Source organism: Xanthomonas vesicatoria ATCC 35937 (assembly GCF_001908725.1).
In the GTDB taxonomy this organism is placed as follows: Bacteria; Pseudomonadota; Gammaproteobacteria; order Xanthomonadales; family Xanthomonadaceae; genus Xanthomonas; species Xanthomonas vesicatoria.
On record NZ_CP018727.1, the window covers coordinates 1 to 47184 of the forward strand.

Annotated in this window: 53 protein-coding genes and 4 pseudogenes; 9 read left to right on the forward strand and 48 right to left on the reverse strand. The window is 61.7% G+C overall.

What is annotated here, in order from left to right; genetic code table 11:
* Window positions 1–40: 40 nt before the first annotated feature.
* From BJD12_RS23320 to BJD12_RS23330, 3 genes are all read right to left on the reverse strand, one after another.
* On the reverse strand, window positions 41–505 hold the full coding sequence (locus BJD12_RS23320) for a hypothetical protein (protein WP_005989197.1): 465 nt from the start codon (window positions 503–505) through the stop codon (window positions 41–43).
* A 62-nt stretch (window positions 506–567) separates the two neighbouring features.
* Window positions 568–1437, reverse strand: coding sequence for a hypothetical protein (locus tag BJD12_RS23325; RefSeq protein ID WP_005989203.1), 870 nt, complete (start codon window positions 1435–1437; stop codon window positions 568–570).
* On the reverse strand, window positions 1434–1889 hold the full coding sequence (locus BJD12_RS23330) for a hypothetical protein (protein ID WP_017160723.1): 456 nt from the start codon (window positions 1887–1889) through the stop codon (window positions 1434–1436). The genes BJD12_RS23325 and BJD12_RS23330 overlap by 4 nt, the downstream gene beginning before the upstream one ends.
* A gap of 280 nt (window positions 1890–2169) precedes the next feature.
* Between BJD12_RS23330 and BJD12_RS23335 the strand changes: the two genes are divergently transcribed.
* The gene (locus BJD12_RS23335; protein ID WP_017160722.1) at window positions 2170–2871 is read left to right on the forward strand and encodes an NYN domain-containing protein; all 702 of its coding nucleotides are present in this window, start codon (window positions 2170–2172) and stop codon (window positions 2869–2871) included.
* A 55-nt stretch (window positions 2872–2926) separates the two neighbouring features.
* The gene (locus tag BJD12_RS23340; RefSeq protein WP_005998078.1) at window positions 2927–3205 is read left to right on the forward strand and encodes a hypothetical protein; all 279 of its coding nucleotides are present in this window, start codon (window positions 2927–2929) and stop codon (window positions 3203–3205) included.
* A 53-nt stretch (window positions 3206–3258) separates the two neighbouring features.
* Here the strand turns inward: BJD12_RS23340 and BJD12_RS23345 are convergent, their stop codons facing one another.
* The 26 genes and pseudogenes from BJD12_RS23345 to BJD12_RS23475 form a co-directional block, all read right to left on the reverse strand.
* Complete coding sequence (locus tag BJD12_RS23345) at window positions 3259–3447, reverse strand: hypothetical protein (RefSeq protein ID WP_005998076.1); 189 nt, start codon at window positions 3445–3447, stop codon at window positions 3259–3261.
* Window positions 3444–3686 (reverse strand): hypothetical protein, encoded by a 243-nt coding sequence (locus tag BJD12_RS23350; RefSeq protein WP_005998075.1) that lies wholly within the window; start codon window positions 3684–3686, stop codon window positions 3444–3446. Before BJD12_RS23350 ends, BJD12_RS23345 begins: the two co-directional genes overlap by 4 nt.
* Window positions 3687–3762: 76 nt before the next feature.
* Window positions 3763–3993, reverse strand: a complete 231-nt coding sequence (locus BJD12_RS23355) for a hypothetical protein (protein WP_005998074.1) — start codon at window positions 3991–3993, stop codon at window positions 3763–3765.
* Between the two features lie 62 nt (window positions 3994–4055).
* Window positions 4056–4355, reverse strand: a complete 300-nt coding sequence (locus tag BJD12_RS23360) for a hypothetical protein (protein WP_005998073.1) — start codon at window positions 4353–4355, stop codon at window positions 4056–4058.
* A 429-nt stretch (window positions 4356–4784) separates the two neighbouring features.
* Window positions 4785–5258, reverse strand: a complete 474-nt coding sequence (locus BJD12_RS24495) for a hypothetical protein (protein WP_126936561.1) — start codon at window positions 5256–5258, stop codon at window positions 4785–4787.
* A gap of 22 nt (window positions 5259–5280) precedes the next feature.
* Window positions 5281–5412 carry a hypothetical protein gene (locus tag BJD12_RS25150; protein ID WP_017173247.1) on the reverse strand — a complete coding sequence of 44 codons (132 nt, stop codon included), beginning with the start codon at window positions 5410–5412 and terminating at the stop codon, window positions 5281–5283.
* Window positions 5413–5536: 124 nt separating this feature from the next.
* Window positions 5537–6669 (reverse strand): IS3 family transposase gene (locus BJD12_RS23375; RefSeq protein ID WP_087943130.1). Its coding sequence is split into 2 segments (ribosomal slippage): window positions 5537–6408 and window positions 6408–6669, totalling 1134 coding nucleotides; the frame shifts between segments, so codons are not numbered across the junction.
* A 207-nt stretch (window positions 6670–6876) separates the two neighbouring features.
* Entirely contained in the window at window positions 6877–7155 is a 279-nt protein-coding gene (locus BJD12_RS23385; RefSeq protein WP_005997470.1) for a hypothetical protein, read from the reverse strand.
* A 260-nt stretch (window positions 7156–7415) separates the two neighbouring features.
* Window positions 7416–7598 (reverse strand): hypothetical protein, encoded by a 183-nt coding sequence (locus BJD12_RS23395; RefSeq protein WP_228903383.1) that lies wholly within the window; start codon window positions 7596–7598, stop codon window positions 7416–7418.
* A gap of 91 nt (window positions 7599–7689) precedes the next feature.
* Complete coding sequence (gene topB / locus BJD12_RS23400; RefSeq protein WP_005997465.1) at window positions 7690–9876, reverse strand: DNA topoisomerase III; 2187 nt, start codon at window positions 9874–9876, stop codon at window positions 7690–7692.
* Window position 9877: 1 nt separating this feature from the next.
* Window positions 9878–10126: a hypothetical protein gene (locus BJD12_RS23405; protein ID WP_005997463.1), complete on the reverse strand. Its 249-nt coding sequence runs from the start codon at window positions 10124–10126 to the stop codon at window positions 9878–9880.
* Window positions 10127–10198: 72 nt separating this feature from the next.
* A complete protein-coding gene (locus BJD12_RS23410) occupies window positions 10199–10438 on the reverse strand; it encodes a hypothetical protein (RefSeq protein WP_005997461.1) in 240 nt (79 codons plus the stop codon).
* Between the two features lie 10 nt (window positions 10439–10448).
* Window positions 10449–10757: a hypothetical protein gene (locus BJD12_RS23415; RefSeq protein WP_005997459.1), complete on the reverse strand. Its 309-nt coding sequence runs from the start codon at window positions 10755–10757 to the stop codon at window positions 10449–10451.
* A gap of 70 nt (window positions 10758–10827) precedes the next feature.
* Complete coding sequence (locus BJD12_RS23420) at window positions 10828–12180, reverse strand: TraB/TrbI/VirB10 family type IV secretion system protein (protein ID WP_058563544.1); 1353 nt, start codon at window positions 12178–12180, stop codon at window positions 10828–10830.
* Between the two features lie 15 nt (window positions 12181–12195).
* Entirely contained in the window at window positions 12196–13188 is a 993-nt protein-coding gene (gene trbG, locus BJD12_RS23425; protein ID WP_005988220.1) for a P-type conjugative transfer protein TrbG, read from the reverse strand.
* A gap of 26 nt (window positions 13189–13214) precedes the next feature.
* Window positions 13215–13925: a conjugal transfer protein TrbF gene (gene trbF / locus BJD12_RS23430; RefSeq protein ID WP_005988222.1), complete on the reverse strand. Its 711-nt coding sequence runs from the start codon at window positions 13923–13925 to the stop codon at window positions 13215–13217.
* 6 nt (window positions 13926–13931) lie between these two features.
* Entirely contained in the window at window positions 13932–15404 is a 1473-nt protein-coding gene (gene trbL / locus BJD12_RS23435) for a P-type conjugative transfer protein TrbL (RefSeq protein WP_058563545.1), read from the reverse strand.
* A 19-nt stretch (window positions 15405–15423) separates the two neighbouring features.
* Window positions 15424–15765: a hypothetical protein gene (locus BJD12_RS24500; protein ID WP_126936559.1), complete on the reverse strand. Its 342-nt coding sequence runs from the start codon at window positions 15763–15765 to the stop codon at window positions 15424–15426.
* Window positions 15762–16540 (reverse strand): annotated as a pseudogene (locus BJD12_RS23440) (conjugal transfer protein). Before BJD12_RS23440 ends, BJD12_RS24500 begins: the two are co-directional and overlap by 4 nt.
* Window positions 16541–16558: 18 nt before the next feature.
* Window positions 16559–19129 (reverse strand): TraG/VirB4 family ATPase, encoded by a 2571-nt coding sequence (locus tag BJD12_RS23445; RefSeq protein WP_005995699.1) that lies wholly within the window; start codon window positions 19127–19129, stop codon window positions 16559–16561.
* A gap of 66 nt (window positions 19130–19195) precedes the next feature.
* Window positions 19196–19372 carry a hypothetical protein gene (locus BJD12_RS23450; RefSeq protein ID WP_005995701.1) on the reverse strand — a complete coding sequence of 59 codons (177 nt, stop codon included), beginning with the start codon at window positions 19370–19372 and terminating at the stop codon, window positions 19196–19198.
* A gap of 92 nt (window positions 19373–19464) precedes the next feature.
* Window positions 19465–19785 carry a TrbC/VirB2 family type IV secretion system protein gene (locus BJD12_RS23455; RefSeq protein WP_005995702.1) on the reverse strand — a complete coding sequence of 107 codons (321 nt, stop codon included), beginning with the start codon at window positions 19783–19785 and terminating at the stop codon, window positions 19465–19467.
* A gap of 73 nt (window positions 19786–19858) precedes the next feature.
* Window positions 19859–20863 carry an ATPase, T2SS/T4P/T4SS family gene (locus BJD12_RS23460; RefSeq protein WP_005995704.1) on the reverse strand — a complete coding sequence of 335 codons (1005 nt, stop codon included), beginning with the start codon at window positions 20861–20863 and terminating at the stop codon, window positions 19859–19861.
* 84 nt (window positions 20864–20947) lie between these two features.
* Window positions 20948–21157 carry a helix-turn-helix domain-containing protein gene (locus BJD12_RS23465; RefSeq protein ID WP_017164018.1) on the reverse strand — a complete coding sequence of 70 codons (210 nt, stop codon included), beginning with the start codon at window positions 21155–21157 and terminating at the stop codon, window positions 20948–20950.
* Window positions 21158–21860: 703 nt separating this feature from the next.
* Window positions 21861–22691 carry a hypothetical protein gene (locus BJD12_RS23470; RefSeq protein WP_074059633.1) on the reverse strand — a complete coding sequence of 277 codons (831 nt, stop codon included), beginning with the start codon at window positions 22689–22691 and terminating at the stop codon, window positions 21861–21863.
* 576 nt (window positions 22692–23267) lie between these two features.
* Window positions 23268–23660 carry a hypothetical protein gene (locus tag BJD12_RS23475; protein ID WP_042827858.1) on the reverse strand — a complete coding sequence of 131 codons (393 nt, stop codon included), beginning with the start codon at window positions 23658–23660 and terminating at the stop codon, window positions 23268–23270.
* A 316-nt stretch (window positions 23661–23976) separates the two neighbouring features.
* Between BJD12_RS23475 and BJD12_RS23480 the strand changes: the two are divergent.
* The 3 genes and pseudogenes from BJD12_RS23480 (at window position 23977) to BJD12_RS24505 (ending at window position 26994) form a co-directional block, all read left to right on the forward strand.
* Window positions 23977–24424: pseudogene (locus BJD12_RS23480) on the forward strand (avidin/streptavidin family protein).
* A 137-nt stretch (window positions 24425–24561) separates the two neighbouring features.
* Complete coding sequence (locus BJD12_RS23485) at window positions 24562–26238, forward strand: tannase/feruloyl esterase family alpha/beta hydrolase (protein WP_058564067.1); 1677 nt, start codon at window positions 24562–24564, stop codon at window positions 26236–26238.
* A gap of 372 nt (window positions 26239–26610) precedes the next feature.
* A complete protein-coding gene (locus BJD12_RS24505; RefSeq protein ID WP_155616385.1) occupies window positions 26611–26994 on the forward strand; it encodes a hypothetical protein in 384 nt (127 codons plus the stop codon).
* Window positions 26995–27550: 556 nt separating this feature from the next.
* Here the strand turns inward: BJD12_RS24505 and BJD12_RS23495 are convergent.
* The 18 genes from BJD12_RS23495 to BJD12_RS23580 all read right to left on the reverse strand — a co-directional run bounded on the left by BJD12_RS23495 (window position 27551) and on the right by BJD12_RS23580 (window position 43416).
* A complete protein-coding gene (locus BJD12_RS23495) occupies window positions 27551–28090 on the reverse strand; it encodes a plasmid pRiA4b ORF-3 family protein (protein WP_042828500.1) in 540 nt (179 codons plus the stop codon).
* Window positions 28091–28122: 32 nt separating this feature from the next.
* Window positions 28123–28614 (reverse strand): hypothetical protein, encoded by a 492-nt coding sequence (locus BJD12_RS23500; protein ID WP_005996176.1) that lies wholly within the window; start codon window positions 28612–28614, stop codon window positions 28123–28125.
* Window positions 28611–30668 (reverse strand): IncP-type conjugal transfer protein TraG, encoded by a 2058-nt coding sequence (gene traG / locus BJD12_RS23505; protein WP_042828498.1) that lies wholly within the window; start codon window positions 30666–30668, stop codon window positions 28611–28613. The genes BJD12_RS23500 and traG overlap by 4 nt, the downstream gene beginning before the upstream one ends.
* A 4-nt stretch (window positions 30669–30672) precedes the next feature.
* Window positions 30673–33303 (reverse strand): DUF3363 domain-containing protein, encoded by a 2631-nt coding sequence (locus BJD12_RS23510; protein ID WP_058563827.1) that lies wholly within the window; start codon window positions 33301–33303, stop codon window positions 30673–30675.
* A gap of 623 nt (window positions 33304–33926) precedes the next feature.
* Window positions 33927–34517 carry a lytic transglycosylase domain-containing protein gene (locus BJD12_RS23515; protein WP_050545661.1) on the reverse strand — a complete coding sequence of 197 codons (591 nt, stop codon included), beginning with the start codon at window positions 34515–34517 and terminating at the stop codon, window positions 33927–33929.
* Window positions 34510–35106 (reverse strand): S26 family signal peptidase, encoded by a 597-nt coding sequence (locus tag BJD12_RS23520; protein WP_074038435.1) that lies wholly within the window; start codon window positions 35104–35106, stop codon window positions 34510–34512. Before BJD12_RS23520 ends, BJD12_RS23515 begins: the two co-directional genes overlap by 8 nt.
* Window positions 35107–35110: 4 nt before the next feature.
* Complete coding sequence (locus tag BJD12_RS23525; protein WP_017160619.1) at window positions 35111–35575, reverse strand: DUF2840 domain-containing protein; 465 nt, start codon at window positions 35573–35575, stop codon at window positions 35111–35113.
* 340 nt (window positions 35576–35915) lie between these two features.
* The gene (locus BJD12_RS23530) at window positions 35916–36251 is read right to left on the reverse strand and encodes a hypothetical protein (RefSeq protein ID WP_017160621.1); all 336 of its coding nucleotides are present in this window, start codon (window positions 36249–36251) and stop codon (window positions 35916–35918) included.
* Window positions 36248–36886: a ParA family partition ATPase gene (gene parA / locus BJD12_RS23535; RefSeq protein WP_005995294.1), complete on the reverse strand. Its 639-nt coding sequence runs from the start codon at window positions 36884–36886 to the stop codon at window positions 36248–36250. The genes BJD12_RS23530 and parA overlap by 4 nt, the downstream gene beginning before the upstream one ends.
* 126 nt (window positions 36887–37012) lie before the next feature.
* Window positions 37013–37711 carry a DNA-binding protein gene (locus BJD12_RS23540; protein ID WP_046932854.1) on the reverse strand — a complete coding sequence of 233 codons (699 nt, stop codon included), beginning with the start codon at window positions 37709–37711 and terminating at the stop codon, window positions 37013–37015.
* A 1463-nt stretch (window positions 37712–39174) separates the two neighbouring features.
* Complete coding sequence (locus tag BJD12_RS23545; protein ID WP_074038430.1) at window positions 39175–39996, reverse strand: hypothetical protein; 822 nt, start codon at window positions 39994–39996, stop codon at window positions 39175–39177.
* Between the two features lie 354 nt (window positions 39997–40350).
* Window positions 40351–40935 carry a DUF6012 family protein gene (locus BJD12_RS23550; protein ID WP_017160564.1) on the reverse strand — a complete coding sequence of 195 codons (585 nt, stop codon included), beginning with the start codon at window positions 40933–40935 and terminating at the stop codon, window positions 40351–40353.
* 111 nt (window positions 40936–41046) lie between these two features.
* Window positions 41047–41391: a hypothetical protein gene (locus BJD12_RS23555; RefSeq protein WP_005993909.1), complete on the reverse strand. Its 345-nt coding sequence runs from the start codon at window positions 41389–41391 to the stop codon at window positions 41047–41049.
* Between the two features lie 218 nt (window positions 41392–41609).
* Window positions 41610–41837, reverse strand: a complete 228-nt coding sequence (locus tag BJD12_RS23560) for a hypothetical protein (RefSeq protein WP_005993906.1) — start codon at window positions 41835–41837, stop codon at window positions 41610–41612.
* A gap of 55 nt (window positions 41838–41892) precedes the next feature.
* The gene (locus BJD12_RS23565; protein WP_017160566.1) at window positions 41893–42486 is read right to left on the reverse strand and encodes a hypothetical protein; all 594 of its coding nucleotides are present in this window, start codon (window positions 42484–42486) and stop codon (window positions 41893–41895) included.
* 13 nt (window positions 42487–42499) lie between these two features.
* Entirely contained in the window at window positions 42500–42739 is a 240-nt protein-coding gene (locus tag BJD12_RS23570) for a hypothetical protein (RefSeq protein ID WP_017113441.1), read from the reverse strand.
* Window positions 42736–42933 carry a hypothetical protein gene (locus BJD12_RS23575; RefSeq protein ID WP_228903369.1) on the reverse strand — a complete coding sequence of 66 codons (198 nt, stop codon included), beginning with the start codon at window positions 42931–42933 and terminating at the stop codon, window positions 42736–42738. Before BJD12_RS23575 ends, BJD12_RS23570 begins: the two co-directional genes overlap by 4 nt.
* 69 nt (window positions 42934–43002) lie before the next feature.
* The gene (locus tag BJD12_RS23580) at window positions 43003–43416 is read right to left on the reverse strand and encodes a DUF6573 family protein (protein ID WP_042828124.1); all 414 of its coding nucleotides are present in this window, start codon (window positions 43414–43416) and stop codon (window positions 43003–43005) included.
* 357 nt (window positions 43417–43773) lie between these two features.
* Here BJD12_RS23580 and BJD12_RS24705 point away from each other — a divergent pair, with 357 nt between their 5' ends.
* The gene (locus BJD12_RS24705; protein WP_005993569.1) at window positions 43774–43929 is read left to right on the forward strand and encodes a hypothetical protein; all 156 of its coding nucleotides are present in this window, start codon (window positions 43774–43776) and stop codon (window positions 43927–43929) included.
* Window positions 43930–43997: 68 nt separating this feature from the next.
* Here the strand turns inward: BJD12_RS24705 and BJD12_RS24510 are convergent, their stop codons facing one another.
* Window positions 43998–44192, reverse strand: a complete 195-nt coding sequence (locus BJD12_RS24510; RefSeq protein WP_005993571.1) for a hypothetical protein — start codon at window positions 44190–44192, stop codon at window positions 43998–44000.
* Window positions 44193–44674: 482 nt separating this feature from the next.
* Here BJD12_RS24510 and BJD12_RS23585 point away from each other — a divergent pair.
* The 3 genes and pseudogenes from BJD12_RS23585 to avrBsT all read left to right on the forward strand — a co-directional run.
* A pseudogene (locus BJD12_RS23585) lies at window positions 44675–44947 on the forward strand (DNA-binding protein); the annotation flags it as partial.
* Between the two features lie 132 nt (window positions 44948–45079).
* A pseudogene (locus BJD12_RS25160) lies at window positions 45080–45256 on the forward strand (XopE/AvrPphe family type III secretion system effector); the annotation flags it as partial.
* A gap of 56 nt (window positions 45257–45312) precedes the next feature.
* Window positions 45313–46365, forward strand: a complete 1053-nt coding sequence (gene avrBsT / locus BJD12_RS23595) for a type III secretion system YopJ family effector AvrBsT (RefSeq protein WP_074052319.1) — start codon at window positions 45313–45315, stop codon at window positions 46363–46365.
* The last annotated feature ends 819 nt before the right edge of the window (window positions 46366–47184 follow it).

Here is a 47184-nt window from a genome sequence, read left to right on the forward strand (position 1 = left end):
CGGCGTTACAGCGGTAGAGCTGCAACCGGCACGGTGTTTGTTACGCCTCGGCGCCGATAACAAACAGCGGGTCGCGGCTCACTTCGTTGCCTTCGGCATCGAGCACCCACCCCCCCCAATGGCTGGCAAAGAACGCCTCGCGCGTGTTGACTCCCTCCGACTGGCGACCGGCAAAGGATATGAATTGCTTGCTCACTGGCTCGGTGTAAACGACCTCGCCGGCCACCGTCCAGGTGAGCGACGCCGGCAGGGGTCGGCCTGGCCCACGGATCGGGCCAATCACGCGGGACTCGAAACGGTAGGGCGAGGCAAGCGCGAGACACGATTCGGCGCCTAGATGGAAATACTCGGCGCCTTTCGTGAGTGGAATCGCGGACTCAAGCAATTGCCGGTGGTCGTTGTGTAGCTCACCGCGCACATACCATTGTTCTTCAAACGTGAACAGCGTTCCGATTGCTAGCTCGATGGCCTTCGCTGGCTGGAAGATGTGGGCTTTGATGGACATGTATGTCACCGGGTTGTGTGTGTTACGGGTGCCAGCTGGGCGGAGTGCTTGGGCCGCTGGGTTCAAGGTGTGGTGTTCAACAGCTCGGCGATCGCCGCCTCGCTCTCTGCTTTCTGTGCTTCGTCGTAGGCAACCAAGTCGCAACGTTCGGGGTAAAGCAGGGGCATCAACTTCTCGTAGGTCGCGAGGCGCTGAACATCGGTCAGCGCTGACAACCTGGCTGCAAGATCGAGCAAATCCACGGTGGGTGCGAAGATGCCGAAAGGGTCGACTTTTTTCTGTTGCTGTGGCGCTGTGCGTTGGGCGGCGCGGTCTGTAGCGACGCCTGCCAGTCCATCCACGTCGGTGATCCACGGGCCGTGCGGCAAGTGATCGGAGAACCGCTCATCTTCATCCTTGCCTTGCAGGTAGTCGTAGTGCGCCTCGTTGCACTCGTCGTTGAGCATTTCGGCCAGCGCGGCCCATTCGTCCGGCGTGAACTGCGGCATATGCCGCAGGACCAATTCACGATAGGAGCTCAGGATCTGGGACAGCCGCGCATGCGCGAAGCGATGCCCCTGGAACAGGGCCGCATCGCCACGCACCAGCGTGAGGTTCAGCGCGTAGGTGTCGCGCGGATCTGTCCGCGCGGGGCACGCATCTGCTCTGCTGTCCTGGTCGCGCGCCGCCGGCGCGTCGACGTGGACCACTGGCGCCGGCCCTCGCTCATCCGGTGTTGGCGTGTAGCCGGTGGTCACGGGCGCAATCAGGGCGTATAGGCGCTGCCATGCACCGACGTACTCGGGCCCCAGATCTTCGCCACTGAAGTCGGCCAGCAGCACGTGCTGTAGATCCGCGCTGAAGGTGCGCAGGTGCGCTTCATGCTGCGCCACCAGGCCGGCGAGAAAATCGCGCTCGGCGATCACCTGGTCAAGCGTGTCGCGGTCGCTCATGCGCCGGCCCCCGCGGTGCGGGCGGGCTTGCGGGAGCGCGGCAGGCCGGGCAGCTTCAGCTGCGCCCGATCGCTGGGCAGGATCTTGGCGACGGTGGCCATCGCTGCGCCGGCCGGTTTCTTGGCCGGCTTGGCGGGTTTGGCCTGGCGCTGGAGCTTGGCCAACGCCTTGAGCGCGGCCGGGCGGCCGCGCCGGTAGACCTTTGGGGCGCGCACGTAGTTGGCCGGCAGCACTTCAAACACCGTCACGCCCAGCGCCAGCAGCTGGGCGGCGGCGGTGTCGAGCGAGGCAAACACGCGCGGTTCGCCACGCTGGCCGGTCAGTTGCTTCTCGACCTGGCCCACGCGCACCATGACCGTATAGCCGCCGACCTGGCCGACCAGCTGCACGGTGCGCAGCACCCCGGCACTGGCAAGGGCGGACAGGGTGGTGATGGAAATGGGTGATGTCATGATCGACCTATCAAACTTCGATGTTTGATGCTCAATCATTTGACCCTGCCGTGCAAGCACTATCGCGGCGAGGCCGGATGCGCACATAACGCGAGATTGCACGCAGTGGGTAGGGCTTCTTCCGCACATGAACCCAAAGTAGTCCAGTTGTTGCATCGCCCGGGCGAGTCTATTAAGGTAGACACACCACTCCTCCTTTGTCGCCCCATTCAGTTGGGTAACGGCTTGGGACGAAAAAACCGCCGCAAGGCGGTTTTTTCATGTCTGCAGGAAGCTCCTTGTGACCATCGCCAAAGCGACCGCCGTCTACATCGATGGCTACAACTTGTACTACGGGCGCATCCGTGGGACCGCATTCAAATGGCTTGATGTCGTTGCACTGTTTGATCGCCTCCTGCATGACCAAGATCCGACCACCGATTTGCTGCATGTCCGGTATTTCACAGCGCCGGCGCTGGGCAGGTTTGCGACCCACAAGCAGGCCTCGGAAACGCAAGCAGCGTACTTGCGCGCGTTAGCACACACTCACCCGCAACGATTCACCACGACATTAGGCAAACACAGCTGGGACAAAGGCGGAACCCTTCTGCCGGAGTTTGTCAGCGGCCAGCCGTATGATCGGGCGCGCCGGGTCCGGGTCTGGAAGCTCGAAGAGAAACAGACCGATGTGAACCTGGCGCTGACCATGTATCGCGATGCCGCCTCGGCACGCTATCAGCAGCTGGTTGTGTGCTCCAACGATAGCGATATCGAGCCGGCCCTTGTGGCTATCCGCGAGGACTTCCCGAGCGTCGTTCTAGGCGTCGTCACGCCACGCAATCCACCTGTCGATGGTGAATCGGACAGAAGAGTCAGCGTCTCGCTGTCGAGCCGCGCCGACTGGACACGTCACTACATTTTGGATGGTGAGCTGGCCGCGGCTCAGCTTCCCGAGCGGGTTCGCAAGCCCGGCAAGCCAATCGATAAGCCGGGGCATTGGTGAGAAGTAGCTGCGACAGCAGTGCTAGAGTTTGTCAGTCCTTCGATGGAGTTCCGCCATGAATACGTTTCTGCGCGCTCAGCTGCTGCCGCTTTTGCGTGGCTTGTCACGCGCTGGCCTGGTCGGCTTCGGCGTTGTGTTTGCGCTGTACTTTCTGTTCGCCATGCTGTTGTTCGTGCTGCACGATCCGCACGCGAGCGCGTCCACCGAGCGGATGGCCGACATGGCTGCACCGTGGCTGGTTGGCCTGGCTGCGGTGCACGCGTTGAGCAAGCTCGCCGGCGAAATGGTCCGCACCTGGTTGGAAGATCGCGGCGAGATGTCACCTCGCCGTTGATCGCCTAAAAGCCGGGGGACGGGGCTTGATGCACAGGCCGGCGGCAGTGATGACTACGTTTTCAGCCACCACAAGCCCATGCAAAGGGTAAGCAGTCCAAACACCATGATGGCGACCCGCTTGCGGTACTCGAACGGCGTCAGTAGGCCAAGTGTGACAGCGTGGCGCGAGACGATGATGTTGACCACGGCAACGGTAAAACACGCGGCCGTGAGCCACACCAGGACGGAATATAGATTCATGCGGGCTCCTGCGTGTTGATGTGCGGTGCCGCTTTAGCGCGCTGTGCGTTCGCTTGCAGCACTTTGGCGCGCTTGGCATCGGGGGAGTACCACGCGGCATAGACCCCTGCCACGATCATGCCCGCCCAGCCAATGGCGAGCATGGCCGGCGACTTAGCGATGGTGGCCAACATCGCCACCGCAGCGGCCAGCAGGCAGGCCCACATGCCCGAGCTGCGCAGCCAGTAGAGAAGTTTCATGGTGTCGCTTGTTTAGCTGGCTGTCGTCTCAACACCTGAGAGGACGGCCCGCTGGATGACCAGGCAAGCAGCATCCTTAGTGCCTGTTGATCGGTTCGGCTTTTTCGAGCTGCCACATCGAGGCGGAATAGTCTGGAAATGCGGTGCGTCGCAATTCGGCCACTGCTGCACGGTGCAGTTCGTGCGGATCGTCAGACGCACTAACCACGTCCACATAGCCATCGTATTGCGCAAACATACCGCTGCGAGTGCGCATGTGGCAGCGGTAGCGTTGGGATGATTGCTTTTGCATGTCGTCGTCGTGCATGGCGTGGCTCCTAGGCTTATTGCTGTGAATAGACGGGGCCGCGGCCCCGCCCAGTGCCAGTCTTAGTTTTCGATGTCGTACTCGGCAGCTTCACGGGTGCGATACAGGTAAAAATCGTCCCTCTCCCGACCGTTCTTATAGGTCTTGCGGATGATCCACCAATCCGGCTCAGTGCCGGCAGGGGTGTCACGGACGGCAGGCTCATCGTCCAAGTCCAAGAACTCTGTCACACCGACGGCGCGAAGTGAGACCAGCTCCCAACCCTCTGCGTCGTCCGCCTCGGCCATCAATTGACGCTCATCAGGCTCGGCATCTAGCCAACTTGCGGGCTGCTTTTCATGCGTTTGGTCTGGGTGATGCATGGCATTTCTCCGGATGTGGTGTGCAGTGTCTTGGCACACCTACATAATACCGATCTGCATGCTTGCATGCAAGCATTCAAGCTGTCATGCATGCAACTGCGCATCCTACCCTTGGAACACTCGCGGGAATACCGGGGGTTGTTGCACCTGGTCGATCGCTGCGCCTGGTCCCCGGCAACGCTCTACCCCTGGTCGCCTCCGAAGCCAGCCACCGCCCCAAGGGCTGCGCACACCACCAGCTCCACACATCACTCCCTGCTGACCCGCTGTTGTGGATCTGTCGGGCGTCGTGCGTCCTCAGTGGCATGTGGCTGTGTGGCGCGGTGGCTTCTGCAAGCGGAGCGCGCAGGGGCGAGGATTAGGGCCGACTGGCGATGACGCGGCACGCGGCATCGGTGCGCAGCACCCCAAGCCGGTGACCGCGTGCGGTCACGCCCCCGCCTGCAATGTCGAAATTTCTGCGCTTGGAGAGCAACGAAGACGGTGGCAACCGGGATCACCACAGGTACAGCCATTGTGATCAATAGGGCTTGCCGGATAAGTCAGCGACGCGGCTAGACTCCACCCTGCGTCAGTGCCGAACCAGCAATAGACGCCATAGTGGGATGAGAAAAAGAGCGGGTGATCTTTGACCACTGCAACCTGCACGAGGTCGCTTTCAATGTCACGGTACTCTGCAATCACGTTCTGACGTGTGAGAGGCAATAGGCTTGCGGATTCGTTTAGCAAGTCCTCTCGCGTAGCATTTTTTGGCAGTTGTGGGCCATCTTGAGGCGCGTGCGGACGCGGAGTGCGGTAGCGCTGCCACTCGGGCAGCGGAAGGGCTTCTACATGCGCCAGAACAGCATCGAAGAAGGGACTAAAAGCATCTACATAGCGCTGATATTCAATCTCGGTGTTCATAGGTGTCCTTGCATGTGGTTCCTCATTGGTGGGCGCGCGCGGCTGGGCGGAACGAACGCCACGCGGCATAGGCAAACAACACGAAGGTGACCGGCACGGTGAGCGGGGTCAGTGCGAACGGAACACCCAGCAGGAAGATGCCTGCATTGCGCATTGCATCCTGCTTGCTTTTCCCTGTGAACATGGACACCACGACTATCGTGATGACCGCCCCCAGCAACAGGACCAACAGAAGCGATAGATACCGTCCCCATGACCCACCCCCGATAGCAGGGCCATCAGTCGATAGAGATTTCGACCTCTTTCGGCGCCAGGGAATTCGCTTGGGACCCGTGTTCTCGGGCGAATTCCGCAGGGGTTTTCCATGCCAGTGCACTGTGGGGGCGCTCCTCGTTATAGAAGCGCCGCCACGCTTCGATTTTGCTCCGTGCATCGGCTAGGGACAAGAACCAATGCTCGTTCAGACACTCCTGTCGCAGCCGGCCGTTGAAGCTTTCCACCATCGCGTTGTCCGTCGGCGTGCCACGTCGGGAAAAGTCCAGCTCTACGCCGTTCTCATAGGCCCAGCGGTCCATCACCTTGCCGGCAAACTCACTGCCGTTATCCACTTTGATCGCTTCCGGCTTGCCTCGTTGAGCGACCAGCCGCGCCACTGCGTCGGCGACATCGTCAGCGCCCAAGGACTGATTTACGACGATATCCAGGCACTCATGCGTGAAGTGGTCCAGCACCGGCAGCAGCCGGAAGCGACGTCCATCGAACAGCGTGTCACTGACGAAGTCCATGCCCCACAGCGTGTTCGGCGCCGCGGCCACCTTGATCGGTTGCCGGCGACGACTACTGCGACTACGTCGCGGGCGACAATGCCGCAACGACAGGCCTTCTTCCTTGTAGATGCGATGCACCCGCTTGTGGTTGTCCCGCCAGCCTTCGCGCCGCAGCATCACCAACACCCGTTCGCAGCCATAGTGGATGCGCGTCTGCGTGATCTGGCGCATCCGCAAGCGGATGGCGCTGCAGTCGCGCGCCTTGGCCTTGTACGAAAACGCCGAGCGCGACATCGCCACGATCCGCAATGCGCGTCGTTCGCTCACGCCGAAGCGCTCTCTCAAGCGGGCAACCCAGCTGCGCTTCTGTGGCGCCCTTAGAGTTTTTTTGTGACCACCTCCTGGAGCATCGCCATGTCCAGGCTCAGGTCGGCAACCAGCTGCTTGAGCTTGCGGTTTTCCTCTTCCAGCACGCGCAGGCGCTTCAGTTCGGAGGGGCCAAGCCCACCGTATTTCTTGCGCCACACATAGAACGTCGCCTCGGCGATGCCCATCTTGCGGCACACCTCGCCAACCGCCATCCCCAGCTCGACCTGCTTGAGCGCGTACGCGATCTGCTCTTCGGTAAAACGCGACTTCTTCATCGCCTGATTCCTCGTGATCCACGGGGCCCATGCGGGGCGAAGTCTCTACTTTACGTTGGCACGGTTTTTCGGGGGTGGGTCACCCAACTTACTTCCCCGTTCGATACCAGGAACGGCGCCGCCCGCGCCAAGGCGTCCGAAATGGGCATCCCAGAGGAACCTATGAATGCAGCAACGTTGTGGATGTCTTCGGGCATTGCTTTGCTCCTAGGCTTCTTGCTCAAACTTGAACCGCATCAGGCTGGCGTCTGACAGGGCGTTTTGATATGCCAGCGGCCCGATGTAGGTACCGAATGCAACGCGGTCGGTCGTTGGCAATGTGTCTGCTGCTGGGAAATACAGCGGCGAATCGCGCGCGATGAGGTGCACAAACCCTTCTTCCACGTCCACCTCGACGATTTCGGGCGGCGAGCCGCAATTGTCGAGGAACCAGTAATAGCCGCTGGGCATTGATTGGATCGGAACGCAGCTCGGCTCATCCTTCATGTTGGAATCTCCAAGTCAGACAGCAGTGGGTGCGCTGGCCTGGCGGCTGCGCCAGCGAGTCAGCGTGGCACGAGCGATCACGCGCCCGGTCAAGGGGCCAAGCACTGCAAACAGCAGGGCGAATAGCACGCGGCTCACTGACCACTCGCCCATAGTCACCATTGGATAGACCAACGGCAGCGGTGCAAGCCAGCAGCCCACGGCGGCGAGCATGCCATTGACCAACGCCACCACAGGGTGGCGTAGGAACTTTGGGCGTATCACGAGTCACGCCCCGTGGCGTCGGGGGCCGCAAACATGACATACAGCGTGCCGATGCCGAGGCAGACCCATCCAATGAGGATGCCGAGTTGCGAATGCGACCAGGACGCCACGGCGAGGACGGCCATCGCCACCAGAATGGTCAAGCTGCCCGAACTGCGGAGCCAACGGATAGCTTTCATGCGGATCTCCTGCACTTTATGGTGTGCAATGGTGTTGCACAGCCCCATAGTACCCAAATGCATGCGTGCATGCAAGCATGCACGCATGCATTTACACCTTGACCTTGCGCTTCCGCGTGGTCTTCGCTGCCGTGGTCTTGCCTGTGACCTTCTTCGCTGGGGCTGCCTTCTTGTCGGCATGTAGGTCCAGCCACGCACCCAGCGCGGCACGCGAGCGGCGCTGCTCATCGGACAAGGTGGCACCCTTCTCGGTGGCTAACTTCTCGGCGTAGGCCAGCTGCTTGTCGCTCGGCGGCAGATTGCCGTAGGCATCGCCATGGGCGTCCAGGAACGCCTGCACGGCCGTGTGCGAGCTGTCCGCATTGGCCGGCAATGGCACGCCGAGCGCCACGGCAATGGCTTGGGCATAGCGTAACTGGCCCTCACTGGGCGCGCGCGTGGCGGCCGCTTTGGCGGCATCATCCCGCACCGCATTGATGATCCGGGTGACGTTCGCCGCGACCTTATTGACGAACTCGTCGCGTGCCTCCACCGGCACCAGGCCGCGGCGCAGCTCGTCCAGCTTTTCCTCCCACAGCGCCGTCGTCGCGGCATCGGTGATCGGGGCAGGCAGCATTGCAATGAGCTCACGCGCCAGTGGCGTGCTGACGATGAATTTGCCTTGCGGCTCCAGGTAGCCGCGCTCGCGCAAGTTCTCGATGATGGTCCCGCGCGTAGCCTCGGTGCCGATGCCGGCATTTTCTTTCAGTCGCTTGCGCACCTCGGGGTTGGTGGCGAATTTGCCGACATCGAGCATGTCGGCGATCAAGTCGCCTTCTGTATAGCGCTTGGGCGGTCGCGTCTTCTTCGGCCGTAGAGCGGCCGCAGCGACGGTGCAGCGCGTGCCGTCCTGGATGTCAGGCAGCGCAGGGGTCGCCGTGTCGTCCTCGTCCTCGCTGTCCGGGTCCGTGCCAAAGACGGATTTCCAGCCTTGGGCGATGGGGACGCGGCCAGTGACAGTAAACGGCACGCCGCCGGCTTCCAGCGTCATGCGGGTTTCGTTGAACGTGTAGTCGGGCATCAGCGCAGCAAGATAGTGCTGCGCGATCAGCAGAAAGGCGGTTTGCTCGTCATCGCTGAGCGTGCGGCTGGCGAGCGGCACACCTGTGGGCACGATGGCATGGTGTTCTGCGTTGTCTTTCGCCATCTTGGCGCTGTTGAACACAGTGGGGCGGATGGTTGGTTTGTGGACGGTTAGCGCTGCTACGTGCCGCGCCAAGCCTGGCACCTGGCCAAGCGTTTCCAGCACACGGGGAATTTCGGCTTCCTGCTCATTGGGTAACACCATGCACGGCGTGCGTGGGTAACTGGTCAGCTCCTTGTCGTACAGGCTTTGCGCGATGTCGAGTGTCTTTTTGGCACTCCATCCGAATCGCCGCGAGGCAAGCTGCTGGAAGCGCGAAAGCGTCATCAGGGCCGGTGGCTTCTGCGCCTTGCTTTCGTGCGTGACCGCGAGCGGTCCACTGGCTCCGGTGGCCGCTGCGAGGATGGCTTCGGCGTCGGCGCGAGCGAAGATCCGCCCCGCATCCGCCGGGGCGTGCGTCAGCACGACGCTTGCCCCGAGTGCGGTCTGAGCGGTGATTTCCAGCTCGTAATAGGTGACTTCGCGGAACGCGGCGATTTCAGCATCCCGACGCACGACCAGGGCGAGGGTGGGCGACATCACCCGGCCGACGTGCCGTGGCCCTTTACCGCCAGCTGCACGGGACCGCAGCGTGTAGGCACGGCTGAGGTTCATGCCCATGAGCCAGTCGGCGCGTGAACGTGCCTGACTTGCCCAATAGAGCGGCTCGCTGCTTTCGCCTGGCCGCAAGCTGGCGATTGCCTTGGTGAGGCTTGCAGCATCGAGCGCGGAATACCACAGCCGGCGCACCGGTCCCCGATAGCCGGCGTGGTCCAGCAGCTCGCGGGCGATCGCTTCGCCCTCGGCGCCGCAGTCGGTTGCGATGACGATTTCCGATGCCTTGGGGATGTTGGCTAGCAGCACGGCTAACTCGCGCTGTTTGTCGGCAGTTGGTTGGTGCTTCCACGCGGTCGGGATCATGGGCAACACCTCGAAATTCCAGGCCTCCCATGCCTTGTCGTAGCCCGGTGGACCGACCTGTTCCAAGAGGTGGCCACGTGCCCACGTCACCCGGCCATCGTCGGTATCGATGTAGCCCTGACCAGGCTTCGGGTTGCCCAGCAGTGGCGCAATGTTTTTGGCCTGGTCGCGCTTCTCGCAGATCCATAGACGCATGTCAGCGCTCCGGGTCGTTGGCGGCGGTGTTCGGATCGGCCGGCGTGTCGGTGGGCAGCAGCAGCCAGAATGTCGCCAGCGAGACAAAGCCGATGGCGACGGCGGCAGCGGGTATGGAGAGCCAGAAAAACACGATGGCGGCGAGCATGCCGACGATCACGATACTGGCGCGGGCTGGGCGTGACCACTGCGACATGGCGTAGAGCATTTCGCCGATGCGGTATCCCAGGCTTTTTGCGGGTGCGTTCATGCGCTAACTCCGGCGGTTGTCTGATGCGGTCACCCGAGGTGGACCGCACAGACTCAGTGCGTCACGGTGTGGTCATGCAGCTGGCTTGTTCTGCTCGGCAAGGTACTTGGTGAAGTCACGGTTGCCATCGAGCGCATGCTCGATCAGGGCAACGGCAGCATCGTTCCAGTCGGGCTTTGCGCCCACGGTGTGCGCGTAGAAGTCGCAGAAGGCTTCCACGCGCTTGATGAGCGCGGGATCGAACTGCAAGCGCTTGGTGACGCGTTCGGTTTTGACGGGGATCTTCGGCAGTGCCGATGGTTTGCGGGCCATGTGGTTGTTCCTAGAGCGGGTAGCGATTGGCTACGGCGGTGGTGATCACGACGCTGATCGTGACGCCCAGCTTCTTGGCGTACTTGCTGACAGCGTTGTGCAAGGGCACGGATAGGTGGAAACGGAGGCGTTCGCGGTCTAGCTTGCGATAGATGCCGCCGGCCACCAGGGTGGTGGGTTGAAGCAGAAATTCTTCCATGAGGTGTTGCATAAACATGCGCCGGCTGAGTCCGGCGCGTTGTGCATCGCGGTCAATCGCTTTCATCTGCTTAGGGGCCACGTTCGCGACAACTTGTCGCCGAGCGGCTTTTGCAGGCATAGCTTTTGGCTCCGTTGGGTGGTGGGTAAAGCCCCCGGAGTTTATCGATATTGCACACGTTAGATCACGGTCACGGGCCATAGGGCGACAGCGCCAAGTCTTTATTGACCATGACCGCAACCCGTTGACCAGGCCGGATTTCCAGCGTGGGTTGCACGTTGATGCTGCGTTGAAGCAGCTGTGCGCCGGCCTGGTTGATCTGTTGCGCCGCGCCCTGGGATGCGGCCTGACCGGCGTCACGCTGGAAGGATGAAAAGCTATCTCCTTCGGCGGTGGCCACCGCCGCCGCAACCGTACTGGACAGCAGCACGCTCGACAGAACTTTGCCCCAATGGTTGTTGACCTTATCGCTCACGCCGGCATAGCCGGACAGGTCCACACCGGGCATGCCTTCAAGGTCCAGGCTAGAGCCGTTCGGAAAACGCAGGCGCTGCCACACCAGCAACACGCGGTTCTGCCCGAAGGTCACGCGCGAGTCGTAAGCACCGATCAGCACCGAGCCTTGCGGGATGATGACGTAGCGGCCGGTCGGGGTGTCATAGACCGGCTGTGAGACCTGCGCGGTGATCTGGCCGGGTAGGTCGCTGTTGATCCCGGTCAGAAACAGGGCAGGGATGAGCGTGCCGGCGCTCACGACGGTCGGCGTGGCTGGCGGAGTCAGGCGCGATTGCAGCGTGCCGGTGTCGCGCTTTTCATCCATGAAGTGGCGCTTGTCGTCCTGGCGGTTGGCATCGTCGCGAGCGGTCTTGTCTGGCCCACCAGCACCAGCGGCAGCGGCAGCGGCCTGCGCAAGCATCTGCTGCTGCACCGCCTCGGGTGAGTCCGGCGGCATCCCACCGAATGCCGGCTGCCCGCCGAACTGGCTCTGGTTGCTTGTTCCACCAGCTCCTGCACTTTGCTGGAAGCTGGTTTTAGCGTAGCGGGCATTGGCGGCTTGCTGCATGCGCTGTAGATCCTGCTGGGCGGCGAACTGCTGGGCCGCTGTCTGCGGTTGCGCACCGCCGCCGTAGGCGCGCGTGCTGGCCTGCTGCTGGGCCGCGTACTGCATTTGCCCCACTTCCCCCGGCATCGGTGGCCCGAGCTTCGGAGCGCGCTCTGCGCGCTGCTGGGCGGCCGTCGCGTAGTCGCCGGGCAAGGCATTGAACGCCTCGGGCTTGGTGGACATGTTGGCGGTGGGCGGCTGCTCTTTGGGCTTGTTCTGGTTCGGCTTCTGCATGAAGGCCTGGACGAAGGCGAAGGCAATCAACACACCCGCGATGCCGGCGATGATGCCGACCTTCTTTTTGTCCAGGGTCTTGATCTTCGGCTTGGGCGTTGCCAAGGGAATCGGCGCGTCCTGCGGCGGCGTATAGCCTTCGCTGGCCGACTCGCCCGTCACCGGGTCGCGTTCGTCGTCAGCCGGGGTTCCGTTCGTGGTCTGCATGCGGCACCTCTGTAATTAGCGACGGCGGATCGTGATGGTTTGCTTGGCGCCGACGCGCAGCTCGGCACGATCAAACACGCGGTCCACGATGTAGGTCGGGCCGCTGGTGCCGTTCGCTACGCCTTTGACGCGGTAGTTCACTAGCAGTGGTTCGCCCTTCTCGATCAGGAACAGTGCCGGGGCATCGGTTGCGTTGAGCGTGGCCGGCATGCGGATATAGGTCTGCGCGCCATCGTCAAAGACTTGCATGGGCTTCCAGGAATAGCGGCCGCCCTTGATGTCGTAGTTGAAGTGCAGCGCATCAGGGGCAACAGCCACCGGCTGGACGGCCTCGCGCTTGGCTGCCACGGCTTGCTGCGCTTTCCAGGTGTCGAGCGGGTACTGCCACGAGACGCTGGGCATGCTCCAATCGGCCACGCTGCGCGCGGTGACCAGGTAGGTGCGCCGATTGGTGGCAATGAACAGGTCGTTGGTCAGGCCTGGCTCCACCGCCTTGAGCACCAGGTGCACTTGCTCGCCGGCATCGGTGCCGCTGGTGACCTGGCTAATCAGCCACCGCACCGTATCGGACCCGTTGACCTCGCCCGTCAGCTGCTCGCCGGGTTGGAAGTCGATAACGGTCTGACGACCTGCGCCGACATAGATCGTGTAGAGCGCACCAGGCCGATAGGTAAAGATCGTCTGTCCGCCCACATTGGCGGTGCTGGCGCTTGTTGGCACTTGCCGTGCCTGGCCGACGTACTCGGCCACCTGGGCGCGCTGCTTGCTGTCGAAGTTAGACCGCGCTTTGGCGACGCGCGGGGAGACATGCTCCGGCGGCACAGGCGGCGCCACATAGGCCGGTGCGGGCGCGGGGGCGTTGTTGGCTTGCGTCGTCGCATTGGCGGCCGCCGTGGTGTTGTCGTTGAGCGCGCTGGTGATCGCGGGCACCTGTGGCGTGGTCTGCGCATTGGCAATGCCGGCGGACAACAACAGCAAGGGCAGAAGGGACGTCTTCATGGTTTGCATAGTGTTTGCACTCTTAGGCGAAAAAATTAGGGGGTGCTACCGATGTCGCGCTGCCAGTTGAAGTCCGTGATGAACAGGCCGAGCGGGTTCACCAGCTCCACCTTGGGATCGGGGGTGCTTTGCTTGACGGTGAACGTGGATGTCCACGTCGCCCGCTCCTTGACCTGGCCCTGGTCGGTGAAGCTGGTTTCCACCCACCGCACCTGGTAGCTGTCTGCCGACACGGGAACCACTGAGGTGACTTGCGTGGTGACCGTTTCGGTGCCGACCTTGCTCATGGTCGAGCCGGGCGCGCGAGCTTCGGCATTGAGCTTGTTCGCCGACGCAGGGGTCATGAAGCTGTAGGCCTCATTCCATGCCGATTTCACCACTACCGGATCGAGCGGGACGGTGCGCACCAGCTCCACCCAATGTTTGAGGAAGTAGCGAATTTCGGCCTGGCCGGGCGTGTAGTTGGGACTGGCGTAGCCCACAACCTGCGGCGCGCCATCGGTGTTGATGCGCGCAATAAGCGGCTTGGGAGGTGGGCGGTTGCTTAGGGCAATCAAGCCACCGGCCAGTAGCACCGACAAGGCGTAGCCGCCAACGGCTGCCCAACGCCATGCGCGCTTGTCGCTCTCCGATTTTTCGAGTTTGTCTGTCCAGCCTTTGCGCGCTGAATCGTGGTGGGGCGACATCGGCGGCGAGCTGGGACGCTGGCCGACGGGCGTTTGCAGTAGGTCTTTGGTGCTGCTCATGCGTGGTTAGCTCTCGTCGTTGGTGGGGGCAATCGTCGGGTTCCCACTGCCGCCACCGCTGGTGGTCGTGGCCCCTTTGATCGCTATCGTTGATGCTTTGGCGACGGTTGCTGCGTCGCTGAATCGCTGTCTGCCGGCTTCCAGCCGTTCCGGGGACGGGGTAGGTGTCGCAGGCGGTGTAGCTGCAGGCGGTACACCGCCGCTCATCGCAACGCCCTGGGACCAGGCATCCTTCACCGCTGCGCCGGCATTGGTGATCGGTGCAGCGGCCATCCGGCCGACTTCCGACGCACCAGCGGCCGCGTAGCTGGCGCCCGCTGAGACGCCGCGATCAATGTTTGCAGCGGCGGCCGAGCCGAACTTGATTGCGGCCTGGCCGAGCCGGGTGCTTGCAGCGCGTTGAACGCCGGCTGCAACGGCCTGGCCGGCCGGTGTCGTGCTTGCCGCCATCAGCCCACCAATGACGCTGCCACGCACACCGGGATTGCTCAGTGCAGCCGCACCGGCCCCGGTGCTGTTCGCCGCAGCTGCACTGCCGGCGCCGTGGATCTGCCCGGCAGCCGTGATGGTCTTGGCCGCACTGGCGGCGCCCATGCGGCCAAGCGCGGCGGCACCGACACCAGCACCGATGGCGGCTGCGCCGGCACCGATGGCCACGCCGGCCGCACTGCCGGCTGTCAACGACGGCGAGCCTGAGAGCAACCCGCCCGCCAATGCTGGGGCATGCACCGCGAGGATGGCCATAACAGCTGCTGAGACTGCGGCTAGGTAAGTCACCAGCAATTCGGGAGCCGGCGGCACTGTGAAAGTAGCCATAACATTGCCGTAGACAGCCATGATGAAGCTCAAGACCATCAATTTGACGCCTTGGGCTATGACGGCTCCAATTGCTTTTTCAGCAAGGAACGCTGTGTGGTTGCTTATCCCCCACGGGACCAGGATCAAGCCAAGCACCGACACCAGATAGAATTCAATGACGGTGAGCATGCACGTGAACGCCAACACGGCAAATGCGCCGAGAATGAATAGCTCTGCGACGGTGTACTGGACAACGACTGCAAGCATTGCAACCTTGTCCATCCAGCTGCCGCGCTGCATGTCTTGGATTTGGTCGTCAATTGGCTTGATGACCTCCATAGCTCTGTCGAGGATCGCGCTAGGGTCTTTTACCAGCGTCGAGGTACCGCCACCGGCTAAGGTACCGATCTGCGCCAAGCCACTGGCTACGCCGTTGGTCAACGTGGGCCACGACGCTACAAGGAAAGCAAAGAAGCCGATCCGCAGCAGCTTACGAAGGAATGGCGCGGTGAAGTCTTCACCGCGCAACGCCCAAAACAGTGCAGCTAACGCAATTTCTATGGCGGCTAAGGTTCCCAGAATTGCCGACGCGCGGGGCGTCAGGATTCCAAACCCGTTGGAAAATACGTTGACAAAGTTGTTGAGCAACGCGGTTAGGAATCCGGTATTGGTCGGGTCCATTGCGGCCTACCTTCAGTAGTTAGAAGCTGGTCTTTGCTGGTGGCACGGTTGACTTCGCTGGAGTGCTGCGCTTGTCACCGCAGTTCCCGTATGCGCGGCAAGTCTTCAACTTGAGCCGCGCATCGTCGCCAGCACCAGACCCATATGTTTTTTCTATCTGGTCAGCACACGCCTGGTCATAGGTTGCAACCTGCTTGCATTTGTCAGGCAGGCCCAACTTCTCAAAAACAGGGATGACCGCATCACTCGGTATTGTCCCGTTGGCAGTGGGCGTGCCTTTGGGTGACGCTGCGCGATCGCCGTTACAACCAGCCACGGCGACGATTGCTGCAACCAATGCTAGAGAGATGATCTTTTTCACTTCAAGAACTCGATCTGGGCCGGGGCGACAGTGGATTTCTCGTAGGCGCTGCTTCCATAGGCCCGATTGACCTTGATGTTGTTAGCCTGGTCGGCTGATAGTTGCCTAGCCTGTTCCTCAAGCAGAGCTTGGTTCATCGCTGCGGTCTGTGCGTTGAGCTTCATCATTTCCTGGCCGACCAGCATGTTGATCTGGTTGCCGGCCTGCGTAGCAGCTAAGGCACCAGTCGCTGACTGCGAGGCCTGGCCCATCGTTTCAAACTGCTGGTTGGTGCTATCCAGTGTGTCCAGGACGGCCGCGCCGCTGTATAGGGCGTCCTCAACGTTGTTTCGACCTTGCGCTTGCCACTGATCGACCATCGCGGAGAGCTGTTGGAACGTCGCATCGCTGTTCAATTGCGGGTACCGCTGAGCGAACATATCGCGCGTGTTTTGTAGGTTCGCCATGCTCCCGCGTAGCTGGTTGATGCTCTGCTTATAGGAGTTGTAAACCTGCTGGTACTCGCCGAACACATTGCGCGGCAGTGAGGCTAGATTGCGGCCCTCGTTGGCGACTTGCTGAATCTGCAAGTTCAATTGATCCAGCTGGGTTTTGTACTGCTGCACCTGCTTTGCATAGGCGCTGATTTCCTTGCTCTGCTGCAACAGCTGGGTCACCAGGTTGCTGCAATTGGCACACACAATCGCTTGCGCGGGGGCGCATAGACGGCGGAGCCGCCGGCAACGGCAATGCCGATGGCAACGGTGAGGGCTGCGGTGACGCGACGAATGGTCATAGCGTTCTCCATGCGGGGTTAGGCTTCGACGGTGGTGTTGCTGGGCGCTGCGGGGCTGCTATCAACAGAGCGCACGAAGTCGAGCGCCCATTGCAGGGGTGATGGGGTGCGTTGACTCGCCGGCTTTGCCAACTGTGCCTGGTCGTATTTGTTGACCAGGTGGGTCAGGTAGGCCTCGTTGAACTGCACGGTGGAGCTGGTGTTCTTGCGGATGGCGATTGCTTCGCGCTGCGCTTCTTTGCCGGTTGCACCGCACACGGCCAGCGCCAGCGGTCCCAAGCCCAGCGAGAACAGCCGATTGCCCTGCGGGCTGGTCAGGTAGTAGTCGCGTTTGGGTGTGCTGCTGGCGAGGATGTCTAGCTGCTTATCGTTCAAACCGAACATCCGGTAGAACTTGGCCACCTCGTCGTTTCGGGCGCTGCTGTTGGGCAAGAAGATCTTAGTCATGCACGCCTCGATCAGCGTCGGCATGATCTTGGATTGCGCCACGTCGGCCAGACTCTGCGTGGCAAACCACACAGCGACGTTGGCCTTACGCAGCACCTTGAGCCATTCGCGGATCTTGGCCGAAAACGCCGGGTGGTCCAGGAACAGCCATGCTTCATCGAGCACCAGGAGGCTCGGCCGCTTCGCGTCGAAGCGCTGCTCCAAGCGGTGGAACAGGTAGGTCAGCACCGGCATGACCACCTGGGGAGTGTTCATCAATTCTTCCATTTCAAACGCGAGCCAGCTGCCCAGCGACACGTCATCGTGCGTTGCATCCAGCAAGTAACCGTGCGCGCCGTCCACGGTGAACGGGTGCAAGGCCTCCTTGATGTCTGGATCTTGCACCAGGACGGTAAAGCCCGAAATGGTGCGCTGCTCAACCGGGCTGTCCTCGGCGCCCAACTCGTTGAGCGCATCCCAGATGGCGCGCTTACGCTGCGGCGTCATTTCGACGCCTTCGCCCACGATGATGTCGATGAGCCATTCTTGCGCCCACGCCCGCTCCTGGTCGTTGTCCACGTGGGCAAGCGGTTGAAATGCCGGGCTGGCGTCGCCGCCTAGGTCGTAGAAGCGCCCACCCACGTGGTCGGTGGTAATGCGCGAGCTGCCGCCCTTGTCGAATACATAGACCTGGGCCGCCTCGTAGCGGCGGAACTGCGTTTCGGCAAGGTTGAGCAGCACCGACTTGCCGGCGCCGGTCGGGCCGATGACCATCGTGTGCCCAACGTCGCCGACATACGTACTGAATCGGAACGGCGTGGTTTCCCCGGTGACCACGAACATATGCGGCGGGGAGTGGTCCAGGTTCTGATTGCCGGGGAATAGATCGTTCTGGCAGTAGCGCGGGCCGGCCCACACGCTGGAACTTGGCATGGCGTGGGCGAGATTGAGCGTGGACACCATCGGCCGGCGGATGTTGTGCTGCGCGTTGCCTGGCACCGCGCCGAGAAACGCATCGATGGCGTTGCCGTCGCGGCCTTCATCCAGGGTCACAAAGCCAAGGCCGTTGATTTCGCGCTCGACCGCGCGCAGCTTGGTTTCCAGCCGACGCGGGTCGGTGTCCAGCACGATCAGCGATTGCGTGAAATAGCCATAGCCCACCGCTTCGGCGGCGATTTCTTGCATCGCGGCGTTGGCATCTGCCGCGTTGGCGAGCGCTTCGGGGTTTTCCAGCGCGGACTCCGACTTGCTCAGCAGCTCCTTCAAGATGACCATGAAGGACTTGCGGCCGCTGAACCACTCGCGCTGGATCTTCTTCATTTCCTTGTCTGCGGTGGCCTTGTCCAAGGCCACCCAGCGCGTCACCCACCGGTAGGCCATGCCCATCCGGTTCAAGCGGTCCAGGATGCCGGGCGTGGTCTGCGTCGGGAACTGGCGCACGGTGATGATGCCCATGTAGTGCTTGCCCAGCTTCGGCTCTTTGCCGCCGATCAGTGGGGTGTCGGGCAGTACCCGGCACAGCTCCTGGGAAACGTCACCCGGCACCACCGGATGCCGCTTGGTGCTAATGGTGTCGTGTAGGTAGGTCAGCAGCTCGGTGTCATCGAGCGCGTGGACCTCGGGCAGGATCGCCGAGAAGGCTTCCAGCAGCCGCACACGCTCGACCACGAATTTTTCGAGCCAATCGTTGATGGTCTGCCGATCCCGATTAGCGGCGGTCTTGCGTTGGCCGTCCGGGTCGGTGAAGAACCAGGCGCGGGCCGTGCTCTCGCGCGCCTTGGGCGGCAGCCATCCGAGCGTGAAGTAATAGGTTGTCTCGAAATGTATGCCAGTCTCGGCGATGGTGCGGCGCTCTTCGTCGATCAGATACGACATGGGATCGGGGAAGTATTCACCGCTGGGGTAGCTGGTGCTGGGAGCGCGCTGCGCGTCGATCTGGAAATACCAGCCGTCGCCGAGTCTGCGGAACAGGTTGTTCATTTGGGCCGACACGGCAATCAGTTCGTGCTTGGTCGCCGAGTCCAGGTCTGGACCGCGATAACGCAGCGTCGTGATTAACGATGCATTGCGGTTCAGCACCACACCGGGGGCGACCAGGTACGCCCACGGCAGCACATCGCCAATGTCGGTAGGTTCGTTGCTGTATTTCGGAAGTCGCTGCATGGGTTGGCCTTCACTGAGCGCCACCGTGCAGTGATCCGCCGTAGCGGACCACTGCACGGTAGCCCGCTATGCGCGGTAGTGGTTTTTCAAACGGAGCGCGCGTTTCAACGCCTCCGGCCATTGCGTGTCGTACTTGGTCAGTAGAACCAGGCCGATGTGGATGACGATGTAGAACGGCAAGCTCCACCACGATTGCAGGCCGAGCACGAGGGCTGCAGCTGTCGTGAACGCGACAACGGCCATGTCGCGTGGAATACCTAGAAGAAGCCTGGGCGTGGACAGTGCGCGGTGTACCGGCACCTCATAGCCATCTGGGTTTTTTTGTTCGTCCACGATCAGAACACCGCGCCGCCGCCGAAGCCAAGGAGGCCGAGGAAGAACGTGCTTGCGGAGAAGGCAACCGACAAGCCGAGCAGGACCATCATCAGCTTTCGCATACCGGAGCCTCCTTCCGAGTTCGCCATCCCGAGACCACAGACAACGATGGAGATCACCCCAATCGCCTTAGCGACGGGACCGGTGATGCTATTCAAAATCTTATCTAGCCAGTCTTCCCACGGCATGCCGGTGCCGCTTGCGTAGGCGGCAGCCGGCACCATGAGAACCGCCAGCGTGAGCAGCTGGAGCGTGCGAGTGTTGCGAAGCTTCATCGTCATGTCCTGCGTTGGGGGGAAAGTTCTTTGTTTTTACGTAGTGTGTATACATCTAGCACACCAAGCAGCGGCCCGGTCATTCGGCTGACAGAAGCTTGTAGACGTGCCCTTCTGGCGTCTGCTCGACGCCCTTGACGCGCAGCACTTCACGCACGCGCCGCACCGCCTTGCGGCCCTCATCGTCGTCTACCGTCTCGAAACCGATGCTCACGATGATCTGCACCGTGCGGGCGATCTTGCGCGGAACCGGCAAGAACCCGCCTTGCACAAGCAGGTCCTCGATGCGCTCCAATGCTTCATTGGCGCTGTTGGCGTGGATGGTGCATAGCCCGCCGGGATGGCCGGTGTTCCAGGCATCGAGCATGTCCATCACTTCCGGCCCGCGCACCTCGCCGACGATGAGGCGGTCCGGAGTGAGGCGCAGCGTGTCGCGCAACAGGTGGGTCATGCTCCGGGTGATCTGGTCGCGGTTACGCACGGTGCGCAAGCGCACCACCTCGTCAGCTTCCACGCGCAGTTCTAGCGTGTCTTCCAGTGTGATCACCCGCCCGGTGATGCGGCCCATTTCGTACAGGACCGCATTGGCGAAGGTGGTTTTCCCGGTGTGGGTACCACCGACGATCACGATGTTGTCGCGCTCATGCACGGCCTTGACGATGATGTCGCGATGACGCTGTGTCAGCTGACCATTGGTGACGTAGTCGTCCAGCGTCAGGCGCAGGTTCGATTTCTTGCGAATCACGAACGTGGGGCCATCGGGCGATTCGGGCGGCAGGATCGCGTGGAACCGGTAGCCCGATTCCGGCAGCTCGGCCGGGAAGCTGGGGTTGTCTTTGTCGGCAATCTCGCCAACGTGATCGGCCACGATCTTGATGACACGCGCCCGCGTGTTCACATTCAGGGTGTGGTCGTGGCAAATTCGGCGGCCATCCTTCACATACCACAGCCGGCCATCGGGGTTGGCGCGCACTTCTTCAACGTCTGGATCATCCAGCAGCTCGCCGATGGCACCGCCGAGTGCGGATTTCATCATGTCCAGCAGCCGGCTATGACGTGTGGTGATGGAAAAGGATGCACTCATGTATGAGCTCCAAATTGTAGCTTTTACTATACCGAATTAAGCGAACCTGACCTACATCCACATTTGTTCAAAATGTGACGGGCGCTACGGTACGAGAAGCTTCCACAGCGGGACACCCACACACTTGGCCAGCATGGCCATGTTGTCGAGGTTGGGGGGCGACTTTCCAGTTTCGATGTTGCTGATCCAGGAACGCGTCAAGCCTGTTCTATCCCTAACGTCCCTTTGACTGAGCTTCGCTGCCTTCCGTGCTTGGCGGAAATTGCGTGCAAAAATCAGCCTCTCCACGGGCACAGGCTTGGGATCTTGGTGGCTGTCAGCAGCACGCGGTCGGCCTGGCATTCGGTGCAGTACCTCTGTGGTGGATAGAACATGGCACCACCGATTTGGCCAGTCGGCGCTAGCACTGGATTTTAGCAAAATGCTCTCTGGGTCTCAGAAAGAGGGTGTGCACTGCGGATGCGAAGCGCTGTTGTGCGCGTAGCGCACGGCGACCGCTCTTAAACGCAGACCACCCGAAGCCGGCAGCCGTTCCAGGGTCATGCCCTGCCTCGAAGTCCGCTTAATCACTTCCTGCTGACCCGCTGTTGTTTTTTGCGGGAGGGAACCGCCGCCACTGCGCGTTCATCGGGTTTGGTTTCCCGATCTGGCTGATGCGCAGTGGCGGTGGGAGGGGCGCAGCCCCTCTATCGAGCTTCTAACGTTGTCGGCGTCGCGTAGCGGCGGCGACGCCGATCTGCTGTTGATTTTCTGCTGACTGTGCTTTGAACCATAGGTTGACTGGATGGCCGGTCAACTAAGGGGCACAAATAACGTAATTTGCCCACAGGCTTATCCCCCGAGCAGGCGGCGAACTCGGCTTGGGGGGTGTCGTTGAGGGCGTCGGGGCGGTGAACGAGGCCGTCGGCGGCGGAGCGGCTGGCCGTTTCGCGGCAGATTTGCCGGCGTGGATGCCTGTTTTTGCGGCGGCGGGCAGGGGCGAGCCTGCCGGCGACGGCTACTGTTTCTGTTTGAAGAAATCTACGAGGTCCGCGATGTACTCGGCGGAGTGCAGTAGGCCGCTTGGCGGGTCCCCCGTGGCGCGGTACGCCGCAGGGTGGGCATCGCCCGTACGCGGCGTGGTGTGCGGCTCCTGGGGCGGCTGCCGGCGCGCTTGCGCCTGGGCGAAGGAGGCGACACCGGTCCCCCGCGCCTGGTCGGCGTGCTTGCGGTCGCGCTTGAGTAACCAGGTGGTGCCGGCCATGCCGCACAGCACTTTGAAGTTGAGCCGGCGCACGCCTGGCTCGCTGCACCACACGACGGCGCCCTTGGCGTCTTTGGTGTGCCGGCGCACCTGCTTGGTGGGGAATGCCCAGCCAAGGCTCACCATCATGTCGATCGAACGTTTGGCACGTTCCAGCTCGGCGCCGGTCTGCCCACCATAGGCGAGCTGGGCGAGATCCCTGAGGGTGTAGCGCTGCCAGGGGCCGCCCCCGTCGCGCGGCTTGCCTATAAACCCGGTGCGCACGTCGGCCAGGTAGAGCAGGGCGACGGACATGGCCAGCAGGGATGCGGCTCCATCCGAGCGCAGCGCCCGCACCCGCGTCAGCGCCTTGTCCAGGGCATAGCCGGCCACGCTGACGCTGTGCCTAACCTGCAGCCATAGCGCGCCGTCGCGTTCTTCCAGGTTCTTCACCAGCGCGACGCGGGTGGCGTCGAGGACGCCCGGCCGGCGCTTCTTGCCGGCCGGCGGCTTGGGCTGACGCCATTGCACACGCTTGTGCGGCCGACCGCTAGGTGCGGTCGGCTCGGGGCCTTGAGCGTGTGGGCCTGTCGTTACTGCTGGCATGTCCCGCGCCGATGAACGGCAGCGGGGCAAGGTGGTCGGCGTTTAGGCCTTTGCATCCTTTTCCCTCTTGCACGGCTTCGCCGGCGGGATTAGGATGGAGCTATCGGATAGCCCATTGACTGGTTTTGTCCCGCCAGCCCAGTGATGAAAAAGCCGCCCTGCCAGGGGCGGTTTTTTCGTTTTCGGCATCCGCTCATCAGACCAGCAGACCGCCTCGTTGTTGGTACCTCTGCTGCTGAACTACCTTATTGCTACAGGAGCGAGCGAACTCGCAGGAAAGGTGGTGGACGGTACGCGGTCATCAAAACCGGATAGGCAGAAGCGGGAACCGGCAGGCCTTGCAGCCTCCGCGCACCGCCCACCATAGAACTGGCGAGCTAAATAAAAGCGCCAGCATCGGACGATGGGCGCTTGCGCGCTCCTGCCATCTTTATCGGTTTGATGTGCCGAATCACTGATTGTGCAGCGATAGCTCAATCCTCTCGCCAGCCGGCGCGCGTGTCAAGAATAGGCAGGCCTGCATCGAAGCAGGGCCTCCATTGTGTTCCCATACACAGGCCCACACCGGCAACCTCTTTAAACCGTCGCCATCTCTACTGCCGCCGCCGCTTTTGCTTGCAGGTTGAGAAGCGTGGCGATGACGGCGTGCAAGTCGACGTACTGGGTGTGACGTTGGAAGGCGGCTGCCGGCGATTCCGGGTCACTTGGATCGGTCTGCAAATGCTCCTGGAACTGCTCGGCCAGCAAACCAGCCATGAAAGCGACGTGCGCGTGGTTGGCCTGCAACACGCTGCGGCCAATGGCCTCGAAGTTGTGCAGGCTGTCAGATAGCCACATGACATCGCGCGCCACCGTGCGACTGGCAAGGGTGGTATCGGCACGGTAGGCACTGTATTGCCGGATGGCCAACGCGGTGGTGCCACTGAAAAGCACCAAGCTGGCCAACTCATCGGTGTAATTGATGCCCATGGTTTTTGTCTTCCTCGGGAGAGCAGGGAGGGCGCAGTGCCGGTGAGAGAAGGGGTGCATACGAGGGTAGGCAGGGATTCGTGTAAAAAAACAGCCAAAAGTGAGTTAACTCGACTCGCTGTCATCCCAGAATTTTTCACGGATTTCTGCCGACCCTCTTTTAGCTATCCGAAACGCGCATCGCCATGCGTGTAACACCCTGACCTTCGTCAAGGATAAGGGATGGAGACACCCATCCCAGCAACGCGGCCCCGGTCGGTGCTATCTAGTCGTTGGCTTGAACCGGCCACTTTTCGCTTGATTACGAGGAGAACTGATGATGTGCATGTCCATGCGTCAATATGCTGCCTGCGTTGCGCTGCTCGGAAGTTGCGTCTCGCTCGCCCAGGCCGCACCAACCTGCAACAACCCGGTAGGCGAATGGAAAAACCAGCTGGGCTCCACACTCACGATCACCGCTGTACAGACCTCCGGGCAACTCTTGGGCACGTACATCTCGCCTTCCGGCACCACTGGGGGGGTGTATCCGCTAGTCGGCTGGTTTGCTAACCCGGTTGCCGGGTCGACGGCATCGAGCAAACTGCCCGCCATCACTTTCTTCGGTGCAGTGGGGTAATTACGGCAGCATGACTGCCTGGACCGGCACCTGTGATGCGTCTGGCGGCGTACCGGCCATCACCACAGTCTGGCACTTGGTGCGGACCGGTTCCCAGTATTCGTGCGACCACATGCTCACCAACAGCGATGTTTTCGTCCCCAAATGAAAGTGCTCGCCTACGCGGCCAGCGCCAGTTTGGATTGCTCCCGCCGCTTCCAGAGGGCATAGCCGGTACCGCCTGCTCTTCAACCAAAGGAAATGCTCATGTTGCGATTGAACGGGTTACGCGTATTGCTACGGACGATGGCGGCAACCGGCGCTTTGCTGACAACAGCATCGGCGTCGGCCGCTTGCGCCGGCATGCTCGCGCTGTCCCTGCCGTCCACCACGATCAGCAGCGCTACCGACGTGCCCGCCGGTTCCTTCACGGCGCCGGACGGCACCGTGCTCGACGCACTGCCGGCGTTTTGTCGCGTCGTCGGTGTGTCGCGGTCGACCAGCGATTCGGAAATTGGGTTCGAGGTGTGGATTCCGTCCGCGGGCTGGAACCAGAACTACCTGCAGGTCGGTACAGTCGTTTTCGCCGGAAACATCCAATACAGGTCGCTTGGTTTCGCCTTGCGCCGCGGCTATGCGACCGCAACCACCGATGGCGGCCACCGGGCATCGATCGGCGATGCGAGCTTTGCGCTCGGCCACCCGCAGAAGATCGTCGACTGGGGCTATCAGGCGCTGGCCACGACGATCTCCAACGGCAAGGCGCTGGTCTCCGCCTACACGCACCGCGCGCCGCACTATTCCTACTTTTTCGGCGCCTCCAATGGTGGCCGCGATGCGCTGATCGCAGCGCAGCGCTTTCCGGGCGCCTTCGACGGCATCATCGCCGATGCGCCTTCCAGCGCCTGGGTCCACAACGCGTTTTCCTGGCTGTGGTCGCAGGACGCCCAGTTCGGCAGTCCGGCGGCCACTATCTCGGCGGCCAAGCTGCCGGCCATCCAGGCCGCCGCGCTCGCCCAATGCGATGCAAAGGACCACACGGCCGACGGCGTGGTCAACGACCCGCGCCGGTGCCGCTTCGATCCCCGCGTGCTGTTGTGCAGCGGTGCCGAGAGCGACGCGTGTCTCACTGCGCCACAACTGCAGACGCTCGCCGCCATCCTTGCAGGCCCGGTCAACCCGCGCACCGGCGAGCGCATCTACTACGGTTTCGAGCCGTTCGCAGTCGCCACGCCGGGGACATGGAACCAGTGGGTCACCGGCAACGCCGCCGTTCCCGGCGGCGGCCATGCGGTGCTCTCCAACCAGTTCTTCGCCAACATGGTGTTCGATACCGGCAGCGCCGGGTTCGACCATACGCAGGTGAACTTCGATACCGATGTCGCCCGCGCCGAACGCAAGCCGGTCGCCGGCCAGCCGCTGGCCAGCGTCATTGACGCCACCTCTGCGGATCTGAGCGGATTTCGCGCGCGCAACGGCAAGATGATCCTGTATATCGGCTGGGAAGATCCGGTGGTTCCGCCGCGAGGCGCGATCACCTATTACGAATCGGTCGTGGCCAGGCAATGGCTGGATAACCCGCAGATCAGCAGGGCTGAGGATGCGCTTGCGCAGACCCAGCAGTTCTTCCGCCTGTTCATGGTGCCCGGCATGGGCCACTTCACCGGCGGACCCGGTACGTCGGCCTTCGGCGCGCTGTATGGGCCGCCCGCATTGGCCATCGATCGCCAGCACGACGTGTTGTCGGCGATGGAGGCGTGGGTCGAGCAAGGCATCGCACCGGAGCGCATCGTCGCGGCAAAATACGCCAATGACGACCCGGTCAAGGGTGTGGTCCGCACCCGGCCGCTCTGCCACTATCCGCAATCGGCGTTATGGATTGGCCAGGGCAGCGCCGACGATGCGCAGAACTTCCTCTGTGTGGACAGTCCGCGCGGCGCCTACCTCGACGGTGCGGCGCCAGGCTCGGCGCAAGGCCGATAAGTCGGGCGCTCGCAGCGCGGCTATTATGAAGGTATGGAGGGTCGGCATGGATTCGCGAAATGCCCTTTACTGACAGTGATTTAACTCACTTTTGGCTGTTTTTTACACGAATCCCTGCCGACCCTCTAGTTGATCGGAAGATACCCGAAACCTCAGTTCCTCGGCTGAGGACGGAGTGGGCTGTATGCTGTATCCCGTTTTATGAGATGGTCAGAGATGCCGACCCGCAGCAACACAAGAGTTTGGGCAGACCACGTCCAGGATCGTGTCCGCTATACCCTAAAACACCTTCATCCCGCATTTGTTTCATTCCACGCGCCGGCGCGTGCCGCTCAACCTGGGCATCCGGGAAGGGTGGCCAGGGATTTCATAGTGCGTGTCGAATACTCACATCATTGCTTCAGCAATGGCGTTGCCAAGGTGCCTAACTACAACCCAGATCATCTTTACATTTGGGAGAAGCGCAAGTGCGATCTCAGGGTTTTTTGCCCTAAACGATACGAGGACAGCAAAGAGCTTCCGGAGCTGATCGGGGCTCTGGATCAGCGCAACGTCTATCCAACACGGCACGACAATCATTTCGCGGTAAAACGCGTGACACCAGATGGGCACTACTCAATTTGGTTTCGAGTGGAGCGCGCGGATCGGTTCCTGCTGATGGTTGTTGAAAGCGCATACGTTCGTCTTGATATGGATGAGCAGATCGCGCGCTCCTCACCAACGAAACTGATAGATGTCCTGGTCAATGCTAAGTGACCAGACAGCAAAAAGCCCGCGTGAGCAGGCTTTTTGCTAAACAGCATGGTGTTGCGGGCCGGAATCTCTTAACCCCACTCTGGGTGGGACCTTCTCTCGAAGGTGGCCAGCTTCCCCTACGCACCGGGTCGGGAAAGCCTGTAACTGCTCAGTGACAGTGGCGTAATCATGCGTCACGACTAGCGGGCGAGTCAACCTAGGTAGACTGCCAGCTGTCAATCTCCCTTCAGGAATCTGAAGGAATGGTCGCAAACGCTATGAGACTAGTTCGAGGATCTGCCTTAGGAGAGCCGGAGAGCGTGTCAATCGCGTCGCCCAGTTGCATGATAGGTTGGGGCAGTTGCTCGCCCTGCGCAAGGTACCGGTCGATACTCTTCTGCCACGCCAGCCGTAGCTCAGCGGGATCTATGTCTGCTCCGGGGCTAGCCAGGCAGCCTGCTCCACAACATACCTCGCAGAGGGTTTGCTGCCCTTGCAGATGAGGTCTGTTTGCCCCCGCACACCAGCGAAGCCAGCCTTGTCCGGCAGATGATTACCGTCCCTGGGACGGCTGCGTTTAACGGTCAGCTTTCGGCATGGACAGCTTGACGTACTCGGCAAGACGATCTCTGGCTTCACTAATGTCGAACGCGTTGGGGTCGAATGGGCCACCTAACCACTCGGTGAGTTCACGTCGGCGAGCACTGCTGCGCCCAGCAAGTATCCTGAGCATCTCCGCATAGCCCCATGGGCCGCCGCAGTCCTCCGGTGGACAGGCGTTCTTGCCGGTAATCAAGTGCGGGCAATTCTCTGTTGGTTCTTCCATCACCTTCTCGACTGTCACTCGGTGTTGCCAGTCATCGCCAAAGTCGTAGGTGTAGATCAGCGTCTCTCCAATGCCAGACACATCGCACAAGCGGCGCTTACTGGAAATCTCGCTGCCATTGCCATGCCCGAACGAGAACAGGTGCATCAATTCCCAGCCCATCGCGCCCTGGATGAAGTAGTGCAACTGCGACAATTTCACGTCAGCGTAGATGTCGAGCCGACGCCACACTGTGGGGGTGATGCCAAGCAACTGGATTTTGAGCCTCCATACGGGCGGGTGGCTGACCATCGAAACGGACACCTTAGGGGAGCGTAATGCGTTCATGGGGGGGCCTCTGGATCATGGTCGGCGTTGTCGGTCTGCCCGGTTGCTGCTTGCAGGGCGTCAAACTCGCTATCGGTCTGGGCGCGTAGCAGCGAGGCGGTCAACTTGTCCAGCAACGGCGTGCGCCCGCTGAAGACCCGTTCCACCGATGCGATCAGGGCGTTATAGAAGCCCTCCCCGGCTGCGTTGCTGGCCGGTGTGGCTGCCGGCAGCCGTGCAAACAGGTTCTTGGTCGTGAGCGTGGTCAGCTCGACCAGCATCTGATTGCCGAAGTGCACGTTGCGCACCTCGTTGCGCAGCGACCGCAGCTCCTTCAAGACCAGCATTTCCTCGGCTTTGGCGTGTTCGGGGTCGTAGCGCTCGGCGAGCGCGGCTTCTACCACTGCGCGCAACGGGATGCGCCGCTCGGCGGCCTCGCGCTTGGCGAGCTGCATCAGCCGGGTTTCGATTTGCGTGTGCAGGATGGTCTTACCAACAGATTTCTTCATGGGAGCATGTAGTCCATGTCGTCGTCGGCTGCATCCATGCCATCGGCTTTGGCGGCGGGGCTGACGGTGAGTTCATGTGTGTCGATGTCGGCATCGGCGTCGATATCGTCATCGAGCGTGGGCGCCGCCTCGACGGCCACCTCCGGTGCGGGCGTCGGCTCGGGGGTGGGGTCCAGGTCGCGGGAGTCGTCGACGGCGGGTTGCAGGGCGGCCGCCACCGCGACCGGCACCACAGCGGGGGTGAGCTTGGTCCACGGGTTGCCGGCGACGGGCGGCCCGTAGGGGTATGGCCTGGCTGCGGTGTTGGCGACTGGCGCGTACTTGTGCGTCGGGTCCAGCACCTTGCCGCGCGCATCGGTCGGCGGCACCAAGTCGCGGAACTTGGCGTCGCTGTAAAACTTGATCTTCACCGCCATGATCGGCGGCAAGCCCGCCACCACGATGATTTTCTTGGCCGGGTCCATTTCTCGCACTTCGCCTGGCGTCATCAAGGCGCGGGCCGATTCCTGGTTGGACACCATCACGTGCCCGAGCCAGCCAGACAACCGGCCTCCGGTGTAGTTGGTCTGCTGGTGAATTTCAGTGGTCATGCCGAGCGAGTCGCTAATGCGCTTGGCCGTCTCGTCAGTGTTGGGCGCATACCACACGTGGATATGCGCACCGTCCATTACGGTATTACTCGGCCCGTAATATTTCACGATTTGGTTATAGCTCTGGTTGATCATCATGCACTTGATGCCGTAGCCGGCCACGTAGCCCAGCCCTTCCTCGAAGAACTCCAACTTGCCCAAGGACGGGAATTCATCGACCAGCAACAGCAGCCGGTGCTTGTTGCCCTCGGGGTGCAGTTCCTCGGTGAGCCGGCGAGTGATCTGTTGCAGCATCAGCCGGAACAGTGGCCGCAAACGTGACTTGTCGCTCGGCGGGCTAATCAGATACAGCGACAACGGATATTTGGCGCGCATCAGGTCAGTGATGCGGAAATCGCTTTCGCATGTTGCGGCCTGCACGATGGGGTCGTAGTACAGGTTGAAGAAGCTGCGCGCGGTGGAATGCACACCGCTGCGCTCGTTGGCGCTCTTGTTGAGCATGGCCCTGGCCCCGATCGCTACGACCGGATGCACTGTGCCGTTGCGGTGCTTGGTGTCGAGCATGTATTGCAGCGTGGCTTCCATCGTCCGTTCCGGGTTATCCAGGAACATGGCGATGCCGGCCAAGGTCTTGTCCGGCTCGGCGTAGAGGACATGCAGCACCACCGCCAATAGCCACGAGTCGGCCTCCTTGCTCCAATGGTCGGGTTTGCCCTTGCCGTCCGGGTCCACCAGCATGTCGGTGACGTTCTGGGCGTCCTTGACCTCGTTGTCGCCTGGGCGGATCTCGGCCAGCGGGTTGAACCGGCAGGTGTCGCGCTGGGTCGGGTTGAATTTCAGGACGTAGCCGATCCGGCTCCGGTAACCCGATGTCAGTTCCCAATTCTCGCCCTTGATGTCGTTGACCACCACGCTGGCCTGCCAGTTCAGCAGCGTGGGCACGACGATGCCCACGCCCTTGCCCGACCGGCTTGGGGCGGTCACTTCCAGATGCTCAGGGCCGTCATGGGTCAGGTAACGGCCGTCCTCGGTCAGGCCCAGCACCACACCGGCCTGCCCCAGCAGCCCCGATTTTTCGATTTCTTTGGCCTCTGCCCAGCGCGCCGAGCCGTGCGTCAGCACTTCCTCCTGGGCGCGGGTGCGGTAGATGGCCACCGCCACCATGACCACGAAACCCAGCACCGCCGACGCGGCAACGATGTAGATGGCGCGCGTGAAGATGTCCGGCGCGTAGGCGTTGTAGTCCCACAGCCACGGGAAGTACGACCAGGGCGCATAGATCCCGTGCCCCTGGATCTGGAACCAGGGCGCGCCGAGCTGGGGCTGGTAGGCCAGCGCGTAGGCGACGTACTGGCCCGCCGCCCACACGCCCAGAAAGATGCACGCCAAGCAGGCGACGATGGGACCGCCGCGCAGTCCGCCAGCGTGGCGCGTTTTCTCGCGTTGTTTGCTTTGTGGTGCCACCGGTTTAACTCCGTGTGAGTCCTAACGATTTGCCCTTGTCCAGCACATCCATTGCCGCAAAGCGGATGCGCACCGACTGGAAGGCTTGGTTCATGCTCTGGCCCTTCGCCAGCTGCACCGCCACGGTGTTGCCGAGCTGGCCTTGCAGGCCATCCTTCGCCGGCACCACCGCGAACGTTCCGTTCTGCACAATCACCGCATGGGGACCGCTGGGCAGGTTCTCGATGGCTTCCACGGTGCCCTGAAAGCGGCGGGCCACATCGAGATTGACCGGCTGGCCGTACTTGGACGCGAGCCGTGTCTGTGCATCGGCCAGCTCCATGCCGCGCATGTCTTCGTCAAAGCCGGCCTTGAGGCGCACGCCCGCAGGAGTGCGCTCGGCCATCCGCAGTGCGACCAGGCGGTCGGTGCGCGCTTCCAGCGCTTCCAGGAACTGTGCTTGCGTGCGGGTGCGGCTGGTGGCGCCCTTCATATGCTCAAGGCGACCAGCAGCCAGCTGCTCGTCCAGGAACGTGCGTGCAATGACCTGGCTCTGTTGAGGCAGCGGCCCCTTCCCAAGTACGTCAAGGCGCACGAAGGCGCGCTTGGGGTCGCTGAGTGTGGGATCGGCGCTAACACGCTCCACCAGGTCTGCCGGCACTTGGTAGGTGCCGTCTTCCAACTTGGTCACATGGCCCCGGTGCGCCAAGGCATCCATGCGCCGCACGTGCGCCTCGATGTAGGATTCTGGCGTTGCGTTGCCGGGTAGACGTTTCGGGTCCCACTCCGTGACCTCTTCCAGGTGCGCAGCAGGGGAATAGATCTCATCCTTCAACCGCCGTAGCACGTTCTTGTCTGCCGCCGTGGCGACAGGTGGCGTGTAGCTGTCCAGGGTTACGGTGTCACCGATGCCCCCGCGTTCGACCAGGTGCCGCTCCGACGGGGCACTGAGCGTTGCGTAATGCACCTGGCCGTCGAACCCGGCGACGATGACGTACTCGGTGCCCGCGCGTTTGTCGGCCTGCCCACGGTCGAGGATGACACCCTGGACCGGTCCAGATGTCTCAAGGCTCTTTTCGTCAGCCACAAGTCCGCTCTGGCTCCGCTCGGCGCGAAGATGTGGCTTCAACAGTCCCGCCACCTGCTGTTTCTGCAGCATCGCCCGCTCCATGCCGCGCAGCTCGTCTTCAAAGCCGGCCTTGAGGCGCACCCCTGTAGGAGTGCGCTGCGCCAGCTGCAACTCAACCAGGCGGTCAGCACGCGCTTCCAGCGCATCTAGGAACTGCACCTGGGTACGGGTGCGGATAGTGGTGTTCTTCAGCTGCTCAAGGCGGCCAGCGGCCAGCTGCTCATCAAGGAATGTTCGGCCGATGACCTGACTCTGGCGGGTAAGCGCGCCTTTGGCTTTAACGTCCAGGCGCACGAATGCGTTCTTGTCACGGGCATTGGCAGGGTCACCATCCAGGCGCGCCAAGAGGTCTGCCGGCACACGGAACGTGCCGTCAGGCAACTTGGTGACATGCCCTCGGCTCGCAAGTGCTTCCATGCGATTCACGTGCGCATCGATATAGGACTCAGGCGTTGCATTAGGAGGCAAGCGCTTCGGATCCCACGCCTTCACCTCTTCCAAATGCACGTCTGGGAGGTAGACGCCATCCTTCAAGCGCCTGAGCACATTCTTATCCGCCGAGGTCGCAGCTGGCGGCGTATAGGTGCCCAGCTCCACGGTGTCACCGATGCGACCGCGCTCAGGCATGTGCCGTTCCGAATGCATGCTGAGTGTCGCGTAATGCACCTGGCCGTCGAATCCGCCAACGATGATGTACTCGGTACCTGACAGTTTGTCAGCCAATCCGCGATCAAGGATGACACCCTGCACGGGTGCAGCTTTCAGGCTGTCCTTGTCGGCCAACAGGCCACGCCGGCTGCGTTCGGCGTCAATGTGCGGCTTGAGGTCTGTCGCTAGCCTGCGCTCCTGCGCCATGGCACGCATCGCCTCCGGCGCATTTGCGTGGATCTTCCAGCGGCCGGGCATCTGTTCGGTCGCTAAGCCGTGGTCCCGCAGGATCGCCAGCCGCTGGAGCCGCAATTGCCGCTGTGCATTGCGGAAGGGATCTGCATGCACCTTGCCGGCATGGATTAGGCCGCTTTCGCGGCTCTGCTGTTCCCGAAGCATGGACGCATCCAGACCCGTCCAGCGTTCCTGCGTGACCTCCTTTGCAGCGGAGCGATAGATGTCAATATCGCTCCGATATCCCAGCTCCCGTGTCGCCAGCTCGCGTGCCCGCTCACGCATGCCATTACTGATGTAGTCGCGGCTAATCACCAGGTCGCCCCCCTTGTCGTCCACGCCACGCACGATGATGTGTACGTGCGGGTTATCGGTGTCATGGTGGGCGACCGCCATCCAGTCTAGTTTGCTGCCAAGGTCGTGCTCCATCTGCTGCATCAAATCGCGCGTGTAGCTTTCTAGATTCAGGTTGGCGCCGTCTTCTGGTGACACGATAAAGCGGAACGAATGCCGGTCAGGTTCAGAGCGATCCACGAACTGCGATGTTTGCTCGCGTGTGAGTTCACCCGTGTCAGTAAACGGGCGCGCCGGACCGCCATCCTTGTCTACGCCGTGACGCTGGGCATAGTCCACGTGCCGCTGCATCGCGGCTTTGGCACCGACCCGTGGCGCCGCCACAACACGGGCCTTAATCGTGACGCGCTGCTGGCGGCTTCCGGTGTTGATCCGAACACCAGCACCACGCCCTGCATGGTGTGTGGTGGCGCCAGAAATGCGTCCGGTCCGTGCTGCCCGCTTGGCAGCGCTTTTGACACGGCTAATGACCTCGTTGACTTGGGAATTGTTACGCGCCTGGCGGCCCTTGGACAGGCGAACGCGCAGCGGCTTGTCGGTGCTGCTTGCACCTGGACTGCCTTTACTGGAGCCCTGCTCTAGCCCTGCTGAGCTGCGCTTTCCGCTCCCAACCATCGACGCCTCCCGGTCTAAATATGGCCTGTTGTAATTTACAACAGGTTGATCACGCAGTGTGGTAAGGAAAGCCTAGTAAATTTAAGAAGTTAAACCACACATACAACACACACTTTTATCTTGCCCTTCTTTTCCGCTTCTCCGTTTTTGCCCTCCGCCCCCATCACTACCTTCGACCTGGCCACCCTACCGCAGAACCTCACCACCCGGCCTGGCACTGCTCTAGCGCGTTGCCGAGTAGCCTGCACTGGCGTCCACCCACCTGGGCGACCAGGCGGCACAGAGCACCGCACAAGCGGTCAGCGTGGCCCCTGCTTTGCAGCCTTCGGGCCGGTTCCTGCAAACCCGGTTGGCGCGGCAGCTGGTGACACCATGGAAACAGCATTGGATTGGGCTTCGGTGGACCGCCGGCCGCTCAATCTCGCGCCTGAGGGCAAGTTGACCGTGACCCCGGCCGCTTGCGACACCCAGCCCACATAACCGTTCCGCAATCCGCGTGACTCGTTGCCCGTGTTGTACATGGACAGCGCACCCAGCAATGCCGGCTTTTCGGCGCGATACTTGGCCCAAGTTTGCGCATAGTTCTGGCTGAGAATGGTGGTGCCGACGCGGATGTTTGTGCACGGGTCTAGCAGGTCAATCGGGGTTAACCCGAACTTGCCTAGATGTTGCGAGTTGATCTGCATCAGTCCGATATCGGTACTGCGTCCCGCGCGCACCTGTTCGACCGCAATGCTTTGCGCGTCCTCCAGCCTGGTCGGGTAGAAGCTACGGGCCTGGTTGTTGATGGCATAGGGGTTGCCGCCGCTTTCATGCTTAATGATGGCTTGCACGGTCTGCGGATGCACCCCGACAGAACAGGCGAGAATTAGCGACATCAGGTCACTCATGATCGGCTCCATCTGGCTGCGCCTGGGTCCATATTGGTGTGATGCGTCCGGCGATCAGGGCCACCGGGACGAACCCGTAGTAGCGGCCGTCGTAGCTATTCGCTAGGCCGTCACCGATTGGGAAAATGTGGCCTGCCGGCACGCGGTGGCAACCTTGCAGCGCGTGGGGTAGCGGCACACCTGTGTGATCTGTCGCAGACACGGCACCTACGCGTGTAAACGTCGCCGGGTGTCCGGGTGTCGTCGGGGTCGCAATCGTGACTTCGACATTGACGCACACGGTGTCACCGGCAATGGCACCAACGCGCTTGATATAGAGGCTTCCGGGCTTCATCCAACCGCGTTCAAAGCCGTAACGGGCTGGTGCATTGTGGGGCGGAAAAGCGACCAGCTGACCCCGCTCTGCGCTACGCACATTGCGGTCCAGTAGATACATGCCCTGCGCAACACTGGGCGACAAATTGGCGATGACAGTGAACCCAAACGCGCTAAGAACACGGGCACTTGCCCAGCCAAACACCGGAGCCAAAACCGCCAGACCTAGGCCGATAACCAGCCCTGATATGACCTTTTTTCGTCTCACAGACATGCCGCTAACCCCGCCTTTTCCGGGGGAGTTTGGCTCTCACGTCGGCGGTTAAAACCTTTAACCGCGCCAGTGGCATGCGCTGGAAAAACTGTTCGATTCGCGCCAATTCTAGCCGATTTAGCGTCTCAATTTTTGCGCGATTTAGGGCTAGCCAAGCGACATACGCGCGCACCCGTGTTGCGCCGGTAATGTCGGCCAGAATGGCAACATCTGGGCGCACGGATGGCACGCTATCTCCGGTCTCGCCGGGCTGTAATGCTTCACACAGCACGACCCGCCAACGGGTTGTGCCATAGTCGTTTTGCTCCCACAGGTCGAGCGCGAAGCGGTCACCAGGTGCGAAGCTCAGAAGCCGGCGGCGGGTTCCTTCGTCGCCGATCACCCACCGGCCGACCTGGCGCGGCTTACCGGCGAGTATCCGCCGATTTGTCCGGCCCTTGGCGAAGGCTTCGACGACCTGGGCACCCATCCTTACACCTGCATGCACGCATGCTTGATGACTTGCATGCGGTTTGTATGGTGGCTATGCCAGCCTGCATGCCTGCAAGCTGCGTCAGCAGCTTGATTGCTTGCATGCACCTTTCCAATATGCATGCATGCCATCGTGCATGCTCGCATGCACCACTGCCACGCACCCTGCATGCAAGCAACCATGCAGGCATGCAACTTTGATTGCATGACGGCGTGCATGCGCGATGACTTGCATTCTTGCATGCTAGCCACTAAACAATCGTGCAGACTCGCATGCAAGAACGCTTGCATGCGATCAAGTTTGCATGCAAGCCTGCGAGCCGTCTTGCATGCATGTCTCACTCACCCTGGCCGTCGTCGGGGGCATCGGCCATCGCGGACAACGGGGCAAGTCCCATCGAGGTGAGGAACATGGAAATGCCCTTAATGGAAATGTCCTGAATCGTCAGATTGTGGGTATACCTAAATTCGGATAGCCGGCGCAGGTCGTCATCGGTCAGGTGTCGAATGGTGACGGTGCGTGTCGCCCCGACCTTCGGCGCGCTCTTACCGGCGCTGGCTGGGCGGCTGGTGCCTTGCGCACTGTCGGCGTCCGCCGCTGGGCGCGCCGGCTTCTCCGGCTGGGTCTTGTTCTTGTCCAGGGCGGCGAGCTTGCCAGTGAGTCCGGTGTTCATGCTTGGGTTCCTTTGGTTGCGCCGAGTAGCGTATTCACTTCGCGCCAGAGTGCGCGAACCTCAAATGCGGCCTTGCCGGCCGGCTCAAATTCGCCCACGGCCTGGCCGTGAGCAAGTGCACGGCGGTAGGCCGTGCGGTCGTGGATGACCGTTTCCAGCACCGGAATGCCGGTATTGGCTAGTTCTCGCTCGATTTCGCGCGTTTCGCTGGCCCGGATCGGGGCGCTGGACAGGATGAACGCCCCCGGCTTGCCGCTGGCGTGCAGTAGCCGGATGGACGCCGGGGCGGCAGCCAAGTCCAGCAGGCTCGGCCGGACTGGCATCAAGGCAAGATCCGCATGCTCAAGCGCGGCGGCGATGCCAGCCGATGCATGCGGGGGGGTGTCCACAATCAACAGGTCATAGCCCTCCTCGGCCGCAGCCGCGACCGCAGCGCCGACGTTGGCCGACGTGATCGCCACCACTTCCAGTGTCGAATCCGACCGGGTTTCTGCCCATGCCTTGGCCGAGCCTTGGGGGTCGGTGTCGGCCAGCGCAACGCGCAGGCCTGCTTGTTGCGCGGCCACCGCCAGATGGACCGCGATGGTGGTCTTACCTGCGCCGCCTTTCTGGACGGCGATGGCTACGGTTTTCATGCATTGCGCTCCTGGTGGAAGTCGCTTGCTTGAGGGCAAGTGTGCAATACCTTAGCAACATGCATGCACGCATGCAAGCTGCGCTAGCGGCTAGCATGCGTGCTGTCGTGACTACTTGCATGCATCCTAGCCAACACCCTTGCCGCGCGGCTTTCCGGGGGTTGCTTTGGCTGGGGGCAAGGTGGCCATGCCCTCGTAAGCAGCCAAACGACCGCGCAGAGTCGCGGCATCCTCACGGGCCTGGCCGGCAGCGGAACGCTGCTCGGCTGCCACCAGGTGCGCCCGATCCAGCTCGGTCCGTAGCTCGGTGGCGCGGGCATCAGCCGCGCTGGCTCGCTGCTGTAGGTCCACCAGCTCGATGCGCACCTGGTCGATGGCGGCCTGGTGGGTGGCCGCTGCCGTGACGGCCTGCTGCATGGCGGCTTCCAGCTCGGCAATGCGTGCTTGGGCCGCTTCCAGCTCAAGTGCTTGGGCCTCGTAGGCGTCGGCCATCTGCTGGCTCAACGCATCCGCTTCCTGCCGCTCGGCTTCCCAGCCAGCCTGGGCGGCACGCAATGCGTCATTGGCGGCGTCCTGGGCGGCCTGCCACAACGCCAACACGGCCGTGCCGGCGACCTGCTGCACGGCCTCGGGCACCTGCACCGTTGGGGCCGGGCGCGTCTGCATCCGCCGCCACTCCTTCATGACGGTGTTTGCTTCGTTCATGTTGACCTTGGCTGCTTTGCGCACGGCATCGACGGTTGGGAAAACCTCCCGCCCGGCCTGGTCATACAACGCATCAGCTGCTGCGAGGATGCGGTCACGTGCGTCTTGAGAGGGTTCCATGCGCGGCTCCAGCGGCTCAGTTGGTAAGAAGAAGAATAGTATTATTATTCTTACCAGGCAAGCGGATTTTGCAGTTGATTGCATGCCGTTCGTCGGCACGTGGGCGGATCGTTTACGGGGTCAGCAAGGCATCACACACGCGGCTGCAACGATGCTCCGGCATCGGCACGGTGTTGCGATGGGGCAGGGTCGGCGCCGACGCGGCAGCGAGGGGCGCACCTGGTCAAAGGTGCAAACCAAAAAAACGGCGCCGGTTGCCCGGCGCCGCTGTGTATCACTTACCGGTTAGGGTAAGACCTGCAATGCATCCGCACTGATTCCCAACGCCCAAAGCGGTGGCGCCAGTAGCGGCGGACATGTACAGGTTTTGGCCAAGCACAAGTAACGCAATTCATAAACTGCTCCTTCCCCGGTCACGGGGGGAGCGCTGTCCACAGCAGGTGTTCGTTAGAACGAACTGTTAGGTAAACCGAACACCTTTGTTACGAAATTGAGCTATACTAGGCGGCATGTCTTCCACAACATCCCACGAATCCAACGCAATTTTGCTGCTATGTAAGACTGCATAGAAGACCGGGAACGCTCTACGCAACAACGCTTCGCTGGACCTTCCAGCTAAATGAAATTCAAAGGCTACCTGCCTGCCAGCAGGTGGCTTTTTCGTGTTCCACCTAACACTATATTAACCTGGTCTCGTTCAGGAAGTCAAGGCCTATCGGCCACCGTGTGCAAAACCTGAGCCAATCGCCACAGCCCTTGCTGCGCTTGCGTTTCGCCGACTATCGGCCGCACTGACACGATGAAATCTCCGGCTCGCGTGCGACCTAGGGGCCACTGCGCCTGCTCGATGTCACGGCAGCAGCGCTTTTGTGCGCGTAGCGCACGATGACCGCTCTACCACTGTGCATTGATCGACACCCACGGTCTGACCAGGGCCTTGTCGCCTCCACGCTCGCCATATCACTCCCTGCTGACCCGCTTTTGGGGTGAGGGAGCCGCCGGCGCTGCGCCTGGGATTCAACCAGGGTGCATTTGCGTGAGTAGCAGCGCCGGTGGGAGAGGGACGCGGGCGTCCCTCTCCGGGGGGTCGAAGTTGCGACCGCAGCGCCGTAGGCGCGGAGGGAGGACAGGGGGGCGCAGCCCCCGCAACTGGAGAAAGCTCTTAACGCTGTCGGCGTCGCGTAGCGGCGGCGACGCCGATTTGCTGTTGAGCGCTCTACTGACTGTGCTTTCAACCATAGGTTGACTGGTTGGCCTGGCAATTAAGGATCACAAATAGCGCTACTTCCCCACAGGGTTATCCCCCGAGGCGGTGGGGAACTCGCTTTGGCGGGTGTCGTTGAGGGCGTCGGGGCGGTGATCGAGGCCGCCGCAGGCGGGGCGGCTCGCCTTTTCACGGCAGATTTGCCGGCGTAGATGCCTGTTTCTGCTGCGTCGGGCAGGGGCTGGCCTGCCGGCGACGGCTAGTTGAACAGGGCGAGGATGTCGGAGATGTGCCGCACGGCGCTCTGTGCGTCGCCTGGCGGGTCGCCCGTGGCACGGTGCGCCGCAGGGCGGGCAGCGTCCGTGCGCGGCGTGACGCCCGGCTTCTGGGGCGGCTGCCGGCGGGCGTGCGCCTGGGCGAAGGACGCAACACCGATCCCGCGCGCCTGGTCGGCGTGCTTGCGGTCGCGCTTGAGCAACCAGCTGGTGCCGGCCATGTCGCACAGCCGTTGGAAGTTGAGCCGGCGCACGCCTGGCTCGCTGCACCACACGGCTGCGCCCTCGGCGTCTTTGGTGTGCCGGCGCACCTGCTTGGTGGGGAATGCCCAGCCAAGGCTCACCATCATGTCGATCGAGCGTTTGGCGCGTTCCAGCTCGGCGACGGTCTGCCCGCCATAGGCGAGCTGGGCGAGATCCTTGAGGGTGTAGCGCTGCCAAGGGCCGCCGCCTTGGCGCGGTTTGCCTACAAACCCGGTGCGCACGTCGGCCAGGTAGAGCAGGGCGACGGACATGGCCAACAGTGATTCGGCTCCATCCGAGCGCAGCGCCCGCACCCGTGTAAGTGCCTTTTCCAGGGCATAGCCGGCCACGATGACGTTGCGGCTAATCCGCATCCACAGCGAGCCTCGTCGTTGTTCCAGGCTGCGCACCAGCGCCTCGCGGGTGGCGTCGAGGACGGCCGGCCGGCGCTTCTTACCGGACGGCGGCTTGGGCTGACGCCAGTGCACACGCTTGTGCGGCCGGCCGCTGGGAGCGGTCGGTTCTGGGCCTTGAGCGTGTGGGCCTGTGTCTACTGCTGGCATGTCCCGCGCCGATGAACGGCAGCGGGGCAAGGTGGTCGGCGTTTATGCCTTTGCATCCTTTTCCCTCTTGCACGGCTCCGCCGGCGGGATTAGGATGGGGGTATGAATTGTGCCCCATTGGTCTGGTGTTCCCGCCAGCCCAGTGATGAAAAAGCCGCCCTTGCCGGGGCGGTTTTTTCGTTTTCGGGGGGTCTACTGCGCTAGCAGCTGGCCCACCCGCGTTGTCATATCGCTGCCAAGTATCCGCGCGCGGCCCTTAAACCGCAAGCAATCCCCGTGTGCACAACCATTGCACACCGCACCTGGCATGCATTTTGCCCTCACGCTGTCACGTGCCGGCATGATTCGTTAGGGCTATCGCTGGACACGGAACGCGTGATCGGCCGGCGGAATGCGCCGAGAAACAAACATCGGATCAAACAGCCTGGCGCGCGTCATCGTCGATAGCCGCAGCTGCTGCCGGCAGCCCGTGACGACCGGGCCAGACACGCTAATGAACTCGGTGGACGTGACAGACGACACGCCAGCATCGCCCGCGATGCAGTCGCTTCCCAGCACCGCCATGCGGGGTTGGTGATACACCTGTGCAGCCTGGCGTTTGCAAAACAGGACATCTTCGCTTACTGCGTCGTGGTCCTGGTCGGCGAGGCTGTAGTTCACCTCATGGGTGCATAGGATTTCCCCTTCGACCGCCCAGCGGGTGACGACGCGGAACGCATCGACGGTTCCGGCCGCCTCGATCAACAGGCCATTGATGGCCATGCGTCCGATCTTGCGACAGGCCACCTGATACCGCTTGTTGGGATACGGGCGGCGGGCGACGACCTCGACGCCGTTGCGTAGCAGCAGGCCGAACGGGTCAATCGCAATATCGACCAGTTCGCACCGGGTGGGGATGCCCTTCGGCTCAAGCAGCCGGGGCGAAAGATGGATCAGCATGGGATTGCCTCATTGCCGGGCAGCCTACGGGTTGTGGCTACGCGGTGTGGTCACGCGGGGAAGCATGGCGCCAGTGCGTCCAGTACGCCACTAGAGTGCGCTGCGGGCGCGCTAGGCGCCTTCGATCACCGGGGGTGTGCGCACGGGCAGTGCGAAGTCAGCAGCCAACTGTGCGGCCGCCGCCAAGGGCAGCACGTAGTGCCCCTCGGCCACCACCAGCGCGGCGAGGTCGGCCGACACCGCTGCGGGCGAACACACGAAGACATTAAGCGCGGCCACGCCGCGCACGGTGCAATACGCCGGGCCTGACACGTCGCCGACGTGGGGGGCGAGGTGGACACCGAATTGCGGCTCCCCGTTTTCGACCTGGTGGCGCACGTGCAGCAGTAGCCCGGCATGGGCGCTGGGATAGCTACCGGTGCGCGCCGGGGCTGCATTAGATCTGGGCTTGTCCATGTTCGGTTCCTTCGATCAGCTCTCGGTGTGCACAACCATTGCACACCGAGAGCGTAAAAAAAAGCTGCCGCCGCAGCCCTGGGCCTTTATCCGTAGAGGACATTTAAGACGAAACAGAAAAAACCTACGGCTACACACCTAGCCAACACATCGATGTAATGGGCCACTTCTTGTTCGTCCACCTGGACCTCCGTTTGGTGATTGCCTAAGTACATCGGTCAGCGGGACTTGTGCGCGATCCAGAGAAGCCCGCCCAGACCGCAAACAACGCCAACCAAGTAAATCAACCATGCGTTGTCGCTGATTGGACTGCTAAAAGCCGCATTGGGTGAGGTCGGCTCAAAGGTCGCAAAGCCATAGATGCCCATGCCGACAAGCGCGCAGCTCAGGACCAGGAACACGAAATGGTGACGGATGGCATACAGAAGCGAGTGGCGCAGTTTCATTGGAATGACTTCATGAGGGAAGGGAAAACAGCGGCGGCGTGCCGCACTAGGATAATCAAGCGTAGCTTGACCAGTATTGCGGGCGACCGTCCCACGGGTGGGCGTAGCTGCTGCTGGACAACTTGACGCCATTGCGCGGGTTGACCCGCTTGCGGATCGGCTCGGCCTTTGTGTACTGGCCTGGCACCGGGATGGCAGTGCCGGACATGTGGCCGGTGTCCTGTCGCTGCTGGACCAGCTCGCGCAGGGTCACGGTGCGATTCTGCACGGCAACGACTTCGTAAAAATCCACGTTGGTCTGTTCGTAGCCATAGCTAGACACCAGCACCGCCCCCACGGTGAGGGTGTGCGGGCGCTTGGCCTCGGCGCGGCGCTCGGCCTGGGCGTCGGCCAGCTGCTGCCGGCGGGTGGTGAAGCTGGCAATGTCTTGCTCGGCCGCGGCCTGCGACCGAAACCACGCCCGGTCAGGCTTCAAGGCCTTGCCGTGGAACTTGGTCACGACGATGCGGCCGGCTTCCTCGGCGATGTAGTAGCGCGAGCCGTCGGCCAAGTCGTGCGGCTGCTGGGCGTAGCGGGGGCCGGCGATGGCATCGCGTAGCTCGGCACGCTCGGCGGCGGTTAGGGAAGCGGGGTTAGGCAGCTTATGCATGGTGGTGTCCTGGTCAGTGCTGGGGGGTGGTGGCCAACAACGCAGCGGCGGCGCTGTCGGAGTCGGCCTGTTCGGTCAGTGCGATCGCTTTGCGTGCCAGCTCGTGGGCGCGGAACAGGCTGCGTGCACCTCCGGCGGGCAGCTCGCGCAGCTGCTGGGCTTCGCGGCGCAAGCGCGCTGCATGCACCCGACAAGCGCGCTCATGGCGGCGGTGATCGGCGATCAGGGCGCGCACGTTGTCGGCGGCGGTCATGCCGCACCGCCGACACGATCCAGAAGCCGGCAGCGCTCGCACTGAATCGCAGGCAGTGGCAGCAGCGCAGGGCAGCACAGGCACGGCGTGGACCGCACAAAGTCGGTCAGCTCTGCAAGCACGGCACGGGCTTGGCGCAGACCGGCGTCAACGCTCACGCAGTGGATCTGCTGGGTGGTCTTGGCCTGGTCCATCGTCAGTTCCTCAAAGTTGCGGCCGATTGTGTGCAATACCATTGCACACCATGTGGCAAAAAAAAGGGGTCAGTCTTCGGTCGGCTGCATGATGGTGATGACCGGCTCGCCGTTGTCGCCGCCGATATGCATGTGCAGGGTCACGATACGGGCCTGGTGGCCTTTGCCCTCACGGGGCACCCGGTGCAGGGCGAACGGCACCCGGTTGCCCTGGGCGTTGCGGGCGGCGAAGTTGCGCGCCATGAACAGCACATCCCACAAGCGGCCTTCCTCATCCTGCGGCACGCGCTTGCGCTTGGTGTCGTCCTGACTCCATGCAACGCAGTCCGCCCAGACGGCACGCGTGACGGCAACCGGCACCTTAAAGCCGGCCTCGCGGGCGAGGGTAGACACGTCCACCAGGTCGCCGTCCTCGATCAGGTCAGCGCGGGTATGGGTATGGGTATGGGTATGGGTATGGATGATGTCGGATGCGGTGAACATGTGGCTGTCTCCGGTAGTTGTGTGGTGTGCAATGTCTTGGCACACCTTCATAATACCGATTCGCATGCTTGCATGCAAGCATGCAAGTTGTCATGCATGCACCTCTATGTTCTGACAGTGGAACATCGCCGCTCGCAGTAAAGCGGGGGGTTGGTGCACCTGGTCGCTCGCGGTGCCTGGTCCCCGGCCACGCTCTGCCCTGTTCGTGTCCGAAGCTCGATCACGCAACAACGCCGGCATGCCTAACCTGGCCACACACGCCACCATGCAAACCCGCTTTTACGGGTGGTCGTCGCCGGCAGCGCAGCCCCTTGCCTGCGTGCAACACTGCGTCTATCAACTGGCAAGGCGAGACACATGCAAGAGCAAGACGTGCCCGATGACGAATGCCCCATGTGCGGCGGGGTGGGTGGCTGGCCTGGCCTCACCGAGTGGGTGACGTGCAAGCCCTGCAAGGGCACCGGCAAAAACATGTTGCCGCCGCCCGATGCTTGGGCGGATCTGGACGACTGAGGCACAAAAAAAGCCGCCGGGATCTCCGGCGGCTTTTTACGGTGTATCGCGCGGTGATGCAGTGTGATCTAGTCCGGTAGGTTCCAGTTTTCGCCCTCGCCTTTGTCGCGCGGCTCGCGCTTGCGCACGATCAGCGTCACCTCGCCGTCGATGGCCACCGGCACGGTGCGCAGCTTGAGGGTGTAGCCGCCGCTTCGATGGGGAAAACCACTCGGTTCCGGTCTCGCCGTCGCCTTTGGTGTAGGCGTGAGGCGAGACGACATCGAAGCGGTCGTGCGTCGTGGTGGGGGTGTTGGCGTTTGCTGCGGTGGAGTCGGATTTAGGCATCGTCGTCGCGTCCTCGGCGTATGGTTTGGTGCGCGTGCGATAGCACGTGCATAGGCGAGGTTAAACCGTGCAATACCATTGCACACCTCGCCTATGCGTGTGCTGTTGCGGACTGCGACGCAGGCCGCGTGACCTGGTGGCCGTCCACGCATGCTCCACGGCAAGCGCGTAGCGCTGCCCGTCGCCGTGGGGGATGGGTGTATCCATCCCCAGGCGTCGGGGAAGCGGTGGGGCATGGGTGGGCGGGCCTGACGGTTGCAGCTCGTCCCCGGCTTGTCCACGGGGGCGGCCAACGGCCGACGCTGACCAGGTGGTGCCGTCCACCTGGTCAGCGCCACGGTGGGCAAGCGGGGGGCGAACTGCCCGCCTGCGATCAGGCAAACAGCTGCTTGATGGAGTCAACCGGCACGTCGTGGTCGCTGTCGGCGTTACGGCCGCCGAGCACCAAGCCCTGCAGGTACGCTGGACCCAAGATGTCCAGGCGCTGGAAGGCGTGCGCGCCGAACTGGCGGCAGCGCGGACCGAGTTGGTCGAAGAGCGCCAGCGCCGGGAACACGCCGAGGCGGACACCTTGCGGGCCACGGTGCGCCTGAGCACGTTGGAACAACTCCTGGCGCAGCTGCGGCCAGCGTACTCCGTTGGCGAACCCGAAAACGCCATCGCAGCCGGTGCAATGCCGGCAGGTAGGTGATTAGCTGTTTGGCGGAGGCTAGGGAATCCCCCGCGTCAATGCTTCGTCGCCCCAAACATGCCTTCGGTGAGGCGAAGCAAATCGGAAAGCTCCCCCCCAAACTTGATCCTACAGTCACCGGAGAAGATCAAGATGGGGCTATGCACTTCAAAGCCGAGCGTGGTGGGTTCGCCCGTAGCGGGTTCACCTGAGCAATATTTATCCCACACCACAGAGCAGCCCACGCCCTCTACGCCTTCATCCCCCGATGCGCCCATGTCACCCAGCCTGCATGGCTTGGTGGCACTCGGCTCTTTGGGAACGAGGCGGGCTTTTTAATTAGCGTTAGGTATTGCACGACAAATCCAAATTAACGGTTAATATATATGAAGAATTTTATGCGTTCACTTGGCTTTGGTTCTAGCCGCTCTAGCCGTTCTAGTAGCTCAAATTGGAATGAACAGCAAGCTGATAATGACGAGCAAACGCCTGCCTCAAGTCCTTCCACGAGCCCTTCCCAAACTAGCTCGGCATTTTCTGGGCTCCCGGAACGCCCACGCAAAAAAGCTATTGCGCTGGAAGAATCGCTGAATAGTTCAAATAATATTCCTTATGAAATGCGGATGTATGCGGAGGCTGCATTATCTGCCGCGAAGCATGGAAGTTCCGAAGCCATAACAAAAGCTGATGTTGAAAATAAATATTATTTAGCACATGCATATAATGAGAGATTTCCAGAGCTCCATCTTAGCTGTCACGACTCTGCCCAATCCTTTTTTTCCGAATTTATGACTTCTGAAAAGCAGGCTTGGCGATCAATCGTTCGCCTATCTCCTTCGAGCATGCATCATGCGGCGATTGACGTTAGATTTAAAGATGGGAAGCGTACGATGTTGGTAATTGAGCCAGCACTTGCTTACGGAATGAAAGACGGCGAAATTAAGGTTATGGCCGGCTATGAAACATTAGGGAAGAATGTTCAGAATTGTCTTGGTGAAAATGGAGACATGGCGGTCATCCAACTGGGTGCGCAGAAGTCTCTTTTTGATTGTGTTATTTTTTCATTGAATATGGCTCTGTGCGCTTATCAAAAAGACAGCGTTTTTGACAATCTTCACGATTGTTTAAGAAGAAACGTTCGATGCTTTTCGTCCGGGGAGAGGAAGTCCATTCTGCATAAGAATATAGAGTTCATAGAGGGCGACAAATTTTTGCCGCCCATTTTTTATAAGCATTCACACTCTAGAGGGGTTGTAGGCGAATTCATATCGAATCAGCCTGAATATGCTCATAAAAATGTGAGCACAGGACGCACCAACCCAAGTGAAGATCTTTCCGAAAGAGTAGAAAACTTTCGTGTGCGAAGAGGTGACCTAAGCTATAGCATGTCGATTGAGGCATCTCGATTGAGGAAAATTAGGAAAACTATTGAATCATAATTCGTCGGCATGAATAATTACTTCATGCGCCTGCGCAAGTCAAAGGGTTCAAGTCGAACCACAAGCGTGTTTATCGCATTTACCGCGAGTTGGAGCTGAATGAGGGCCGGCAGGGATTCGTGCAAAAAAAAGCCAAAAGTTGGATAACTTGCTGTTAGTAAAGAATTTTTTACAGATTCCTGCCGGCCATCAATCCCGGCCGCGTGTACTTCCGAACAGTCCTTGCGTGCTCTGCTGTGAAGCCGGCGGCATCCGTGTATTACCCACACTGTGACCGACCGGTCTCGCACAGTCGCCGCAAGACAGTTGCAGCGTGCCGAACCTCGAAAGGGACGAGGTAGCGGACGAGCGATGGAAGCGCCTTTTTATCTGGCAACTTCATGTTTTCACAAAAGAAATTGGATTCTGCGAGTCATTTTTACACGTATGTCGGCTGAATCCCGGCAGGGCATTCGCATCGGCTGCGACCTGGATGTGCATAGTGCGGTGCATGGGCCAACGTAAAAGACCAGCACTCGCACCGTGGCACTTCGGCCCACCTGGCATCTGTGACGCGTGCGGCAGCCGGTGCGGCACGATGGACCAGGCCGGTATCGTCTGCTACGTCTGCAAGGCGGGCGTCTTCATGCCACGGGGATTCTGGCAATTCTCGCCTTGCCCAGCGTGCAAGGGAGCCGACTCGTTCTGCACATGCTGCGAGGGTCGCAGCTGCATCGCCACACCGCGCGAAGACATCGACGTTGATGAGCTTGAACGGTTCTGGCAGATAGTCATCAAGCGGGCACTAGAGGACGGCACATCCTTGCCCGCGCCGGTTGC

What these genes read in the sequence shown, in the direction of transcription:
- BJD12_RS23320 (WP_005989197.1), bottom strand. Translation starts at nt 505, where the DNA reads ATGTCCATCAAAGCCCACATCTTCCAGCCAGCGAAGGCCATCGAGCTA.
- BJD12_RS23325 (WP_005989203.1), bottom strand. Translation starts at nt 1,437, where the DNA reads ATGAGCGACCGCGACACGCTTGACCAGGTGATCGCCGAGCGCGATTTT.
- BJD12_RS23330 (WP_017160723.1), bottom strand. Translation starts at nt 1,889, where the DNA reads ATGACATCACCCATTTCCATCACCACCCTGTCCGCCCTTGCCAGTGCC.
- BJD12_RS23340 (WP_005998078.1), top strand. Translation starts at nt 2,927, where the DNA reads ATGAATACGTTTCTGCGCGCTCAGCTGCTGCCGCTTTTGCGTGGCTTG.
- BJD12_RS23345 (WP_005998076.1), bottom strand. Translation starts at nt 3,447, where the DNA reads ATGAATCTATATTCCGTCCTGGTGTGGCTCACGGCCGCGTGTTTTACC.
- BJD12_RS23350 (WP_005998075.1), bottom strand. Translation starts at nt 3,686, where the DNA reads ATGAAACTTCTCTACTGGCTGCGCAGCTCGGGCATGTGGGCCTGCCTG.
- BJD12_RS23355 (WP_005998074.1), bottom strand. Translation starts at nt 3,993, where the DNA reads ATGCACGACGACGACATGCAAAAGCAATCATCCCAACGCTACCGCTGC.
- BJD12_RS23360 (WP_005998073.1), bottom strand. Translation starts at nt 4,355, where the DNA reads ATGCATCACCCAGACCAAACGCATGAAAAGCAGCCCGCAAGTTGGCTA.
- BJD12_RS24495 (WP_126936561.1), bottom strand. Translation starts at nt 5,258, where the DNA reads ATGAACACCGAGATTGAATATCAGCGCTATGTAGATGCTTTTAGTCCC.
- BJD12_RS25150 (WP_017173247.1), bottom strand. Translation starts at nt 5,412, where the DNA reads ATGCGCAATGCAGGCATCTTCCTGCTGGGTGTTCCGTTCGCACTGACC.
- BJD12_RS23385 (WP_005997470.1), bottom strand. Translation starts at nt 7,155, where the DNA reads ATGAAGGATGAGCCGAGCTGCGTTCCGATCCAATCAATGCCCAGCGGC.
- BJD12_RS23395 (WP_228903383.1), bottom strand. Translation starts at nt 7,598, where the DNA reads ATGAAAGCTATCCGTTGGCTCCGCAGTTCGGGCAGCTTGACCATTCTG.
- topB (WP_005997465.1), bottom strand. Translation starts at nt 9,876, where the DNA reads ATGCGTCTATGGATCTGCGAGAAGCGCGACCAGGCCAAAAACATTGCG.
- BJD12_RS23405 (WP_005997463.1), bottom strand. Translation starts at nt 10,126, where the DNA reads ATGAACGCACCCGCAAAAAGCCTGGGATACCGCATCGGCGAAATGCTC.
- BJD12_RS23410 (WP_005997461.1), bottom strand. Translation starts at nt 10,438, where the DNA reads ATGGCCCGCAAACCATCGGCACTGCCGAAGATCCCCGTCAAAACCGAA.
- BJD12_RS23415 (WP_005997459.1), bottom strand. Translation starts at nt 10,757, where the DNA reads ATGCCTGCAAAAGCCGCTCGGCGACAAGTTGTCGCGAACGTGGCCCCT.
- BJD12_RS23420 (WP_058563544.1), bottom strand. Translation starts at nt 12,180, where the DNA reads ATGCAGACCACGAACGGAACCCCGGCTGACGACGAACGCGACCCGGTG.
- trbG (WP_005988220.1), bottom strand. Translation starts at nt 13,188, where the DNA reads ATGCAAACCATGAAGACGTCCCTTCTGCCCTTGCTGTTGTTGTCCGCC.
- trbF (WP_005988222.1), bottom strand. Translation starts at nt 13,925, where the DNA reads ATGAGCAGCACCAAAGACCTACTGCAAACGCCCGTCGGCCAGCGTCCC.
- trbL (WP_058563545.1), bottom strand. Translation starts at nt 15,404, where the DNA reads ATGGACCCGACCAATACCGGATTCCTAACCGCGTTGCTCAACAACTTT.
- BJD12_RS23445 (WP_005995699.1), bottom strand. Translation starts at nt 19,129, where the DNA reads ATGCAGCGACTTCCGAAATACAGCAACGAACCTACCGACATTGGCGAT.
- BJD12_RS23450 (WP_005995701.1), bottom strand. Translation starts at nt 19,372, where the DNA reads ATGGCCGTTGTCGCGTTCACGACAGCTGCAGCCCTCGTGCTCGGCCTG.
- BJD12_RS23455 (WP_005995702.1), bottom strand. Translation starts at nt 19,785, where the DNA reads ATGACGATGAAGCTTCGCAACACTCGCACGCTCCAGCTGCTCACGCTG.
- BJD12_RS23460 (WP_005995704.1), bottom strand. Translation starts at nt 20,863, where the DNA reads ATGAGTGCATCCTTTTCCATCACCACACGTCATAGCCGGCTGCTGGAC.
- BJD12_RS23470 (WP_074059633.1), bottom strand. Translation starts at nt 22,691, where the DNA reads ATGCCAGCAGTAACGACAGGCCCACACGCTCAAGGCCCCGAGCCGACC.
- BJD12_RS23475 (WP_042827858.1), bottom strand. Translation starts at nt 23,660, where the DNA reads ATGGGCATCAATTACACCGATGAGTTGGCCAGCTTGGTGCTTTTCAGT.
- BJD12_RS23485 (WP_058564067.1), top strand. Translation starts at nt 24,562, where the DNA reads ATGGCGGCAACCGGCGCTTTGCTGACAACAGCATCGGCGTCGGCCGCT.
- BJD12_RS23495 (WP_042828500.1), bottom strand. Translation starts at nt 28,090, where the DNA reads ATGGTCAGCCACCCGCCCGTATGGAGGCTCAAAATCCAGTTGCTTGGC.
- BJD12_RS23500 (WP_005996176.1), bottom strand. Translation starts at nt 28,614, where the DNA reads ATGAAGAAATCTGTTGGTAAGACCATCCTGCACACGCAAATCGAAACC.
- BJD12_RS23510 (WP_058563827.1), bottom strand. Translation starts at nt 33,303, where the DNA reads ATGCAGCGGCACGTGGACTATGCCCAGCGTCACGGCGTAGACAAGGAT.
- BJD12_RS23515 (WP_050545661.1), bottom strand. Translation starts at nt 34,517, where the DNA reads ATGAGTGACCTGATGTCGCTAATTCTCGCCTGTTCTGTCGGGGTGCAT.
- BJD12_RS23520 (WP_074038435.1), bottom strand. Translation starts at nt 35,106, where the DNA reads ATGTCTGTGAGACGAAAAAAGGTCATATCAGGGCTGGTTATCGGCCTA.
- BJD12_RS23525 (WP_017160619.1), bottom strand. Translation starts at nt 35,575, where the DNA reads ATGGGTGCCCAGGTCGTCGAAGCCTTCGCCAAGGGCCGGACAAATCGG.
- BJD12_RS23530 (WP_017160621.1), bottom strand. Translation starts at nt 36,251, where the DNA reads ATGAACACCGGACTCACTGGCAAGCTCGCCGCCCTGGACAAGAACAAG.
- parA (WP_005995294.1), bottom strand. Translation starts at nt 36,886, where the DNA reads ATGAAAACCGTAGCCATCGCCGTCCAGAAAGGCGGCGCAGGTAAGACC.
- BJD12_RS23540 (WP_046932854.1), bottom strand. Translation starts at nt 37,711, where the DNA reads ATGGAACCCTCTCAAGACGCACGTGACCGCATCCTCGCAGCAGCTGAT.
- BJD12_RS23545 (WP_074038430.1), bottom strand. Translation starts at nt 39,996, where the DNA reads ATGCCAGCAGTAGACACAGGCCCACACGCTCAAGGCCCAGAACCGACC.
- BJD12_RS23550 (WP_017160564.1), bottom strand. Translation starts at nt 40,935, where the DNA reads ATGCTGATCCATCTTTCGCCCCGGCTGCTTGAGCCGAAGGGCATCCCC.
- BJD12_RS23555 (WP_005993909.1), bottom strand. Translation starts at nt 41,391, where the DNA reads ATGGACAAGCCCAGATCTAATGCAGCCCCGGCGCGCACCGGTAGCTAT.
- BJD12_RS23560 (WP_005993906.1), bottom strand. Translation starts at nt 41,837, where the DNA reads ATGAAACTGCGCCACTCGCTTCTGTATGCCATCCGTCACCATTTCGTG.
- BJD12_RS23565 (WP_017160566.1), bottom strand. Translation starts at nt 42,486, where the DNA reads ATGCATAAGCTGCCTAACCCCGCTTCCCTAACCGCCGCCGAGCGTGCC.
- BJD12_RS23570 (WP_017113441.1), bottom strand. Translation starts at nt 42,739, where the DNA reads ATGACCGCCGCCGACAACGTGCGCGCCCTGATCGCCGATCACCGCCGC.
- BJD12_RS23575 (WP_228903369.1), bottom strand. Translation starts at nt 42,933, where the DNA reads ATGGACCAGGCCAAGACCACCCAGCAGATCCACTGCGTGAGCGTTGAC.
- BJD12_RS23580 (WP_042828124.1), bottom strand. Translation starts at nt 43,416, where the DNA reads ATGTTCACCGCATCCGACATCATCCATACCCATACCCATACCCATACC.
- BJD12_RS24705 (WP_005993569.1), top strand. Translation starts at nt 43,774, where the DNA reads ATGCAAGAGCAAGACGTGCCCGATGACGAATGCCCCATGTGCGGCGGG.
- BJD12_RS24510 (WP_005993571.1), bottom strand. Translation starts at nt 44,192, where the DNA reads ATGTCGTCTCGCCTCACGCCTACACCAAAGGCGACGGCGAGACCGGAA.
- avrBsT (WP_074052319.1), top strand. Translation starts at nt 45,313, where the DNA reads ATGAAGAATTTTATGCGTTCACTTGGCTTTGGTTCTAGCCGCTCTAGC.